Source organism: Nonomuraea composti (assembly GCF_012034275.1).
Lineage (GTDB): Bacteria > Actinomycetota > Actinomycetes > Streptosporangiales > Streptosporangiaceae > Nonomuraea > Nonomuraea composti.
The window spans coordinates 1-55,770 of the sequence record NZ_JAATEP010000058.1 but is presented as its reverse complement, the minus strand read 5'-3'; the positions used below and the strand labels follow the sequence as shown (position 1 = coordinate 55,770).

At 73.2% G+C, this 55,770-nt stretch carries 54 protein-coding genes (1 of these 54 only partly in view); 24 read left to right on the top strand and 30 right to left on the bottom strand.

What is annotated here, in order from left to right; translation table 11 throughout:
• Positions 1-50: the end of an FAD binding domain-containing protein gene (locus HCN51_RS47785; RefSeq protein ID WP_168018606.1), read on the top strand. Its footprint begins 955 nt before the window's first position; only the last 50 of its 1,005 coding nucleotides appear in the window; its start codon lies off the left edge, out of view; it ends in the stop codon at positions 48-50.
• 113 nt (positions 51-163) lie between these two features.
• Positions 164-2,344: a xanthine dehydrogenase family protein molybdopterin-binding subunit gene (locus tag HCN51_RS47780; RefSeq protein WP_168018604.1), complete on the top strand. Its 2,181-nt coding sequence runs from the start codon at positions 164-166 to the stop codon at positions 2,342-2,344.
• A gap of 2 nt (positions 2,345-2,346) precedes the next feature.
• On the opposite strand, the gene HCN51_RS47775 is transcribed toward HCN51_RS47780, so the two are convergent.
• The 3 genes from HCN51_RS47775 to HCN51_RS47765 all read right to left on the bottom strand — a co-directional run bounded on the left by HCN51_RS47775 (position 2,347) and on the right by HCN51_RS47765 (position 4,625).
• On the bottom strand, positions 2,347-3,033 hold the full coding sequence (locus tag HCN51_RS47775) for a phosphatase PAP2 family protein (RefSeq protein WP_168018603.1): 687 nt from the start codon (positions 3,031-3,033) through the stop codon (positions 2,347-2,349).
• 11 nt (positions 3,034-3,044) lie between these two features.
• Entirely contained in the window at positions 3,045-3,785 is a 741-nt protein-coding gene (locus HCN51_RS47770) for a phosphatase PAP2 family protein (protein WP_168018602.1), read from the bottom strand.
• A 108-nt stretch (positions 3,786-3,893) separates the two neighbouring features.
• Positions 3,894-4,625, bottom strand: coding sequence for an FHA domain-containing protein (locus tag HCN51_RS47765; protein WP_168018601.1), 732 nt, complete (start codon positions 4,623-4,625; stop codon positions 3,894-3,896).
• A gap of 164 nt (positions 4,626-4,789) precedes the next feature.
• Between HCN51_RS47765 and HCN51_RS47760 the strand changes: the two genes are divergently transcribed.
• A complete protein-coding gene (locus HCN51_RS47760; RefSeq protein ID WP_168018600.1) occupies positions 4,790-6,337 on the top strand; it encodes a serine/threonine-protein kinase in 1,548 nt (515 codons plus the stop codon).
• 96 nt (positions 6,338-6,433) lie between these two features.
• A complete protein-coding gene (locus tag HCN51_RS47755) occupies positions 6,434-6,775 on the top strand; it encodes an STAS domain-containing protein (protein ID WP_168018593.1) in 342 nt (113 codons plus the stop codon).
• Between the two features lie 36 nt (positions 6,776-6,811).
• On the opposite strand, the gene HCN51_RS47750 is transcribed toward HCN51_RS47755, so the two are convergent.
• Both HCN51_RS47750 and HCN51_RS47745 read right to left on the bottom strand, forming a co-directional pair.
• Positions 6,812-7,630 carry an SAM-dependent methyltransferase gene (locus tag HCN51_RS47750; RefSeq protein ID WP_346434055.1) on the bottom strand — a complete coding sequence of 273 codons (819 nt, stop codon included), beginning with the start codon at positions 7,628-7,630 and terminating at the stop codon, positions 6,812-6,814.
• A 68-nt stretch (positions 7,631-7,698) separates the two neighbouring features.
• Positions 7,699-8,106 (bottom strand): NUDIX hydrolase, encoded by a 408-nt coding sequence (locus HCN51_RS47745; RefSeq protein WP_168018591.1) that lies wholly within the window; start codon positions 8,104-8,106, stop codon positions 7,699-7,701.
• Between the two features lie 29 nt (positions 8,107-8,135).
• Here HCN51_RS47745 and HCN51_RS47740 point away from each other — a divergent pair, with 29 nt between their 5' ends.
• Positions 8,136-8,609 carry a MarR family transcriptional regulator gene (locus HCN51_RS47740; RefSeq protein ID WP_168018589.1) on the top strand — a complete coding sequence of 158 codons (474 nt, stop codon included), beginning with the start codon at positions 8,136-8,138 and terminating at the stop codon, positions 8,607-8,609.
• 7 nt (positions 8,610-8,616) lie between these two features.
• Here HCN51_RS47740 and HCN51_RS47735 read toward each other — a convergent pair whose 3' ends face one another.
• Together HCN51_RS47735 and HCN51_RS47730 are read right to left on the bottom strand one after the other, a co-directional pair.
• On the bottom strand, positions 8,617-9,222 hold the full coding sequence (locus HCN51_RS47735) for a DJ-1/PfpI family protein (protein ID WP_168018587.1): 606 nt from the start codon (positions 9,220-9,222) through the stop codon (positions 8,617-8,619).
• A complete protein-coding gene (locus HCN51_RS47730; protein WP_080041499.1) occupies positions 9,219-10,196 on the bottom strand; it encodes a GlxA family transcriptional regulator in 978 nt (325 codons plus the stop codon). The genes HCN51_RS47735 and HCN51_RS47730 overlap by 4 nt, the downstream gene beginning before the upstream one ends.
• Positions 10,197-10,326: 130 nt before the next feature.
• Here HCN51_RS47730 and HCN51_RS47725 point away from each other — a divergent pair, with 130 nt between their 5' ends.
• The gene (locus HCN51_RS47725) at positions 10,327-10,776 is read left to right on the top strand and encodes a hypothetical protein (protein WP_168018585.1); all 450 of its coding nucleotides are present in this window, start codon (positions 10,327-10,329) and stop codon (positions 10,774-10,776) included.
• The gene (locus HCN51_RS47720) at positions 10,773-11,051 is read left to right on the top strand and encodes a hypothetical protein (RefSeq protein ID WP_206068728.1); all 279 of its coding nucleotides are present in this window, start codon (positions 10,773-10,775) and stop codon (positions 11,049-11,051) included. Before HCN51_RS47725 ends, HCN51_RS47720 begins: the two co-directional genes overlap by 4 nt.
• 44 nt (positions 11,052-11,095) lie before the next feature.
• Here the strand turns inward: HCN51_RS47720 and HCN51_RS47715 are convergent, their stop codons facing one another.
• Positions 11,096-11,953, bottom strand: a complete 858-nt coding sequence (locus HCN51_RS47715; protein WP_080047085.1) for an FRG domain-containing protein — start codon at positions 11,951-11,953, stop codon at positions 11,096-11,098.
• A 114-nt stretch (positions 11,954-12,067) separates the two neighbouring features.
• Here HCN51_RS47715 and HCN51_RS47710 point away from each other — a divergent pair, with 114 nt between their 5' ends.
• Together HCN51_RS47710 and HCN51_RS47705 are read left to right on the top strand one after the other, a co-directional pair.
• The gene (locus HCN51_RS47710) at positions 12,068-12,982 is read left to right on the top strand and encodes an alpha/beta hydrolase (RefSeq protein ID WP_168018583.1); all 915 of its coding nucleotides are present in this window, start codon (positions 12,068-12,070) and stop codon (positions 12,980-12,982) included.
• 183 nt (positions 12,983-13,165) lie between these two features.
• Positions 13,166-15,472, top strand: coding sequence for an AfsR/SARP family transcriptional regulator (locus HCN51_RS47705; protein WP_168018581.1), 2,307 nt, complete (start codon positions 13,166-13,168; stop codon positions 15,470-15,472).
• An 83-nt stretch (positions 15,473-15,555) separates the two neighbouring features.
• On the opposite strand, the gene HCN51_RS61885 is transcribed toward HCN51_RS47705, so the two are convergent.
• The 5 genes from HCN51_RS61885 to HCN51_RS47685 form a co-directional block, all read right to left on the bottom strand.
• On the bottom strand, positions 15,556-18,204 hold the full coding sequence (locus tag HCN51_RS61885; protein ID WP_168018579.1) for a S8 family serine peptidase: 2,649 nt from the start codon (positions 18,202-18,204) through the stop codon (positions 15,556-15,558).
• Positions 18,201-18,497: a hypothetical protein gene (locus tag HCN51_RS47695; RefSeq protein WP_168018577.1), complete on the bottom strand. Its 297-nt coding sequence runs from the start codon at positions 18,495-18,497 to the stop codon at positions 18,201-18,203. The genes HCN51_RS61885 and HCN51_RS47695 overlap by 4 nt, the downstream gene beginning before the upstream one ends.
• Positions 18,498-18,550: 53 nt before the next feature.
• A complete protein-coding gene (locus HCN51_RS47690) occupies positions 18,551-19,516 on the bottom strand; it encodes a hypothetical protein (protein WP_168018575.1) in 966 nt (321 codons plus the stop codon).
• A gap of 136 nt (positions 19,517-19,652) precedes the next feature.
• Positions 19,653-19,772 carry an MFS transporter small subunit gene (locus tag HCN51_RS63215; RefSeq protein ID WP_428981580.1) on the bottom strand — a complete coding sequence of 40 codons (120 nt, stop codon included), beginning with the start codon at positions 19,770-19,772 and terminating at the stop codon, positions 19,653-19,655.
• On the bottom strand, positions 19,769-21,145 hold the full coding sequence (locus HCN51_RS47685) for an L-lactate MFS transporter (protein WP_168018573.1): 1,377 nt from the start codon (positions 21,143-21,145) through the stop codon (positions 19,769-19,771). The genes HCN51_RS63215 and HCN51_RS47685 overlap by 4 nt, the downstream gene beginning before the upstream one ends.
• Before the next feature lie 133 nt (positions 21,146-21,278).
• Between HCN51_RS47685 and HCN51_RS47680 the strand changes: the two genes are divergently transcribed.
• Complete coding sequence (locus HCN51_RS47680) at positions 21,279-22,742, top strand: carboxylesterase/lipase family protein (RefSeq protein ID WP_168018571.1); 1,464 nt, start codon at positions 21,279-21,281, stop codon at positions 22,740-22,742.
• A gap of 78 nt (positions 22,743-22,820) precedes the next feature.
• Positions 22,821-23,549: a maleylpyruvate isomerase family mycothiol-dependent enzyme gene (locus HCN51_RS47675; protein ID WP_168018569.1), complete on the top strand. Its 729-nt coding sequence runs from the start codon at positions 22,821-22,823 to the stop codon at positions 23,547-23,549.
• 54 nt (positions 23,550-23,603) lie between these two features.
• On the opposite strand, the gene HCN51_RS47670 is transcribed toward HCN51_RS47675, so the two are convergent.
• The 4 genes from HCN51_RS47670 to HCN51_RS47655 form a co-directional block, all read right to left on the bottom strand.
• A complete protein-coding gene (locus HCN51_RS47670) occupies positions 23,604-24,107 on the bottom strand; it encodes a MarR family transcriptional regulator (RefSeq protein WP_168018567.1) in 504 nt (167 codons plus the stop codon).
• A gap of 185 nt (positions 24,108-24,292) precedes the next feature.
• A complete protein-coding gene (locus HCN51_RS47665; RefSeq protein ID WP_168018565.1) occupies positions 24,293-26,002 on the bottom strand; it encodes an FUSC family protein in 1,710 nt (569 codons plus the stop codon).
• A gap of 307 nt (positions 26,003-26,309) precedes the next feature.
• Positions 26,310-26,768 carry an Hsp20/alpha crystallin family protein gene (locus HCN51_RS47660; RefSeq protein WP_168018563.1) on the bottom strand — a complete coding sequence of 153 codons (459 nt, stop codon included), beginning with the start codon at positions 26,766-26,768 and terminating at the stop codon, positions 26,310-26,312.
• 323 nt (positions 26,769-27,091) lie between these two features.
• Positions 27,092-27,667: a Rossmann-fold NAD(P)-binding domain-containing protein gene (locus HCN51_RS47655; protein WP_206068727.1), complete on the bottom strand. Its 576-nt coding sequence runs from the start codon at positions 27,665-27,667 to the stop codon at positions 27,092-27,094.
• Between the two features lie 26 nt (positions 27,668-27,693).
• Between HCN51_RS47655 and HCN51_RS47650 the strand changes: the two genes are divergently transcribed.
• From HCN51_RS47650 to HCN51_RS47640, 3 genes are all read left to right on the top strand, one after another.
• Positions 27,694-28,029: an Hsp20/alpha crystallin family protein gene (locus HCN51_RS47650; protein WP_168018559.1), complete on the top strand. Its 336-nt coding sequence runs from the start codon at positions 27,694-27,696 to the stop codon at positions 28,027-28,029.
• A gap of 188 nt (positions 28,030-28,217) precedes the next feature.
• Positions 28,218-30,164 carry a S41 family peptidase gene (locus tag HCN51_RS62730; protein ID WP_206068726.1) on the top strand — a complete coding sequence of 649 codons (1,947 nt, stop codon included), beginning with the start codon at positions 28,218-28,220 and terminating at the stop codon, positions 30,162-30,164.
• Between the two features lie 183 nt (positions 30,165-30,347).
• Positions 30,348-31,193, top strand: coding sequence for an LLM class flavin-dependent oxidoreductase (locus tag HCN51_RS47640; RefSeq protein WP_168018557.1), 846 nt, complete (start codon positions 30,348-30,350; stop codon positions 31,191-31,193).
• On the opposite strand, the gene HCN51_RS47635 is transcribed toward HCN51_RS47640, so the two are convergent.
• Entirely contained in the window at positions 31,190-32,527 is a 1,338-nt protein-coding gene (locus HCN51_RS47635) for an NsdA family TPR-like regulatory protein (RefSeq protein ID WP_206068725.1), read from the bottom strand. The genes HCN51_RS47640 and HCN51_RS47635 overlap by 4 nt on opposite strands.
• 134 nt (positions 32,528-32,661) lie before the next feature.
• Between HCN51_RS47635 and HCN51_RS47630 the strand changes: the two genes are divergently transcribed.
• Complete coding sequence (locus tag HCN51_RS47630; RefSeq protein WP_168018555.1) at positions 32,662-34,113, top strand: hypothetical protein; 1,452 nt, start codon at positions 32,662-32,664, stop codon at positions 34,111-34,113.
• Positions 34,114-34,130: 17 nt separating this feature from the next.
• Here the strand turns inward: HCN51_RS47630 and HCN51_RS47625 are convergent, their stop codons facing one another.
• The 7 genes from HCN51_RS47625 to egtA form a co-directional block, all read right to left on the bottom strand.
• Positions 34,131-35,354 (bottom strand): sialidase family protein, encoded by a 1,224-nt coding sequence (locus HCN51_RS47625; RefSeq protein WP_168018553.1) that lies wholly within the window; start codon positions 35,352-35,354, stop codon positions 34,131-34,133.
• Positions 35,355-35,411: 57 nt separating this feature from the next.
• The gene (locus HCN51_RS47620; protein WP_168018551.1) at positions 35,412-36,095 is read right to left on the bottom strand and encodes an NAD(P)H-binding protein; all 684 of its coding nucleotides are present in this window, start codon (positions 36,093-36,095) and stop codon (positions 35,412-35,414) included.
• 97 nt (positions 36,096-36,192) lie between these two features.
• Positions 36,193-37,416: an aminotransferase class V-fold PLP-dependent enzyme gene (locus HCN51_RS47615; protein ID WP_346434054.1), complete on the bottom strand. Its 1,224-nt coding sequence runs from the start codon at positions 37,414-37,416 to the stop codon at positions 36,193-36,195.
• Positions 37,413-38,393, bottom strand: a complete 981-nt coding sequence (egtD, locus tag HCN51_RS47610) for an L-histidine N(alpha)-methyltransferase (RefSeq protein ID WP_168018549.1) — start codon at positions 38,391-38,393, stop codon at positions 37,413-37,415. Before egtD ends, HCN51_RS47615 begins: the two co-directional genes overlap by 4 nt.
• Before the next feature lie 20 nt (positions 38,394-38,413).
• The gene (egtC, locus tag HCN51_RS47605) at positions 38,414-39,121 is read right to left on the bottom strand and encodes an ergothioneine biosynthesis protein EgtC (RefSeq protein ID WP_168018547.1); all 708 of its coding nucleotides are present in this window, start codon (positions 39,119-39,121) and stop codon (positions 38,414-38,416) included.
• Entirely contained in the window at positions 39,122-40,414 is a 1,293-nt protein-coding gene (gene egtB / locus HCN51_RS47600; RefSeq protein WP_168018545.1) for an ergothioneine biosynthesis protein EgtB, read from the bottom strand.
• Complete coding sequence (gene egtA, locus HCN51_RS47595; protein WP_168018543.1) at positions 40,411-41,742, bottom strand: ergothioneine biosynthesis glutamate--cysteine ligase EgtA; 1,332 nt, start codon at positions 41,740-41,742, stop codon at positions 40,411-40,413. Before egtA ends, egtB begins: the two co-directional genes overlap by 4 nt.
• 114 nt (positions 41,743-41,856) lie before the next feature.
• Here egtA and HCN51_RS47590 point away from each other — a divergent pair, with 114 nt between their 5' ends.
• Positions 41,857-42,213: an anti-sigma factor family protein gene (locus HCN51_RS47590; protein WP_168018532.1), complete on the top strand. Its 357-nt coding sequence runs from the start codon at positions 41,857-41,859 to the stop codon at positions 42,211-42,213.
• Between the two features lie 198 nt (positions 42,214-42,411).
• Here HCN51_RS47590 and HCN51_RS47585 read toward each other — a convergent pair whose 3' ends face one another.
• From HCN51_RS47585 to HCN51_RS47575, 3 genes are all read right to left on the bottom strand, one after another.
• Entirely contained in the window at positions 42,412-42,720 is a 309-nt protein-coding gene (locus HCN51_RS47585) for an anti-sigma factor family protein (protein ID WP_346434053.1), read from the bottom strand.
• Between the two features lie 41 nt (positions 42,721-42,761).
• On the bottom strand, positions 42,762-43,394 hold the full coding sequence (locus HCN51_RS47580; protein WP_155128274.1) for an RNA polymerase sigma factor: 633 nt from the start codon (positions 43,392-43,394) through the stop codon (positions 42,762-42,764).
• 736 nt (positions 43,395-44,130) lie between these two features.
• Positions 44,131-45,195, bottom strand: a complete 1,065-nt coding sequence (locus HCN51_RS47575) for a TerC/Alx family metal homeostasis membrane protein (protein ID WP_168018517.1) — start codon at positions 45,193-45,195, stop codon at positions 44,131-44,133.
• A 219-nt stretch (positions 45,196-45,414) separates the two neighbouring features.
• Between HCN51_RS47575 and HCN51_RS47570 the strand changes: the two genes are divergently transcribed.
• The 8 genes from HCN51_RS47570 to HCN51_RS47535 all read left to right on the top strand — a co-directional run bounded on the left by HCN51_RS47570 (position 45,415) and on the right by HCN51_RS47535 (position 54,259).
• Entirely contained in the window at positions 45,415-46,044 is a 630-nt protein-coding gene (locus HCN51_RS47570; protein ID WP_168018516.1) for a TetR/AcrR family transcriptional regulator, read from the top strand.
• 271 nt (positions 46,045-46,315) lie between these two features.
• Positions 46,316-48,229: a primary-amine oxidase gene (locus tag HCN51_RS47565; RefSeq protein WP_168018515.1), complete on the top strand. Its 1,914-nt coding sequence runs from the start codon at positions 46,316-46,318 to the stop codon at positions 48,227-48,229.
• Positions 48,230-48,730: 501 nt separating this feature from the next.
• Positions 48,731-50,287, top strand: coding sequence for a pyridoxal phosphate-dependent decarboxylase family protein (locus HCN51_RS47560; RefSeq protein ID WP_168018514.1), 1,557 nt, complete (start codon positions 48,731-48,733; stop codon positions 50,285-50,287).
• Entirely contained in the window at positions 50,284-51,810 is a 1,527-nt protein-coding gene (locus HCN51_RS47555) for a phenylacetate--CoA ligase family protein (RefSeq protein WP_168018513.1), read from the top strand. The genes HCN51_RS47560 and HCN51_RS47555 overlap by 4 nt, the downstream gene beginning before the upstream one ends.
• A 21-nt stretch (positions 51,811-51,831) precedes the next feature.
• Positions 51,832-52,422 (top strand): hypothetical protein, encoded by a 591-nt coding sequence (locus HCN51_RS47550; protein WP_168018512.1) that lies wholly within the window; start codon positions 51,832-51,834, stop codon positions 52,420-52,422.
• A 14-nt stretch (positions 52,423-52,436) separates the two neighbouring features.
• The gene (locus tag HCN51_RS47545; RefSeq protein ID WP_168018511.1) at positions 52,437-53,225 is read left to right on the top strand and encodes a hypothetical protein; all 789 of its coding nucleotides are present in this window, start codon (positions 52,437-52,439) and stop codon (positions 53,223-53,225) included.
• Positions 53,226-53,252: 27 nt separating this feature from the next.
• On the top strand, positions 53,253-53,681 hold the full coding sequence (locus HCN51_RS47540) for a hypothetical protein (RefSeq protein WP_080041530.1): 429 nt from the start codon (positions 53,253-53,255) through the stop codon (positions 53,679-53,681).
• 14 nt (positions 53,682-53,695) lie between these two features.
• Positions 53,696-54,259 carry a hypothetical protein gene (locus HCN51_RS47535; RefSeq protein WP_080041531.1) on the top strand — a complete coding sequence of 188 codons (564 nt, stop codon included), beginning with the start codon at positions 53,696-53,698 and terminating at the stop codon, positions 54,257-54,259.
• 35 nt (positions 54,260-54,294) lie between these two features.
• Here the strand turns inward: HCN51_RS47535 and HCN51_RS47530 are convergent, their stop codons facing one another.
• Positions 54,295-54,843, bottom strand: coding sequence for an isochorismatase family protein (locus HCN51_RS47530; protein ID WP_168018510.1), 549 nt, complete (start codon positions 54,841-54,843; stop codon positions 54,295-54,297).
• Positions 54,844-54,915: 72 nt separating this feature from the next.
• Positions 54,916-55,770, bottom strand: an 855-nt coding sequence (locus HCN51_RS47525; RefSeq protein ID WP_168018509.1) for a substrate-binding domain-containing protein, incomplete at its 5' end; no start/stop codon positions are given.

Here is a 55,770-nt window from a genome sequence, read left to right as displayed (position 1 = left end):
GCACGGTCGCCGAGGCGCTGCGCATCGCCGGGGAACGGGCCGAGCGATGACCAGCCGTGAAGGCGAGGGGAGCGGCGGACGATGACCAGCCGTAAGGACGAGGGGAGCGGCGGACGATGACCAGCCCCGAGGACACCACGACTCCGATGGGAGCGGCCGGACGATGACGAACGCGGAGATGCCTCGCGTCGGGGCGCGGGAGAAGGTCACCGGGGCGGCCCGGTACGGCGCCGACCACACGCCGCCCGGCGTCGCGTACGCCATGCCGGTCGTCGCGACCGTCGGCAAGGGCCGGATCATCCGCCTCGACACCGCCGCGGCCGAGGCCGTCCCCGGCGTCCTGCTGGTCCTGTCGCACCTCGACGACCTGGGCATCGTCCCGGCGGGCTACATCATGGCCGGCGGCTACGCGTTCCAGAGCCTGCAGCCGCTCCTGGACGACCGGGTCGCGTACCGGGGGCAGCCGGTCGCGCTGGTGGTGGCCGACACGCTGGTGGCCGCGGCGGAGGCGGCGGGGCTGGTGCGGGCGGTGTACGAGGAGGATCCGTTCGCGGTGGAGCTGGACGCGGCCGGCACCGAGACGGTGCTCCAGGAGGAGGCGCTGCCGCTGCCGTTCCTGGCCGACGTGGTCGTGGGCGACGCCGACGGCGCGTACGAGCGCAGCCCGCTGCGCGTGGACGCCGTCTACGAGGCGGGCCCGCAGCACCAGGTGCCGATGGAGCTGATCGGCGGCGTCGTGGAGTGGCGCGGGGACACGCTCGTCGTCCACGAGGGCAGCCAGAGCGTGGGCGCGCTGCGCGGCGGCCTGGCCCGCCAGCTCGGCCTCGACCCGGATCGGGTGGAGGTGATCGCCCCGTACGTGGGCGGCGGGTTCGGGCAGAAGAACTCGTTGCAGCCGCATCTCGCGCCGCTGGCGGTGGCGGCCCGCCGGCTGGGCCGTCCGGTGAAGCTGGTGCTGCCCCGCGCCGACACCTTTCACGCGGCCAGCTTCCGGCCGGTGAGCCGGCACCGCGTGCGGCTGGGCGCGGACCGCTCGGGCCGGCTGCTGGCCGCGATCCACGAGGTGGACCAGCAGGCGTCCCGCCACGACCTGCTGCCGGCCAGCTACACGGAGATCACCTCACGGCTGTACGACATCAGGAACTTCCGCGGCCGCCAGCGCCACGTCCGCACCGACGTGCAGACGCCGGGGTACATGCGCGCGCCGTTCGAGCATCCGGCCGCGTTCGCGCTGGAGTCGGCGGTGGACGAGCTGGCGCACGCGGCCGGCCGCGACCCGGTGGAGCTGCGCCTGGCCAACGACGCGGTGAAGGATCCGGTCACGGGCAAGCCGTTCTCGTCCCGGCATCTGGCGGCGTGCCTGCGGCGGGGCGCGGAGCTGTTCGGCTGGGCCGGCCGCTCGCAGGATCCCTGCTCGATGCGGGCGGCCGACGGGACGCCGGTGGGCTGGGGCGTGGCGGCGGGGGCGTACCCGGCGATGACGGTGCCGGTGCTGGCCCGCGTGCGGGCGGGCGCGGACGGCGGGGTGCTGGTCGAGGCGGGCGGGCACGAGATGGGGCAGGGCATGACGTCCGCGCTGGTCAGCGCGGTGGCGCAGGATCTGGGGATCGGCGCCGGCTCCGTGCGGGCGGTGGTGGGCGACACCCGGGTGGTGCCGCACCACTTGACGGCGGGCGCGTGGGGCACCCACAGCACGCTGCTGGCCGTCCACGCCGCCCTGCGTGAGCTGCGCGAACGCCTGGGCGTGCCGCCGGAGGGCCCTGTGGACGTGGCCGCCGCCGTCGCGGCGACCGGCGAGCGGGAGGTGGTGGCCGAGGCGGTCACCCGGGGGCCGGGCCAGCCGCCCGAGGCGGTCGACCGGATGCGTGCGGGCCTGGTCGCCCCGGACGGCCCCGACTATCCCGATCACGTCGCGTTCAGCTTCATCGCGCATTTCGTGGAGGTACGGGTGGAGCCGGCCGCCCCGCGCGTCCGGGTGTCCCGGGTGGTGAGCGTGGCCGACTGCGGCCGGGTGGCCAGCCCCGTCACCGCGGAGGCCCAGGTGCGCGGCGCGGTCGTGTGGGGCATCGGCGCGGCGCTGAGCGAGCACAGCGAGGTCGATCCCCGCTTCGGCGGCTTCCTCAACGCGGACCTGGCCGACTACGTGATCCCGGTCAACGCCGACGTCGGCGCGATCGAGGTGGACTTCATCGGCGAGCCGGACCTCACGCTCAACCCCATGGGCGTCAAGACGCTCGGCGAGGTGGCCCTGGTGGGCGTCGCCCCGGCCATCGCGAACGCGGTCTTCCACGCCACGGGCCGCCGCCCCCGCCGGCTCCCGATCCGGATCGAGGACCTGCTCTAGCCTCAGAGCCCCGCGCGAACGGCCGGCCGGGACGAGCCGGGCGCCTTTCCCGCGGCCGGGCGGCGCAGGATCGCCCACGCGGCCATCACGACGCAGGCGGTGCCGAGCAGCAGCCCCCACATGACGTCGGTGAGGAAGTGCATGCCCCGGTAGAGCCGGGAGAAGCCGACGATCAGCGGCGCGGCGACGGCGGGCGTCCAGATGGCCACCCGCGCCACCATGCCGCGCACGCGCGAGGCGAGCACGACCGCGACCCCGCAGTAGAACCCGACGGCGGCGCTGACGTGCCCGGAGGGGAAGCTGGAGGTGGGCGGCGCCGGGTCGAGGTGCGGCACGGGCGGGCGGTGCCGGCCGACGGCCTCGGTGGTCGCGAGGAAGACCAGCGACTGGCTCCACACGGCGGCCACGAGGAAGATCGACTCTCGCCACCGGTGCAGCCACAGCCGGAACACGATCGCGGTCACCGCCGTGAGCGCCACGATGTACGGCGTGTCGGACAGGCTGCTGCCGAAGTCGGTCACCGCGTTCCAGAACGGGTCGCGGCCGGCGGCCAGCGCCCGGCTCACCGCCGCCTCCCCGGTGGGCCAGGCCAGGATCGCCTGGCCCGCGCCGTACGTGACCGCCGCCATCAGCAGCATGGGCGATAACAGGGTCAGCCCGTAATACTTCAAGTCCTCTGCTCTGACCATGAAGCACCCCTTCACTCGCGAAGCGCCCGCACCGACTCGGGCTCCACTCCCTCTGCCACCGGCGAGGCGGGCCTGCGGCCCTGGTCCCGCCGCCACGTCTCGAACGCCGCCGCCGTCGCGGCGATCACCGCCACCCCCAGCACGAGCCCCGCGACCACGTCGCTCACCCAGTGCACGCCGAGCGCGATCCTGGTGTAGCCGACCGACAGCGCCAGGAAGGCCGCCACCGCCCAGGCCACGCGCCGGCCCCAGCGGGGCAGCACGGGCAGCAGGAGCAGGACGATCACGCCGGCGCCGAGCGTCGCGTTGACCGTGTGCCCGGACGGGAAGCTGTCGCCCGGGGCCAGCGCCACGGGGTCCGGCAGGTGGGGCCGCGCCCTGGCGACGATCACCTTGACCGCCAGCCCGAGCAGCCCGCCCACGGTCACGGTGGTGACGGCCCAGAGCGCCGCCCGTCTCGCGCCCTTGAGCAGCAGCCAGGCGGCGCAGGCCACGACGGCGATCCGCCACGGCCACGGCCCGAACACGTCCGTCCACACGAGGAGCACCCTGGTCACGGCCGGGTGCTCGAGCGCGTACGCGTGCAGGTCGGCGGCGACTCCCGCGTCCAGGTCGTTGAGCGGCCGCTTGGCGACGACGAGCAGCAGGCTGAAGGGGATGAGGATGAGCCACACGGCGAGACCGGCCAGGGTCAGCCGCGGCCCCAGGCCGCGGGCCCCGAGCCGGCCACGCTGCTTTCCCTCGTTGCGCATCCGCGCTCGGCTACCCCATCAGGACGCGTCCATTCCTGAGCGGGGGCAGGCCCCCGTGGCGACGGCGGCGCACCTGCGTGGACCGGCTCGGGGCGGCTCCGGGAGTGCTCAGCGGCGCGGCACCGGGAGCAGCGCGAGATGGTCGGCGGTGACCAGGTCGAACTTCAGCGCCACCGACACCAGCGCGTGCCGCTGCCAGTCGGCCTTGCCCTCCCCGCTCTGCGGGCTCTTGACGTGCAGCTTCTTCTCGGCCAGGTAACCGATGTGGAAGCCGACGGCGGTGCGGCTGAGCCCGAGGTCGGGCAGGCGTTCGATGATCTCGGGGATCGTGGGGATGCGCGAGGTGGAGGGGTCGCGCAGGCGCGGCTCGCACAGGGCCACCAGGATGCGGAAGTACTTCGCGTTCTGGTCGAGCGGGTAGGCGACCTGCGTGACGGCGCCGCCGTCCGCGTGACCGGGCGGCACATGAACGTGCTGCGGCGCGAACACCAGGAACGAGACCGTCCCGTCCACCGCCGGCAGCGTCACCCGCGAGAACTCGAACGGGATCGGCGCCCCCATCCGCCCCGGCGGCACCTTCACGAACTCGCCGCCGCCCTCCGGGTTCTCCACCACGTACGTCTTGGACGTGCTCAGGTTGGACAGCAGCCAGTAGTCGCCCACCGCGACGATCCGGCCGGCGCGGCGCGAGACGGCGGGGTCGTCCAGCACGAGGTCCACCGGCGAGCCGGGCGTCCCCCGCCCGAAGACCGCCTGCTCCCCCGGCGCGAGCTCCAGCGAGTACGGCCGGTCGTCCGTGGGCGTCGCGGCGAGCTGGATCAGGATCGTGCTGTGGGACATCGGGCGCGACCCTACTCGCGCGCCCGCGCAGGTGTCGAGGTCATGCGGTTCCTCCCCCTATCGGCGCCACTGCCTCGATCGTGCGGGACGACGCCCCGGCCGCGTAACCTGGCAGCTTCCAGGGCGCGTGGACGGATCCAGGGTCATCCACCATCATGAGCTGAATGACGGCTCCCTCCCACGCAGGCCGCTACCGGATCGAGCAGCTCATCGGGGTCGGAGGGTTCGCCTCCGTCTACCTCGCCCGCGACGACGACCTCCGCTCGTGGGTGGCGGTCAAGATCCTCGCCGACAACTGGGCCAGGCAGGCCGACGTGCGCGAGCGGTTCCTCCAGGAGGCGCGGCTGCTGCGCCGGGCCGACTCCCACCTGCTCGTGCAGGTCTTCGACCTCGGCGAGCTCGACGACGGCCGCCCCTACTTCGTCATGACGTACGCCGACCGCGGCACCCTGCTCGACCGGCTGAAAGGCCCGCCCATGAGCGTGGAAGAAGCGCTCGGCCTGGTGGACGAGATCTGCCAGGGCGTCGCCGTGCTGCACAGCATCGGGGTCGTCCACCGCGACCTCAAGCCGTCCAACGTGCTGTTCTGCTCGCGGCCCGAGGGCGGGGAGCGGGTGATGGTGGCCGACCTCGGGATCGCCCGCTCCACCGACCACCTGAGCGGGCTGACGCTGCCGGCCGGCTCGCCCGGCTACCAGGCGCCCGAGCAGCTCCACTTCGACGGGGCGCCGGACGCGCGGGCCGACGTGCACGGGCTGGGGGCGCTGACGTACCACCTGCTCACGGGGCAGGTGCCGGCCAAGCCCGAGCACCGGGTGCCGCCCAGCGCGCTGCGGCCCGAGGTGCCGGAGGCGGTGGACGCGGCGGTGATGCGGGCACTGGACCCGGATCGCGCGCTGCGCTGGCCGGACGCGGCCGCGTACGCCGCCGCCCTGTCCTCCCCTACCCCCGCACCACCTCCACCTGAGGTCGGCGGCCACCCCGAGGACGGCCACCCCGAGGACGACCGGCCCGAGGACGACCGGCCCGAGGACGACCGGCCCGAGGAGGGGCGGGCGGGGGGTGGCAGGCGGCGGGCGCTGCTCGCCGGCGGCGCGGCGGTGGCCGCCGCGGTCGCGGCCGCCGTGACCCTCGTGCTGATCCGCCCTTCCGGCGGCGCTCCCGGAGGCACCGCGCACCCGGCGCCCGTCACCGGCTCCAGCGCCGCGACGAGCCCAGGCCCGGCCCGGAGCGTGACGGAGGGCTCGACCGCGCGCTGGCTGCGCGAAGACTCCGACATCCCCCGCGAGTACCGCACGCTGATCGTGCAGGCCGGCACGTACTGCGAGGAGCCCGGCCTGAGCCCGGCCCTGATCGCGGCGATGCTGAAGGCGGAGTCCGGCTACGACCCCGAGCTGTCCGACGACGTCCGCAACGAGTACGGCATCGCCCGGTGGACCCCCGAGGTGCTGTGGCACTGGCAGCCGGGCGGCCTGCAGAGCCCGAAGCCCGCTCCGCCGTTCGGCCCGGAGCTGTCGATCCTGTCGATGGGCCGCTTCCTGTGCGGGCTGGGCCCGCAGGTCGAGCAGCTGCCCGGCGATCCGGCGCTGAAGCTGGCCGCGCTGTACCGCAGCGGGGTGGCGCCACTACGGCGCGCGAACGGCATCCCGGCGAAGTGGCGCGCGTACACGGAGAAGGTCTCCCGTTACCTGCGCGACTACCGGCCGGCCTGACATCGGCCTCTGACTCGTGGTCGCGAGTATGGCTTCCTGGTTTCATTGCACTGTGCAATGATAAAAGTGCGAACCGTTGCAAAGCGGAGGGGTGGAATGAGAAGCGCTGACCGCACCGGCTTCTCCTGGGTCGTCACGCAGAGTGACGACGCTGCTGTCCTGCGTCCTGCCGGTGATCTGGATCTGGCCTCGAAGGAGGAGTTCCGCCACGGCCTGACCGAGGCGATCTCGTGCCTCAGGCCGCCGTCCGTGGTCGTCGATCTGCAGGACGTCGCCTTCTGCGACTCCTCGGGGCTGAACACGCTGATCTGGGCCGCCAACACCGTCGAGGCGGCCGGCGGCTCGCTGCGGCTGAGCGGGCTCCAGCCCCGCCTGACGCGGCTTCTGCACGTGACGGGCCTGGACAAGCGGTTCTCCCGCACGCCAACAGGGTCGTGACGGTCTCCAGGCACACCGAGAGGGTCGTGACGGCCCCTAGGGCTGCCGGCCCACCGCTCCGATGAGGCTGGGCACGGTGAGGTCCACGGCGACCTGCCGGTCCAGCTCGGACTCGGGCCGCCACGACTTGACGGGCACGAGGCCCGGCTCCAGCAGGGTCAGCCCGTCGAAGTAGGCGGCGATCTGCGGGAGCGAGCGGGCGATCAGGGCGCCCGGCTTGGTCGCCTTGTAGACCTGCTGGCCCGCCCTGACCTTGGGATCGTCGGTGTCGGGCGCGTAGAAGTGGGAGATGAGCAGGTGGCTGCCCGGCGCGAACGGCGCGCGCAGCGTCTTGACGATGTCGCTGGTCAGCTGGTCGCCCGGGACGAAGTGGAGCACCGCCGAGATCAGCAGCCCGACGGGGCGGCCGAAGTCGAGGTGCCCGCTCACGTCGGGGTCGTTCAGGATGGCGGCGGGGTCGGTGATGTCGCCCCGCGCCACGAGCGTGCCGGGGTTGTCAGCCAGCAGGGCGCGGGCGTGCGTCAGGACGATGGGATCGTTGTCGACGTACACCACCCGCGCGTCGGGGACGATCCGCTGCGCGACCTCGTGGACGTTCTCCTGGGTGGGCAGGCCGGCGCCGATGTCGAGGAACTGCCGCACCCCCTGCTCGGCCATGAGCCGCACGGCCTTGCCGATGAAGGCCCGGTTGTCGCGGGCCGTCTCGCGCACCTCGGGAACGATCGAGATGATCTTCTCCGCCGCCGCCCGGTCCGCGGGGAAGTTGTCCTTGCCGCCCAGGTAGTAGTCGTACATGCGGGCCACGCTGGGGATCGTGGGGTCAACACCGGGCACATCCGGCTCAACGGCACTCACGCATCGTCTCCCTGCACTGAGGTGCCGCCAGCCTAGCGATCAGTCTGGTACGGGTGAAGTGTCGGTTTTTACCAGAGTAATCCAGCTTCGTGAAGTGCCTCCAGAACCAGCCCGTCGACGTACGACACCCGGTGCCGGTCCTCGTACCCGAACCACGCCGTCTCCGCGACCTCCATGGACGGCGTCAGCGGCCCGTCGTGGTCGGCGGTGTAGCAGATCATCCGGAACGGCCCGCGCTCCGGATGCCCGGCCGGCACCTCGAACGTCCCGACATGCACCATCGAGCCCGCGTCGATCGCCGTCAGCAGCTCCTCCTCGATCTCCCTGACGAGCGTCTGGCTGTCGGACTCGCCCGGCTCCCGCATCCCGCCCGGGAAGTAGAACACCTCGCGGCCGTGGCTGCGCGTCACCAGCACCCGGTGGTCGCGCACCAGCACCCAGGCCACCTTCTCGCGCACCGCCTCGTCGTTCGCCATGACGCCAGACCCTAGTGGAGACTTGGGGGGTGAGCTCCGAGAACGGCCGTCCCGCCGCCCCCACCACCAGCGCCTCCATCGTGGTGCTCACGCTGGCGCGCCAGGTCGAGGCCGAGCTCGGCGCCGCGCTCGCGCCGCTCGACCTCACGGTGAGCCGGCTCGGGCTGCTCGGGCACATCGCCGCGATGCCGGGGGTGTCGTTCAGCGAGCTCGCCCGCATGTCGGGCATCACCGTGCAGAGCGTGCACGCGGCGGTGAAGTCGCTGGCCGGGGCGGGCCTGGTGCGCGACCACACCGCCCGCGCGGGCTCGGCGTCCGCCATCGAGGTCACGCCCGAGGGGGCGCGCCTGATGGAGCGGGCGCGGGCGGCGGTGGCCGAGGTGGACGAGCGCCTGTTCGGTGAGGCCGCCGACCCGATCAGGCGGCAGGTGGGCGACACGATCCGCGCCGCGTTCTCCGGTCAGGTCCCGTCCCGGGAGGTTCGTCAGCCCGGTACGGCTTAGGGCCCGTTCAGAGCGGCTCGTCGGCCAGGTACGGCGGCGCGGGCTCGTATTGGAGCTGCCTGCGCACCGCCCGGGCGTGCTCGCGCCCGTGGAGCCGCCCGACCAGCCACAGCGCGGCGTCGATCCCGGCCGAGACGCCCTGGCTGGTGAGCAGCTTGCCGTCCACGACGTAGCGGGCGTCGCGCACGACCGTCACCTCTCCCAGCGCCTCCAGCTCCTCCTCGTGCTGCCAGTGCGTGGCCACCCGCCGCCCGCGCGCCGGCCCGGCGGCGTGCAGCACGAACGCGCCGGTGCACACGCTCGCCACCCAGCTCGCCCGCTCCGCCATCTCCGCGACCCAGCCGGTGACGGCGGGGTTGTGCGCCTGGACCTTCCTGGCGCCCCGGCCGCCGGGGACGAGCAGCACGTCCAGGGGCGGATGGTCGTCGAGGCCGTGGTCGGGCAGCACGCGCAGGCCCTTGGCGCAGCGCACGGGGCCGGGGTGGTGCTCGGCGATCAGCACCGCCGTGTCGGCGCCGCCGCGCAGCGCTGCCGACATGGTGAAGACCTCCCAGGGGCCGCCGAAGTCGAGCTCCTCGGCGTCGTCGAAGATGAGCAGTCCGTACGTGGTCACAGGTCGCCTCCCTGGGCGTGGGCGTGGAATCGGTCGCGGTAGTCGGACGGGGCGACGCCGACGCGGCGGTGGAACGTGCGGCGCAGCGTCTCGGCCGTGCCGAAGCCGCAGCGGCGGGCGATGACCTCGACGGGCTCGTCCCCGCCCGCCAGCGCCCGCTGGGCCGCCTCGACGCGGACCCGCTCGACGTACGAGCCGGGCGGGACGCCGAGCTCGGCGGTGAAGCGGCGTTGCAGGTGGCGCGGGCTGAGGCCGGCGTGCGCGGCGAGGTCGTGGATGTCGTGGCGGGCGCCGGGGTCGGCGTGGATGGCCTGCACGGCGGCGCGGATCGGGTCGGTGGAGGGCTGCGCCGACCACAGCGCCACGCTGAACTGCGACTGGTTGCCCGGCCTGCGCAGGAACAGCACCAGGTGGCGGGCCACGTCGAGCGCCACCTCCTGGCCGAGGTCGTCCGCCACGAGGGCCAGGGCGAGGTCCATGCCGGCGGTCACGCCCGCCGACGACCACACGCGGCCGTCCCTGATGAAGATCGGCTCGCTGTCGACGGTGACGGCGGGGTGCTCCCGCGCCAGCCTGTCGGCGCGGGCCCAGTGGGTGGTGACCCGGCGGCCGTCGAGCAGGCCGGCGGCGGCCAGCAGGAACGCCCCCGTGCACACCGACGTCACCCGGCGGGCCGTGGCGCCCGCGGCGGCGATCCAGGCGAGCAGCGCCGGGTCCTGCCTGGCCGTGTAGACGCCGCTGCCGCCGGCCACGACGAGCGTGTCCACGCCGCCGGGCTCCAGGGTGTCGATGCCGTGGCCGGCGTGCACGGGCAGGCCGCTGCCCGCTCGTACGGGGCCGGGGGCGGGCGCCACGATCTCGCACGCGTAGCGGCCCGAACGGCGGCCCGCCTGGTGGAACACCTCGTGCGGGCCGGTCAGGTCGAGGGCCTGGAAACCGTCGTAGACGACGAAGACGATGCGGCGCTGGCTCACCCCTTCACCCTCCTGGGCGCGGCCGGATGGCGTCAACGACCGCTACCCCACACATCGCGCCATACCTTCAGGCAACCTGAAGGATCCGTGCTAATCTTCAGGCCACCTGAAGGTTTGGAGGGAGTACTTCGTGGAGCCTCTGCTGCTGTCCATCCACGTGGTCGCCGGCATCGTGTTCGTGGGCGGCTCGGCGATCGCGACCAGCCTGTTCCCGCGCTACGTGCCGGTGACCGGCGCGGACGGAGCCCAGGAGCGCAGCCAGGCCGTGGCCGCCGCGCTGCACCGCATCACCCGCGGCTACAGCATCGCCGGGCTCATCGTGCCCGCGGCCGGCATCGTCCTGGCCTTCGTGCAGGGACGTACCGGCGAGATCTGGATCACCCTCGCGATGATCCTCACCGCGGCGGCGGGCTTTCTGCTGGCCGTGCAGATCTACCCGCGCCAGCGCGACGCCCTCGCCACCCCCGGCACCCGCGACCGCCTGCGGCCCCTGGCCATGCTCGCCGGGGTCTACAACCTGCTGTGGACCGTGGTCGTCGTCCTGATGATCGTGCGGCCCGGCGCCGTGGAAGGGGCGTGAGCGTCATGCGGGCCCTGCGCGTCGCGGTCGCCGTGGAGACACTCTCGCTGGCGGTCCTGCTGGTCAACCTGGTCACCGTGCACGTCAAGGCGGTCTCGTCGCTCGTCGGGCCCCTGCACGGCGGCGCCTACCTCGCGGTCATCGCCTGCACGGTGCTCGCGCCCGGCAGCGCCGGGACCGGGGCGCGGTGGCGGGCCTGGATCCCGGCCGTCGGCGGCCTGCTCGCCGTCCGCCGCCTCCGCCTGGCCCCGGCCGGCCTCACCGACCGCCCCTGATCTTCGCAAGCCCGCCATGGGCCGGGCCTCAGCGGCCTGGAACCTCACCCGGCCATGCGGCCGTCCTGGCGGTGGCGCTCCTCCTGGCCCGTCATCGACCCGCCGTCGCCGCCCCCGTCCTCGATCGAGCCGGGCGAGTAGTAGCGCCGCAGCCAGTCGGCCAGCCCGTCCAGGCCGGGCAGCAGGACGCGCTCGGTGATGTTCGCCTGGTCGAGCCGCTGCCTGACCTCGGCCTTCACCTTGGCCGGGATCACCCAGGCGCGCGCGAGCCCCGGATGCTCCTCCAGCCACTCCTCAAGCTGGAACGCCGGGTCGGAGAGCAGCGACAGCACCGAGGACTGGTTGATCACCCGCTCGTCCAGCGACGGCGGCTCGAAGAAGGCCAGGAACGGCCGGTCGCCGGTCAGCCCGTCGAAGGAGGGCAGGTCGGCCGCGACCCGGGCGAGCATCTCCGTGGTGAACACCAGCGCGCCCTCCTCGGCCAGCAGCTCGCTCAGCGACGGCGGCAGCAGCTCGTGGGCGCCGGCGCAGTCGATCGCGAGCAGCACGCCGTCGTCCTCGGGCCAGGAGGCGGTGGCGAAGTGCAGGGCGACGAGCGGGGAGAACGTCCAGTCGAGCAGGCGCGTGGGCAGGCCGTGGTGCTGGCCGAGGGCCAGCCAGTCCCAGACCGTCGGCCCCGGGGCCTGCCGGTGCGCATATTTCCGGAAATTTCGTATCAGGTGCGACTCGACGGCCGCATAGTCCCCCCGCAGCCGCGCCAATCCCGACATGTGCGTGTATGTACTGCGCGCCAGCCCCCGGAACACCAGCGTCGAATGCGAGTGCCCGGCCCCGGCGCCGCGGCCCGCCTCTCCCACCGAATCATCCAGCTCCCGCCAGGACGACACCGTAACCTCTTCCATCCTGATCACGTTGCCCCTGGTCAGCCGCTTCACACGAGCCGGTCTCGACAACTTCGGCCACGAAACCTACGTTCGGGGAGACCTACGTCGTTCCCCCGCACGAGGTGACCTCCCATGGCACTGGACCACGCGACGACCGAGTTCCTCAAACGGCTCGCCGAGACGGGCGGCAAGCCCATCCACGAGACGAGCGTGGCGGAGGCCCGCGCCCTCAGCGCCTCCCTGAGCGAGATGTTCGGCAAGGGCCCCGACCTGGCCCGCGTCGAAGAGGTCAGCATCCCGGCCGAGGACGGCGCCGCGTTTCCCGCCCGCGTCCTGACCCCCGACGGCCCGCCGCGCGGCGTCCTGCTCTACTTCCACGGGGGCGGCTGGGTGCTCGGCGACATCGACGAGTTCGACACGCTCGGCAGGGAGCTCGCCGTACGCACCGGCTGCACCGTCGTCCTGCCCGGCTACCGGCTCGCCCCCGAGCACCGCTACCCGGCCGCCGCCCGCGACGCCTACGCCGCGCTGCGCTGGGCCGCCGGCCACCTGCCCGGTCTGCCGATCGTCGTGGCCGGCGACAGCGCGGGCGGCAACCTGTCCGCCGTCGTGGCCCAGCGCGCCAGGGACGAGGACGGCCCCGCCATCGCGCTCCAGGTGCTCGTCTACCCGGTCACCGACTGCGACCTCGACCGCCCCTCCTACCTCGACCCCGAGAACCAGCTCATGCTCACCCGCGACGCCGTCTCCTGGTTCTGGGACCACTACGCGCCTGACCCCGCCCAGCGCGCCAACCCCGACGCCTCACCCCTGCGCGCCGCCGACCTGTCCGGCCTGCCGCCCGCCCTCGTCCTGACGGCCGAGCACGACGTGCTGCGGGACGAGGGCGAGGAGTACGCGCGGCGGCTGCGGGAGGCGGGCGTGCCGGTGGAGCTGCGGCGGTTCGACGGGCAGATGCACGTCTTCTTCACGCTGGTGAACGTGCTGCCCGCCGGCGCCGACGCCCTCGACCTGATCGCGCGGACGGTGGAGCGGCGCCTGGGGTGAGCGGCGCTGTCCGGCGGAGCGACGCCTGGGCCAGCGGTGCTGTCCGGCCGGGGTAAGCCTGATGTCACCCGCCCTTCTCCCTAGGGTGAACCCTGGCCGTCCCCCTGTTGTCGGCCCGGCGCGGCCCGGCCTATCGTTTCGGCCTATCGTTTCGGCGGACCTGCCGTCCCCGGAGGTGCGACGATGCTGCTCGCCAAGGTGGCCGCTCCGATGCCGGAGCTGAGGTGGCCGGCGCAGTTCTCGCTCGACGGGCTCGACGACCGGGCCAGGCTGCACCTCCTCGTTCCCGAGGGGTACCTGGTCGAGGGGCGGCTGGCCGCCGACCTGCTGCGGGCCGGCCGGGGGCTCGGGTGGCTGCGGCCCGACCCGTACGAGCTGGAGCCCGACGACCTGCGGCGCCTGGCGGCGGCGAGCGGGCCCGCCGGCACCGTCGTCATCCAGCAGCCGCTCGCGGACCCCACCCGGCTCGGCGGCCCCGCCCCGGCGCTGGCCGCCAGCGAGGTCGTCCTTTCGCCGTGCGCGGGCGACCGGGGGCTGGCGGTGCGGGCGGAGAGCGCCGTCGCGGCGGCCGGGCACCTCGACTGCCCGCTGCGGCGCGACGTCATCGACCGGCTGGTGGCCGTCACGGGAGGGCGGTCGGCGGTCATCGACTCGGTGCTGCGGGCCGCGTGCCTGCGCGGCGCCGCCCGCCAGGACGTCCTGGCCGAGCGGGTCATGCGCGCCGGCGGCCTGGCCGAGCTCGTCGCCTCCGTCGTGGCGTGGCTGCTCCGGGACGCCGAACCGGCCCGGCTCCAGGCGCTCGGGCTGGCCGCGCGGCTCGGGTACGCCCACGAGGACCTGACGGCGCTGCGGCCCGCGCTGCGCGAGCCCGGCAAGGAGCCGTGGTGGGAGCCGCTCACCGGCGGCTGGTACCGCATGCTCCCGTTCTGGTCCACCGCCATCTGCGCCCTGCGCCCCGCCCGCACCCCCGCCTTCCGGCGGCGGCTGGCGCTGCTGGCGGGCGAGCTGGTGGGGGCGCACGCGGCGCGGGAGGCGGTGGAGCTGTCCCGCCGCGCGAACGACCGCGCCCTCCTGACCGACCTCCTGTCGGAAACGGACGTCAACCTCACCCCACCCGGACCGGAGGGGGTGTCCGCCGGACTGGACGGGCCGCCGGCCGGGGTGGGCGGGATGCCCGCCGGGTTGGAGGGGGCGTGGCGCCGGGCCAGGGCGGCGCTCGTCGTCGGGCGGCTGGGCGAGGCGCTGGAGCACGGCCGGCGGGCCCGCGACCTCACCACCGGACCGGAGTCCGCCGACCGGATCCGGCACGCGCTGCGCCTCATCCGCCGCACGATGCGGGCCCGCTCGGCGCACAAACGCATGATGCTGCTGCTCCAGGCGATGGAAGCCACCACCTGGCCTCACCCGACCGCCTCCCCCACGAGCGTCCCCGCCCCGCCGCACACCACCACCCGGCCCCACCCGACCGCTTCCGGCACGAGCGCCACCGCTCCGGCGCACGCCACCACCTCGCCGCACGCCACCATCCCGCCGAACGGAGGCGCCCGCACCGCCCCTCCGACCCCTGCCGCGCCGCCCGAGCACGTGGCGACGCGGCAGGCGACGCCCCCCGGCCCGGCAGCCGCGCACACTCCGCCGGAGCGGGCCACCACCTCAGGCCCGGAAGGCGCGGGGCGCGGCGTGGCCGGGGCGGCGGCTGGGTTCGGCCAGGAAGGCGGACGGGCCGATGTGGAGGCGTGGTTGCTGGGGACGTTCCGGGTGCGGCTGGGCGGGCGGCCGGTGGAGGAGTGGTCGGGGAAGCTGGGCAGGTCGGTGCTGATGTACCTGCTCCTGTCCCACCCCAAGCCCATCCGCCGCGATGTCGTGATCGACGCGATCTGGCCGGGCGTCCCGGAGGGCGCCGCCCGTAACCGGCTCAACGCGACCATGCACGCCCTGCGTGCCGACCTCCGCAGGGCCGCGCACCCGGACCGTCAGGTGGTGGTCTACGAGCGGGAGACGTACGCCCTGGCGCCCGGCCTGTCGATCTGGCTGGACGTCGAGGAGTTCGCCGGGCGTTGCGCCACGGCGGCCCTGCTCCAGGAGGAGGACGGCAAGCGCGGGGAGGCGATCGCCCGGCACGAGGCGGCGAGGGCGCTGTACGGGGGCGACCTGCTGGAGGACGCCCCGTACCTGGACTGGGTGGTGCCGGAGCGGGAGCGGCTGAGCACGGCGTACGTGGACCTGCTCGATGGCCTGGCCTCGCTCTATCTGGCGGAGGGCGCGTACGCGAAGTGCGTGGACACGTGCCGGCGGGTCCTGGCCAGGGATTCGTGCAGGGAGCAGACCCACCGCCTGCTCATGCGCTGCCACGCCCGCCAGAACCAGCCGCACAAGGCGCTGGCCCAGTACGAGACGTGCCGCAGGGAGCTCGACGCCGTGCTCGGCATGACGCCCAGCCCGGAGACGCACGCCCTGTTCGAGTCGGTACGCCGCCACCTGACCGTCTGAGCCTTGATCGCCGGTAGAGGGCTCATCAGCCTCGTGGCGGCACGCCCGCGCCCATCTTCGGAGGTGCTGACGACGTGCCGGTGTCACTCGGGCCGCAGGCGGGCGCGTTCGGCGATGAACGCGAGCAGCCGTTCGACGTCCCAGCCGCGCACCCGGGAGGCGTCGTCGCTCTGATGGTGGCGGATCTCGCAGTTCAGCACCTCCCTGGTGCCGCTGTCGGCGGTCAGCGTCAGCGTGAACGTGTGCCGCTCCGGCACCGCCCGGCGCTCCCCGGCCGCGAGGTCGGCGGCCTGGCGGATCCAGCCCTGCTTGGCCAGGCGTTCGGCGCCGATGCCCGCCGGGTGCAGGATGGCGGCCAGCTCCTCCACCGACAGAGCGGAGAGCTGCTCGAACGTGGTGATCCCGGCCTCATGGAGCAGCCCCGCGATCTTCGGGCCGACGCCCTTGACCCGCTGGAAGTCGTCCCCGGCCACGGCGGGGGGCGCGCCTTCCACCGGCACCATGTGGCCGGGGCCGCCGTTGTCGTCGCGGGTCCACAGGCCGCCGCGGTCGGTGACCACGATCTCGCAGTGGTAGGCGCCCGGCGGGAGCCCGCTCAGGTCGGCGCGGTGCTCGCGGCCGAAGCCGGTGCCGGTGCGCTCGGCCACGTGCTTGCCGATGGCCAGGCGGGCGGGGACGGTGTGGCACCGTACCCGCCAGGAGCAGTCCGTGTCCGTCTCCCACAGCAGCGTGGCGCCCTCGGCGCGCACGTTCACGACCTTCGGGAACGCGGCGGTGGCGGCCAGCTCGACGGCCCGCGCGACGTCCAGCTTCCCGGCGCCCCAGGCGTGATCGACGTCCGGCTCGCCGACGCCCCGACCCTGCTCGGGGTCGGGTTCGCGGGCGCCCCGAGCTTGCTCGGCATCCGGCTCGCCGGCCGGTCCCGGGCCCGGTGGTCTGGCGGCGCGGCGCAGGAGCTGGGCCGCCTGCTCCCCCGTGAGCTGGGCCAGGCCGCTCATGGCGCGGGCGGCCAGGACGAGGGCGGCGGCGCCGCAGACGTGGGGCGCGGCCATGCTCGTCCCCGCCATGAGGGTGTGCGCGGGGTCGGGCTGGGGCGGCAGCGGGCTGCCTGCGCGGCGGGCCGAGACGACGGTCTCGCCGGGCGCGGCGAGGTCGGGCTTCACGTGGCCGAGCCGGGTGGGGCCGCGGCTGCTGAACGCCGACAGCGAGCCGAAGCCGGCGCTCCAGTCGGTGGGCCGGGTGGCGTACGAGCCGACGGTGAGCAGGCGGCGCGCGGTGCCGGGCACGGTGATCGTCCGGGACGGGTCGGACGAGCCGGCCGCGAACCTGGTCTGCTCCCCCGCCCCGGGCCCGCCGCGCGGCGCGCGCTCGATCCAGGCGTCGTAGCGGCCGTGCGTGACGGGGCCTCCGCGCAGCACCAGCCGCCACAGGCCCGCCTCGATGCCCTGCCCGGCCCGTCCCGCGGAGATGATGACGGTGGTGGCGGTGTCGCCGCTGGCCGAGGCGTCGGTCTCGCTGTCGATCGTGACCCGGTCGCCGCCCCTGGTGGTGAACGTCCGCTCCTCGCCGGGGGCGGTGAACGGCGTCTGCGACCCGCTGGGCGGCGCCACGCTCACGCTGATCTCGTCCTCGCCGCCGAACCACACCTCCACGATGTCGTCCTCGGCGTCGCCCGGCTGGACGAGCAGGTCGAGCGTGACGACCTCGCCCTCCGCGATCGTGCCGCCCGCGTGGGTACGCCACTCGTGCTCGTTCCCGGCCGACTTGACGATGACGACGCCGGGGCGGCGGGCGTAGGCGTCCAGGGCCCGCTCGACCAGCGACTCGCCGGAGTGGCCGCCGCCGTTCATGCCCTGGCTGACGTTGATGGCGACGGGACGGCCCTCGGCCCGCCGTACGACGTAGTCGACCGCGGCGACGAGCTGGGTCGAGCGGCCGAGCGTGACGCCGGGCTCGCCGGCCAGCGCGACCACGATGAGGTCGGCGTGCGGCGCGATGCCCTGGTAGACGCCGCCGAGCTGGCTGTCGTCGCCGGCCGCGATGCCGGCCACGTGGGTGCCGTGCCCGCCGTCGGCGTCCTCGTGCGGCACGATCTCCAGGGGGTGCGGGTCGCCGAGCGCCTTGTCGAGGTCCTCCTTGGCGTACTCGGCCCCGTACGGCACGGAGCCGCCGGCCGGTGCGGGCGCCGACTGGTCCCAGAGGCGCAGGATGCGGGAGCCGCCGGCGTGGCGGAAGGCCGGGTGCGTGTAGTCGATGCCGGAGTCGATGATCGCCACGATGGCGCCCTCGCCGAGCAGGGGGCCCGAGCCGTCGGGGGCGGGGACGGCGCCGCGTACGTCCTTGAGCGAGATGTTCAGCTCCGGGAACAGCGGCCTGGACGACTCGATCCGCGTCACCGACCCGTGCGCGGCCAGCTCCTCCAGCCGGGCGACGGGCACCCGCGCGGTGTAGAGCGGGCCGGGCGGGCCCGCGTCCCCCTGCGCCGTGTGGACGGTCAGGCCCGGCACATCGTCGAGCGCGCGACGGTCACTCGCGCTCAGCAGCACCTCAACGGTCCCCTCCACCGCACCCGACACCGCACCCGACACCGTGCCCACTTCCGGGCCCACTTCCGGGCCCACTTCCGGGCCGCGCCGCCACCCGACGCGGTCCGCCAGCGTCGTGCCCTCCAGGTCGGCCTGCTCCCGTGTCCGCGCGAGGAGGTGCCGCAGGCGTGCGTCCAGCGTTCTCATGCCCATCCCTGCCCTTGCTCCTGATGCCCCTCGCGGGACAGCTCGATCCGCAGCACGAAGGGCAGCCCGGCCAGCCGCCGCAGCGGCGCGACCCCCTCGACGGCTCCGGAGACGACGGCTCCCTCGGCCGCGTACGTCCTCAGGCCGGCCGCGCGCAGCTCTGCGAGCTGTGCGCGGCTCGGCGGCACCGCGATGAGCAGGAGGATCTCCAACGTGCCGGCCTCGTCACCGGCGGCGGCCAGGTGGTGCCTGGTCCGCGCGTCGAGCTTGGCCCGCCACTCCTCCGTGCTCATGACGCGCTCATGACGCGCTCAGACGCGCTCATGACGCGGTACGGATGCGCGGGCTACGCGTAGATCAGCATCCTGACGGGGCTCTCCTCGACGATGCCCGGCAGGATGTCGGGCTGGCCGAGGAAGCCGGGCTGCAGGTCGGGCCGGAACCACCGGCTGGCGAACCCGGCGAACGGCGGCAGGCCGACGCCGACGCCGAGGATGTCCACGGTGAGGTGGATCTCCAGCGGGCGCGGCTGGCCGTCGGCGGGCTGGGGCGCGGTCGGGATCTGCAGGGGCACGATGTTGAAGAACCCGGCGTTGAACGCCTCGGGGGCGGGGGCCAGCACGGGCCCGGGGGTGACGGTGTTGAGGTCGACGGTGACGCCGCGGACCTGGAAGACGTACGGCGCCATGACGTCGGCCGCGGAGGGCCCGCCGGGCAGCGGCATCGGGTTGCGCCAGAGCACGGCGAACAGGACGACCTTCTCCCCGAAGCGCACGACGCGCGCCGGCTGGAGCGGCCCGCCCTGGAACGTCTCCCGGTACGGCCCCACGGCCATGAGGTCGAACCAGAGGTACGGCGGCTGGAGCTGCGTGATCGGCGTCGTGACCTCGGGCATCCCGGCGGCCCTGGAGCCCGCGATCTGCCCGCCGGCGCGGCCCGGCTCGGCGATCCTGGCCTGCTCGCCCTGGCGGCCCTGCTGGGCCATGCCCGGGTACGCGGGCGCGCCGAGCGATTCGTGGTAGCCGCCGGCGCTGACGGGCTCCTGCATGCGGGTGGCCTGCTGGGCGTGCATCGGCTGCTGCGCCCGCATGGGCTGCCGCGCCTGCGTGGACTCCTGCATGCGGGCGGCGGCCCGCTCCGACAGCATGCGGTACTTCTCCTGGTACCGCATCGTGTAGTGGTCGAGGCTGCCCTCGATCTCCCGCATGATCGCCTGGACCCGGTCGTCGGCCAGCAGCTCCCTGGTGGCCGGGTCGGGCTGCATCTCGGCGATCTGTCTCTGCGTGGTGGTCCTCAGGTCGGTGATCGACATTGATCTGCCCCTCGCTTCGGGCGGGCTCAGTGTCCCGCGTGCCCCGTAACCTGGCACGCCCCGCTTAGCGAGCGCTGAGGACCGCCCTGCGCCGCCGCTTAGTTTCCGCTTCGGTCCTGCCGGTCCTGTCTCGGTGTCAGCCGGAGAAGAGCTGGGTGAGCTTCAGGAACAGCTCGTACACCCCGTACGCGAAGGGCAGGCCCACCCAGATCCAGGCCAGCACCATCAGCCCGGTGCGCCGTTCCTTGGTGCTCATACGGCCTGTCCCTTCTCCAGCACCGCCGCCGGCCGTTCGTGGTGTCTCTCGTGGACGGGACGGATCAGCTCGTTGGCGAGGAAGCCCACCGCGAGCAGCCCGATCATGATGAACAGCGAGGTCGTGTAGAGGTCGGGGCCCGAGCGCCCGGCGGCCTTCTGCGCGTCGGCGATGGCGTTGACGATGAGCGGGCCGAGCACGCCGGCGGTGGACCAGGCGGTGAGCAGGCGGCCGTGGATGGCGCCGACCTGGTAGGTGCCGAACAGGTCCTTGAGGTAGGCGGGCACGGTCGCGAAGCCGCCGCCGTAGAAGGACAGGATGCCGAGCGCGCAGATGATGAACAGCGGCTTGGAGGTCTCGCCGGCCAGGGCGATGACGAGGTACAGCAGCGCGCCGACGCCCAGGTAGACGCGGTACATGTTCTTGCGTCCGATGAGGTCGGAGGTGGAGGACCAGACGAAGCGGCCGGTCATGTTGGCCAGCGACAGCAGCGCCACGAACCCGGCCGCCGCGCCCGCCGCGACGGCCGCGTGGGTGCCGGTGAAGAAGTCGGTGATCATCGGCGCGGCCTTCTCCAGGATGCCGATGCCGGCGGTGACGTTGCAGCACAGCACGATCCACAGGCAGTAGAACTGCGGGGTGCGCAACGCGTTGCGGGCCGAGACGTCGGCCGTGGTGACCAGCCTCCGGGCCTTCGGTGCGGCGGGCCGCCGGCCCTTCGGCGCCCAGCCGTCGGGCGGCACCCGTACGAGCAGCACGCCCATCGACATGAACACCGCGTAGACGACGCCGTGAACGAGGAAGGTCGTGGCGATCCCGGTCGTGGTCGGGCCGAACGAGGCGAGCATCTGCGCCGACCACGGCGAGGCGATGAGCGCGCCCCCGCCGAACCCCATGATCGCGATGCCGGTGGCCATGCCCGGCCGGTCCGGGAACCACTTGATCAGCGTGGAGACGGGCGAGATGTAGCCGATGCCGAGGCCGATGCCGCCGACGAAGCCGTAGCCGAGCACGACCAGCCAGTACTGGCGGGTGAGCACGCCCAGCGCGGACAGCAGGAAGCCGGAGGAGAAGCAGGTCATCGAGACGAACATGGCCCAGCGGGGCCCGTTGCGCTCGACGAGCGTGCCGCCGAAGGCCGCCGACAGGCCGAGCATGACGATGCCGAGCTGGAACGGCAGCGCGCTCTGGGTGCCGGAGAGCTCGAGCGCGGACTCCAGCGGGGGTTTGAACACGCTCCACGCGTACGCCTGCCCGATGGCCAGGTGCACGGAGAGCGCCGCGGGCGGCACGAGCCAACGGCTCCAGGTGGGTGCCGCCACGGTACGGGAACGACTGAGGAAGCCGGTGGGACTCGCGAACCTCGTACTCATTGACACGCATCATCGCTTATCACATACGGTATGCAGTATCTGGCATGCTTCTGCTCTTTACGGCGAGCGGTCAGATCTCGTCGCCGAACGGCCCCGTAATCTTGGATCCAGATTCCAAGAAAGGCGGCCGAGCATGAGCACCACCCCAGACCCCGAGGTCCGGATCACGACCGGCGGCGTGCGCGGCCGCACCGAAGGCGGCCTGGCCGTCTTTCGCGGCATCCCGTACGCCCGGCCCGCCCGCCTCGGCGCCCCCGAGCCCGCCGAGCCGTGGGACGGCGTCCGCGACTGCGCGGCCTTCGGGCCGCCGCCGCCCCAGCGGTCCATGGTCACGGGGGCCGTGGAGGGCGGCGGCGCCGAGAGCTGCCTGACGGTCAACGTCTGGTCGCCGTCCCTCGGCGCCGGCGCGCGCCTGCCCGTCATGGTGTGGATCTACGGCGGCGCCTACCGGGGCGGCCAGTCCGGCGACTCCGTCTACGACGGCGCGATCCTGGCCAGGGAGGGGAACGCGGTCGTCGTCACCCTCAACTACCGGGTCGGCATGGAAGGCTTCGCCCACCTCGACGGCGCGCCCGCCAACCGGGGGCTGCTCGACCAGGTGGCGGCGCTGGAATGGGTGCGCGACAACGTGGCCGCGTTCGGGGGCGACCCGGAGCGGGTCACCGTGTTCGGGGAGTCGGCGGGAGCCGGATCCATCATCGCGCTCATGGCCATGCCGCGCGCCGCCGGGCTGTTCGGGCGGGCGATCGCGCAGAGCGTCCCCGGCACGTACTTCTCCTCGCCGCTCGCCGCCGACATCGCCGGCGTCCTCGCCGCCGAGCTGGGCCTGCCGCCCGAGGCCGGCGCGCTCGCCGCCGTCGACCCCGGCCGGCTCGTCACCGCCGCCGAGGCCGCCACGGCCAAGATGCGCCAGTACGAGGACCGCTGGGGCGCCGTCGCCCACACCGTCACCCCGTTCTCCCCGGTCGTGGACGGCGACGTGCTGCCGCGCGACCCCTGGAGCGCGCTGGCCGCCGGGGCGGGGCGCGACGTCGAGCTGATCGTCGGCCACACGCGGGACGAGTACCGGCTGTTCACCCAGATGGGGCAGGCGGAGGGCCGCGACCTGCTGGGCGTTTTCGCGCCCGGACGCGAGCGGGCCTACCGCGACGCCTACCCCTCGGCCGGGCCCGACCTGCTCGACGAGCTCGTCCAGTCCGACTGGCTCTTCCGGATGCCGTCCCAGCGGCTCGCCGACGCGCAGTCCGCCGGGGGCGGGCGGGTGTACGCGTACGAGCTGGCCTGGGCCTCCCCCGCCATCGGGGCGGCCTGCCACGGGCTCGACGTGCCCCTGGTGTTCGGCAACCTGGGCAGCGGGATGGGCACGTTCTTCCTCGGCGACCCCGCCCCCGGCGAGGCCGCCACCGTGTCGGCGTCCTTCCGGCACGCCTGGACCCGCTTCGCGGCCGGCGAGGGGCCGGGCTGGGCACCGTACGAACCGGAAGGCCGCCTCACCCGGGTCTTCGACGTGGAGCCGGCGGTCGTCCCCTACCCGGAGGAGGCGTCCCGCCGCATCTGGGCCACCCACACGTTCACCACCCTCCCCCTCCTCACCTGAGCCGCGCCCTCGCCCGCGGGCCCGCTCGCAGCCCCGCACCATCCCGCCTCAGAACTTTGTTCTGTAGTGTGGTAGGACATGACGGACATCTTCGATGACCTCCAGGCCGAGTACGAGCAACTCGACGCCGTCCTCGCCGCCCTCACCCCCGCCCAGTGGTCGCACCCATCGGCCGCCCCCGGCTGGACCGTCTCCGACGTGGTCCTCCACCTCGCCCAGACCGAAGAGCTGGCCGCCGCCTCGATCCGGGGCGAGCTGGCCGGCCCGCGGAACCGCGGCGAGGTGGACGCCATGGCCGACAGCGCCGTGGCCGCCGAGCGCGACATCGCCCCCGCCGACCTCCTGGCCCGCTGGCGGGCGGCCACCGCGTTCATGCCCGCCGCACTCCGCGCCCACCCCAAGGGCAGCCGCCTGACCTGGGTCGCCGCCAGCCTCTCCCCCGCCACCCTGGCCACCACCCGCCTGGCCGAGCACTGGGCGCACGCCCTCGACATCACCGGCCCGCTCGGCCTCGCCTACCCCGACACGCCGCGGCTACGGCACATCGCCTGGCTGGGGCATCGCACGCTGCCGTACGCGTTCGAGGTGGAGGGCCTGACGGGCGGGCCCGTCCGCTGCGAGCTGACCGCACCCCACGGCGAGGCGTGGCACTTCGGCGACCCGGCCGCGCCGTCCGTCATCACGGGGCCCGCGGGCGACTTCTGCCGCGTCGGCGCCCGCCGCCTGAGCCCCGCCGACTCGGCACTCAAGGCCACCGGCCCCCACGGCCCCCAGGCCCTGGCCGTCCTACGCAACTACGCCTTCTGAGCCACCCGCTGACCGCCTTCTGGGCCACCCGCTAACCGCCGTCTGAGCCACCCGCTAACCGAGCATCCCGCCCAGGCGGCCCTCCAGCATCAGCAACAGCTCCCCCAGCAGGTCGGCGAGCTCCCGCTCCTTCTCGGCGGGCAGGCCGGCCAGCAGCGCGGTCTCGTACTCCAGCTGCTCCGGCACCAGCCGCAGGATGAACTCCCTGCCCCGCTCGGTGAGCGACAGGTGCGCCACGCGGCGGTCGCGGTCGTCCACCCGGCGGGCGACCAGGCCGATCTCCACCAGCCGCCGCGCCCGCTTCGTCACGGCGGCCCCCGAGGCGAACGTCTCGCGGGCCAGCCTGCCCGGCGTCAGCTCGCCACCCACCCTGAGCAGGGCGCACAGGAGGTCGTACTCGGCCCGGTTCACGCCGGCGCGGCCGAGCGGCGCGTCGGCGGCCTGGTGCAGGAGGGCGGTGCAGCGGTTGAGCCGGCCGATGACGGCGATGGTGTCGAGGTCGGCGTCGGGGAGGACCTTCCGCCACTGGCGCAGCGCGACCGCCACGGCGTCCTCCACGTGCCCGATCCTTCCTGCGGCTGGGGTGTCCGGTGGCTTCCGATCGTACGCGCCACCGACACCTCCGCGCCCCACCACCGCTGCCCTCGGTCACCGCCGCACCCCGCCACCGCCGCACCCCGCCACCGCCGCGCCCCACCACCGCCGCGCCCTGCCACCGCCGCGCCTCGGCACCGCCGTCCCGGTCAGGCGGGCAGCTGGGCCAGCCGGTGGTGGCCGGCGCGTTCGGCGGCGGCGATGCGCTCCTGTGGCAGCGTCGCGCTCCACCACTCGCCCGCCGCGACGTCGGCCGCCTCACGCAGCTCCACCAGCGCACCCCGCAACCGGTCCCGCGCGTCCCGGCCCTCCGTGAGCGGCTCCCCCACCAGCCGTTCCAGCCGCTCCAGCCCATCCTGTACGCGGGCGGCGGCCCGCCGGTCGGGCACGAGCACGCACGCCAGCAGCCCGGCGGCGGCCCCGAGGCACGTGTCCAGCCACCGATCGGCCACGAGCGCCGACACCGGCCCCGCCCCGGCGAACTCCGTCATCAACATGGCCATCGGCGCCACGAACACGCTCCCCAGCCAGTAGTTGCGGGTGATGGCCGCCTCCGTCACGAACTGCATGACCAGCACCGCCACGATCAACGCCACCGCACCCCACCTGGTCACGGGCACGATCGCGGTGAACAGGGCGACGCCGAGCAGGTTGCCGAGCACGCGCTGGAGGGCGCGGCTCCACGACATGGTGGTGTTGGCCGCGAACACGGCCGCCGCCGTCACGACGGCCCAGTACGGCCGTCCCACGCCGAGCGCCATCGACCCCCACCCCGCCAGCGCCGCACCCGCGAACACCGTCACGACCACCCGCCACCACCGGGCCACCAGCACCAACGGCACCCGCCACCGCACCCCGGCGACCGAAGCACGCTCGGCGGCGATGCCGTCCAGTCCCGCCCGCTCGGCCGCGATGCCCGCCAGTTCCGCCCGCTCGCCCGCGTCCGTGCGCGCGTCGCAGAGCGGCGGCTCGGGGACGGGACGGCCCTTGCGCAGGTCGTGCGCCCAGGCCACGAGCACGTCGGCGTCCACCCCACCACCGGCACGGGTGGCGGCCGACTCGGCCCGCGCCAGCAGCCGCCGCAACCCGTCGCGCCGGTCCCCGGAACGCAGCAACGTCTGCCACGCCCCGTTCACAGCCGCGGCGGCAGCGTGGCGCGCCTGGTGATCGTCGCCACCCCGCGCCCGGCGGACGTCGCCCCGAGCGCCAGGAGGCCAAGCCGGGCCTCGCGGGGCGCCTTGGGCGTCATCGCGAGCACGCACCAGCCGCGCCGTCGCCTCCAGGGCGCGGGCGACCGCGATGCGCTCGGGTCCGTCCGGACGGACGAGGCCCGGGGCCATCCCGACCACCCAGGCCACGATCCCGCCGAGCACCCCCAGCCCGATGTGCAGCGGCACGTCGGCGAGGCGCTGCCCCGGGACGAAGGCGGCGCCGGCGGCGATGAAGGTGAGCACGACGTTTCCCGGCGGGCCGATCCTGGTGGCGTCGCAGGCCGCCTTGTGCAGCCCCGCCAGCAGGGCGGCCACGGCCACGCGGACGGCGACGGAGTCGGTGAGGGCGGCGGTGACGAGGGCGGCGGCGGTGCCGGCCAGCATCCCCAGCACGACCCGGCCGAGCGCCCTGGCCCGCGCGGCGTACGGCAGGCCGTGCCCGTACAGGGCGCACATCGCCCCGGCGGAGGCGTACAGGGTGAGGTCCAGCCGCCCGGCCGCGAGAAGGGCGAGCAGGACGACGGCGAGCGCGGCCACCCCGCTCAGGGCGGGCTTGTGCCAGATGTCGCCGAGGGGCGCGAGCCGCAGCGCGGCTCGGACGGGCAGGCGGACACGGGGCTTGAGCTGGTGAAACGGGAGGGCACTCACTCAACAAGTTTAGCAAGTGTTTCACTCGTAAAATAATGGACCACCCTCCGGCCACCTCGCCATACGACGCCAGGGAGTGCCGACGTCGCCGCACGGTGGAGCCACGTGCCGCCTCCACCAGGACGGCCTCGCCGGCCCGCCCCAAACAGCACGGCTTACGCCGGCCCGCCCCACTCCAGCCACCCCGGTGGCCCGCAACCTCGCCGGACGCCAGGCCGGGGCAACAGCGCCAGGCCGGGGCAGCAGGACAGGGCAGCAGGACAGGGCAGCAGGTCCAGGTGCCAGGTCGGGGCGGCAGGCTGGAGCGTCAGGCGGTGCGGACGGCGATGCGGCGAGGCCGGGCGGCGTCGGTCTTCGGAAGGCGTACCGTCAGGACGCCGTCCGTCAGGTCGGCGCGGATGCGGTCGGCGTCGACGCCCACCGGCAGCAGGGTGTGGTAGGCGAAGCGGCCGACGCGGCGGGTGCGGTAGCGCAGCCAGCCCACCTTCTCCTTCTCCTGGATGCGGCCGGTGATGCGCAGCTCGTTCCCGGCGACCTCGACCGTCACGTCTCTGCGCTTGACGCCGGGGAGGTCGATCTCGACGAGGTAGGCGTCGTCGTTCTCGGTGATGTCGGCCGGGGGCGTCCACATGCCCGTCTGGGCGTCGCCGCCGATCAGTACGCTCATGCGGTGCTGCAGGTGGACGAGCTCGTGCAGCGGGTCCGGCGGCGCGAGGGAGTCGCGGGCAGGACGCAGCGGTGCCGAGCGCAGCACGGGTAGGGCCATCGTCTTCTCCCTTCGAAGCGTCGTCGTGCGCTTCGTTCCGTCGCGGACAGGTCGTGTCGGAGCAGCGTGAGGGACGGTCAGGTCGATCGAGTCGCGGGCGCCGCCGGGGTGCCGGCGGGCCGTTCGGCGGAGTGAGGGGGAGCGGAACGGTTCGGAGGGGAACGGTTCGGCGCGCATCGGCATGGCTTCCTCCTCGCTGCTCCTTCCCCAGGTCCCGTTGGGTGGAGGACCGTTCCTTGAGTCTCATCGACTCAACTTACCTACATCCGTACAACGAACTAATATGCCTGTCAAATTCCATTGCCGGCATCGCGGCAGGGCCGTCAGGCGCGGAAGTCGGCGGCGTGGTCGCGGGCCCATGCGGCGAAGGTCTGGGCGGGCCGGCCGGTGAGTTTCTCCACGATCGTGCTGGTCTCGGGGGCGGCCGTCGTGCCCGCGGCCCACGCCCCCATGATCGCCTCCACGCCCATGGCGGGCATCACCTCGCTCAGCTCCGCGCGTGCCTGCTCGGGAGTCACCTCCTCGATGGGGATCCGCCGGCCGAGGGCCGCCCCGATGTGCTCGACCTGCTCGCGCAGGGTGAGCGCCTGCGGCCCGTACACGGTGTACGCCTGCCGCCCGTGCCCCGGCTCGGTCAGCGCGGTCACCGCGAGCGCCGCCATGTCGCGCTCGCTGACGGGCGCGGTCATCGCCTCCGGGTACGGCAGCCGCACCGCTGCGCCGTTCCTGATGGGGCGGCTCCACCACCACAGCGTGTTGGTGGCGAACATGCCCGGCCGGATGAACGTCCACGACAGGCCCGACTCCTCCAGGGCCGACTCGACGGCGCGGTGCTGCCGCGCGATGGGGTTGCGCGCCGAGCCGGGCAGGACGACCGCCGCGGACGACAGCAGCACCACGCGCCGCACCCCCGCGTCGGTTGCCGATGGACGGCCTGCGCCGCGCCGACGAGGTGCTGCTGCGCTTCGACCTGCCCGGCATCGACCCCGACACCATCGACGTGAGCGTCGATCGCGGGGTCCTGACGGTCTCGGCGCACCGGCAGGAGACCTACGGTGACGACGAGCGGCTGTTCATCCGGGAGCGGCCCATGGGCGACTTCACCCGCCGGGTCTACCTGAGCGAGCACCTGGACGCCGACCACGTCGAGGCGGCCTACCGCGACGGCGTGCTGGCGGTGCGGATCCCGGTGCTGGAGACGGCCCGGCCGCGCAAGGTCCAGGTTCTCAAGGGCAACGAGGCCAAGGCGATCGGCGGGTGAGCACCTCCCGGAAGCGGTGACGGGCAGGAGGAGCCGGGCGGCCCGGCAGTCCTGGCAGGAGGAGCCGGGCCGCCCGGCGATCTCGGCATCAGGAGCCGGGTCGCCCGCCGCCCGCGCGCCGCACCCCCGCAGGCTAGGGAAAGCCCTAGGTTGTCTCCCGTGGCGACCCTCGCGGCGCCGGTGAAACCGTGCCGGTATTCGAGCGCGGCAGCGACTTCCGCGCGGACGACCGGAACGGGTGGACGAAGATGACCGAGCCCACGAGCGGGGCCGCGAAGCAGGAGCTCCAGGACTTCCTGCGCACGGCGGACAAACTCACACTCGACGACAGGAGACTCCTGGTCCAGCAGGCGCTGGTGCTCTTCGAGCAGAACTACGTGCATCTGCCGATGAAGGCCGCGATGCACGCCGTGAACCCAGTGCAGCGGCTGCGCCTGCTGGCCGTGCGCCTGAGCAGGCAGACCCCGCAGACCATGGGCCCGGAATGGCGCTTCCACGCGGAGCTGTCCGAGATCTTCCACTCGGTACGCGACCTGCACACCAACTACCTGCTCCCCCAGCCGTTCTCCGGCAGGATCGCCTTCCTGCCGTACCTCATCGAGGAGCACTATGACGGCGACCAGCGCCGTTACGTGGTCACCAAGACGGTGCAGGACTTCTCCTCGCCGGGCTTCGGCCCCGGCGTCGAGGTGACGCACTGGAACGGCATCCCGATCGACCGCGCGGTGGACATGAACGCGGCCAGGTTCGCCGGCAGCAACCCGGCGGCCAGGCACGCGCGCGGCCTGCAGTCGCTGACGATCAGGCCGCTGCGCGTGCACGTGCCGCCGGAAGAGTCGTGGGTGGTGCTCACGTACGTCGGCCAGGACGGGATCCAGCGCGAGCTGAGCACGACCTGGCGGGTCAGCGACAACCTGCCGCCGTTCGTGAACGCGGACGAGGTGTCGGCCGCCGCCACCGCCCAGGGCCTCGACCTGGGCGCGGACGAGATCAGCCGGGCGCTCAAGCTCCTGTACGTGCCCGAGGCCGTCACCGCGCAGGAGAGCCTGGGCGGCGCGGAGCTGACGGCGGAGCCCGCCGAGCCGGGCGCCGACATCGTGACGTCCATGCCCGGCTTCTTCCGGGCGAGGAGCGTCGTCACGCCATCAGGCACGTTCGGCCACATCCGCGTGTTCAGCTTCAGCGTCAACGATCCGGACGCGTTCGTCCGCGAGTTCGTCCGGCTCGTCGGGCTGCTGCCGCAGAACGGGCTCATCCTGGACGTCCGCGACAACGGCGGCGGCCACATCTTCGCCAGCGAGTTCCTGCTGCAGACGTTGACGCCGCGCCCGATCCTGCCGGAGCCGACGCAGTTCATCACGACGAACCTGAACCTGCGCATCTGCCGCCGCCACAAGGAGAACCCGACCGGCCAGATCGACCTCGGCCCGTGGTGCCCGTCGATGGAGCAGGCGCTGGAGACGGGCGCCGTCTTCTCCGCCGCGTTCCCGATCACCCCGGCGGGCGGGGCGAACGCGCTCGGCCAGCAGTACTTCGGCCCGGTCGTGCTGGTCACGAACGCGCTCTGCTACTCGGCGACGGACATCTTCGCCGGCGGCTTCCAGGACCACAAGATCGGCAAGATCCTCGGCACGGACGACAACACGGGCGCGGGCGGCGCGAACGTGTGGACGCACGAGCTGCTCAAGCTCCTGCTCGACGTCCCCGACAGCCCCTACAAGCCGCTGCCGGGCGGGGCGGGCATGCGGGTGTCGATCCGGCGCTCGCTGCGCGTCCACGACCTGGCCGGCACGCCCGTCGAGGACCTCGGCGTGGTGCCGGACTTCCGCCACCACATGACCCGCAGGGACGTGCTGCAGGGCAACGAGGACCTGCTCGCGCGGGCCGGCGAGATCCTGGCCGGGCAGCCGGTGCGGCAGCTCGACGTGCAGGTCGCCGCCGCGCAGCTCACGCTGACGACGGCGCTGGTGGACCGGGCCGACATCTACCTGGACGGCCGGCCGGCGGCGTCGGTGGACGTGACGCAGCAGGTCACGACCGTGCCGGTGCCGGGGGCCGGATCGGCGCAGGTCATCCGGGTGGAGGGGTTCCAGGGCGGCGAGCTGGTGGCCGCCCGCACGATCCTCCGCTCCTGAGCAGCACGGGAGGGACCCCGCACGCCGAGGTGCGGGGTCCCTCGCCGTTGTTGTAGGGTGATCTCAATTCGAACGCGCGCTTTCCAGAAGTAACGCCGCAGAGCGGAAGCGCACATCCCGGTCGATGGGGTGCTGAAGAGGGCGGCACGGTCCTTTGCCGTCTCTTCATTTCGGAGGCACCTCATGTACGTCGGCCTCGGCCTGCCCGTCACCGACCCCGAGTCGCTGCTCGACTGGGCCACCCGCGCTGAAGCGGGCCCCTTCACCACGCTGGGCCTGCTCGACCGTCTCGTCTACGACAACCCCGAGCCGCTGGTCACGCTCGCCGTCCTCGCCGGCGCCACCACCAGGATCCGGCTCCAGACCGAAGTCCTCCTGCCGCCGCTGCGGGAGACCGCGCTGCTCGCCAAGCAGGCCGCGACCCTCGACCGGCTCAGCGGCGGCCGGTTCGTCCTCGGCGTCGGCGTCGGCGGCCGGGCCGACGACCACGTGGCCGCCGGCACCGACCTGCGCGCCCGTGGCCGCCGCATGGACGAGCAGCTCGCCACGTTGCGGCGGCTGTGGTCCGGCGAGCCGTACGGTGACGGCGCCGGCCCCATCGGGCCCGCTCCCGCGCGGCCGGGCGGCCCTGAGGTGCTGGTCGGCGGGTTCAAGCCGCGCGCGCTGGAGCGCGTCGCCCGCTGGGGTGACGGCTTCCTCGCCGCCGCCCCGCCGTCCTGGGCGGGCGGGCTGTTCGACACCGTGCGGACGAGCTGGAAGGAGCACGGACGGACCGGCTCGCCCCGCATCGTCGCCCAGGTCACCGCGGCCATCGGCCCCCAGGAGGCGATCGACGAGGCGCGCGCGGCGATGGGCGCCTACTACGCCTCGTCGGGCGTCGCCGACTACATGGTCTCCGGGATGCGCACCACGCCCGGCGAGATCAGGGACGCCATCGCCCAATTCGAGGAGCTGGGCGCGGACGAGGTGATGCTCTACTGCTTCGGGCGCGACCCGGAGCAGGCCGACCGCCTTGCTGATCTTCTTTAGGACACGGCGGCGTCCGCCTCGGCGACCAGCGGGCTGGCGCGGTAGCGCTGCCAGCCCGCCCGCAGGCGGCGCAGCTCGTCGTGCACCCGGGCCGAGGCGATCAGCCGTACGTCGTCGCTCAGGCCCAGGACGGTGACGGCGGCCTGCTCCGGGTCGCCGGCCCGGACGCTGGCGTGCGCCGCCCGCAGCCCGATCAGCACGCGGGTGCGCAGCTCGACGGGCTGCCGCGCCTCCATGGACGCGGTGAAGTGGCGGGCGGCGGTGGCGTGGTCGCCGAGCTGGGTGAGGGTGAGGCCGATCTGGTGTTCCAGGGATTCGCGCCGGTAGTTGCCCAGCCATTCGGTCTCCGGCGGCGAGTCGGCGCGTTCGAGCTGGGTCTCCGTGCGGCGCAGGAGGGTGAGCGCGTCCCAGCGGGTGCCGGCCGCGGCGTGCGCCTCGGCGCGCATGCCGGTGATCCAGGCCAGCGTGCGCCGGGGGCCGTGCCCGCCGAGGGCCGAGGCGGCGGCGTCGGCCAGCGCGAGCGCTTCGGCGTCGTGGCCGAGCTCGGCGGCCTGCACGGCCATGCTGCGTAACGCCGTCGCCCGCAGCACCAGGTCGCCGGCCTCGTCGGCGAGCCGTACGGTGCTGATGTAGTAGCGCTGGGCCAGCGCGTTCGCGCCCGCGTCCATCGCCATGTACGCGGCGAGGTAGCTCAGCTCGGCCGCGGCCGTGAACAGGTCGGGCCTGGCGCGCCCGCCGGCCACGCCCAGCAGCGGGGTCACCTCGCGCGACAGGTAGGCGGCGACGGCGGCGCGGGCGTGGCCGCCGCCGAAGCGGTCGTCGAGGTCGGCGAAGGCGGCGGTGGCGGCGCGCACGCGGGCCACGTCCCCGGCTCCGGCGCGCGAGACGGGGGCCCGCGTCCCGCGCCTGACCAGGCCGGACAGCGCGGCCACGGCCGGCACCCCGCGCCCCGCCAGGCCCGACAGCGCGGCCAGCGTGAACGTGCCGGCGGTCAGCACGGTGCGGCGGTTGAGCAGGTCGTCCTCGCCGAGCGTGGCCAGGCGGGCGACCGGGTCGCCGTGCCACGGGTCGTCGGCGGGCGGGGCGGCGGCGGCGCCGGGCCAGCCCAGGTGCTCAGGCGTCAGGTCCGCCCGGCCGAGCCGGCGGCGGAACGCCTCCACGGCGGCGTGCACCGCCTCCGGCCTGGGAACGGTGCCGGTGAGCCAGTGCCCCACGGCCGAGCGGTCGTAGTGCAGGCGCTCGCCGGTCTCGGCGGCGACGGCGTTGACGTGCTGCGCGGTGGCGGCGTGCGTCCACCCGGCCTGCTCGATCAGCGCGGCCAGGGCCCGGTTCACGACCGGGCGGGTGCGCCGTGGCGGCATCTCATCTTCACATCGCTTCACATCGCGGTGCCCTCGACGATGCGCCGCACGCAGCGCACCGTCAAGAGAGCGGACGGTGACGTGATGGCCGAGGACGAGGAGGCTCCATGGCAGGGATGGACGTGGCGGCGGCCGAGGTGGCCCACGCCGAGCTGCTGACCGCGCTGGCGGGCAGGCCGCTGGTCGTCGTCGACCGGTACAGCACCGCCCTGCGCACCGGTTACACGGGGCCGATGCCCGTGGAGGCGCTGCGGCCCGCGCTGGGCATCGGCTGCTACGCGGCATGGGACCCGGCGCTGCCCGGCATGGTCGTGGCCGCCGAGGAGCAGACCGGCAGCCGCTCGGTGGCCGGGCGGCGCGGCTGGCTGCGGCGCGTACGCCACGAGGCCGCCCGGCACCTGGTCAAGCTGGATCGGCCGCCCGTCATCGCCACATGCCACACGGGCGCGCAGCTCCAGGAGCTGGCGGGACCCGGCGGGACCGTCGCGGCGATCGAGGCGGGCGTGCGGGCCACGATCGAGGCCCGGCACCTGTTCGACGACCTGCTGCGGGCGGCCGGGGTCCCGGCGGTGGCGCGGATCCGGTGCGTACCGGCCGAGCGGCTGCCGGGCCTGGCGGAGCTGCGGCGCGCGGTCGGCACCGAGCGGGTCGTGGTGCAGGCGGGCGACGGGTACGGCGGGCGCGGCACCGTGATCGTGTCGGGCGAGGAGGACATGTCCAGGGCGGCGCGGCTGCTCGGCCCGTACCGGGTGGCCGCGTACGTGGACGGCTGGCCGTGCGCCGTCACCGCGCTCAGCGTCCCGAACCTCACCGGCGGCGTCGGCGTGTACGTGGACCGGCCCGCGCACGAGACGACCGGCGTCGCCGAGCTGGGCCTCGGCCCGCTGTGCAGTGCCGGCCACGACTGGTCGCGCCCGTGGCCGCTGCCCGCCGCGGCGCTGCTCATCGAGTGCGCGGAGCGCATCGCGGTGTGGGCCTGGCGCAGGTACGGTGTCGCGGGGCTGTTCAGCCTGCGCGGCCTGCTCACGCCGGACGAGCGGGTCTACCTGTCGGCGGTCAGGTGGCGCTGCGACGACAGCACGGAGGTGTCGGCGGTCAACCAGCAGGCCGTCGGCGTGCCCCCGTTCCTGCCGGCCCACCTGGTGGTGATGCTGGGCGGCCGGGTGAGCTGGCTGCCGGACCCGCAGGATTTCAACCAGGTCAGCCTGCTGCGCGCCACCGAGCGCGGCGGGCCCTTCTCGGTGCGGGTGCGGCTGCGCGGCGACACGCCCTTACGGGTCGCGGCCGGCCAGGGGTCCGGCGTCTACCGGCTGGACCGAGCCGACCGGCCGCGCTGGGTGCGGCGCGCGGCCCATCCGGCCGAGGCCCTGGCCGACCTGGGCGAGTTCCTGCTCGCCGGCCTGCCGGCCACGGACGTGGTCTGCCACCCGGGCGCCGACCTCGTCACCATCGAGGCCGTCACGGACGGCGCCACGCAGCCCTTCCACGGCCCGGCCGGCGCGTCGCCGTTCACCCGCCGGGTGGCGGCGGCCGTCGAAGCTCTCCTGGTCCCCGCCTGATGGTCCCCCTGATGGGCTCAGGGCAGGCCGATGGCGCTCTCCCAGAACCAGTTCCACCGGATCTCGTCGCGGAAGCGGGCCGCGCCCGCCTCGTACAGCACGCCGATCGCGCCGTTGCCGAGCAGCGCCAGGTCCGAGTAGCCGGCGTGGTCGCCGTCGATGCGCACCCCGGCGTTGTCGATCGCGCCGTCGTGGTCGCGCCAGGTCGTGCCCTCGTCGAAGGACGAGCGCACGTTCATGCCCACCGGGTTGTTGTCGGTCTTGGGGGTGGCGGGCGCCGACAGCAGGATGCGGGTGTACGGGCCGCCGTCCCAGCGCTGGCGCAGCAGGGCGGGGTGGGTCGGCGGGGCGGTGATGGCGGCGTCGGCGCGGAAGCCGCCGTCGAACGTCAGGCCGCCGTCGCGGCTCACGCCCGTGGCCAGGCCGTGCACGGACGTCTGGTCGTCGGGGACGGCGCCGTTGCGGGCGATCACGAGGATGCTGCCGTCGGTCCGCTCGACGAGCGTCTGCTCGCCCAGCTTGAGCACCGATTTGTCGTACGTGGCGGTCGCGCCGGCGTTCCAGGTGCCGCCGTGGTCGTCGCTGTAGATCAGCCGTACGCTCTGCCGGCTCCCCACGGCGAAGTAGACCGGCACGACGAGGCGGCCGGCGTGCGTACCGCGCGTGAGCTGGATGCCGTGCCCGGGGCCGGTCGCGAACCAGTCGCCCGCCCCCGCCGGAGCCTTGATCACACCGGACAGGTCCTCCGGATCCGACCACGTGACCCCGTCGTCCTTGCTGACCTGCACCTTCGGAGTGCGGGGCGTGGTCTGGGTCGCGGTCGGCTCGGAGGTGGTGAACAGGAACACCGGCCCCGCGGAGTCGGCCACCACGGTCGCGTTCCCCTGGAGGGCGGCCCCCGCGGTGCTCTTCAGGACGTCGGTGCTCGCCCCCCAGGTGACGCCGTGGTCGGTGGAGCGGCGCATCACGACGTCGAACGCGCCGTGGTCGGCGCAGTTGTTCCTGTTGCGCCGCTCGGCGAAGGCGAGCAGCACGTTCCTGCTCGTCCTGACGACGGCCGGGAGCCGGAAGCAGGTGGTGAGCCTCGCCCCGGTGGCCGGGTCGGTGCTGATGAACTGCCTCCACAGGGTCTGCTTGTGCCAGGTGCGGGTGGGCGGCTGCGCGGCCGCGGCGGGCGCGGCGGTGATCGCCATGAGCAGGACCGCGCCGAGCGCGGCGCCCAGCGTGCGTAACTTCCGCATGATTGCCTCCATCTCGGGGTCATGATCCCCGCGCGGGCGCCGCGATCAACGCCGGGCTCAGTAACCCACGGTGAAGCGCCGCTGAACGTGCCGGGGCAGCTCCGCCTCGTCCACCACGGCGACGGCCACGTCCTCGGCGGAGATGGGGCTGGTGCCGTCCGCGCGCACCAGCAGCCGGTCATCGCCCACCCGGAACCTGCCGGTGCGCTCGCCGGGGTCGACCCGGCCCGACGAGGGGCTGAGGTAGGTCCAGCGGCGGTTGGACAGGCGGTAGAGCGCCAGGGCCTCGCGGTGGGCGAGCACGACCTTGACGTACTCCTCCGGGACGCCCAGGTTCGCCGGCAGGCCCTTGGCGAAGCCCTCGGTGTCCACCACCTGGAGCCCGGGGCGTACCTCAAGGCTGCCCGCGCCGCCGACCACGATCAGGCGGGCGGCGGGGTACGACTCCAGCGCTTCGAGCAGCGAACGCGCGGCGGCGGGGAGCACGTGGGCGTTGGCGATGGTCTCGGGGATGTCGCGGCCGGCGTTGAGCGCGTTCACGATCACGTCCAGACCGGCGATGGCCCCCGTCACGGCGGGCACGTCCATGACGTCGGCGACGCGCCACGTCACCTGCCCCGCGCCGGCGGGAATGCGGGTGGCGTCCCTGGTGAACGCGGTGACGTCGTGCCCGCGCGTCACCGCTTCGGCGACGACCCGCGAACCGATCACTCCCGTGGCTCCGAACACTCCGATACGCACTGTGGCTCCTCATGGTTTTGCGCCGTCTAAAAGTTGAACGGCGTGTAGTAAGTGAGCACAGCATAGACACTGAACGCAGTAGGGTGTCAACGTGAGGTCAGGCGGCGGCGAGAATGCCGGCCAGCGCCCGCAGGGTGTCCAGGGAGGTGCCAGGTGGCGGGGAGACGCGCAGCACGGGCTCGCGCAGGTGCAGCGGGGCGCGGGCCGCCGGCACCACGCCGACCAGCAGGGACGACTCCGCCGCGCGGGCGGCGGCCCGCTCGGCCGAGTCGCCGGGCGGCGGGGCCAGCGTGACCAGGGCCGAAGGCTCGTCCAGCGGCTCGGCCACCCGCCAGCCGCCCACCCCGTCGAGCAGGGCACGGGCCGCGCGGCCCAGCTCCGCCAGATGGGCGTGCACGGCGGACGGGCCGAGCGCGTACAGCTCCTCGACCGCGGCGGCCAGCCCCGCCCTGGCCGCGATGGGGCCCTCCGAGCTCTCGAAACGCGCCGCCCCCTCCACCGGCGCCACCTCGCCCCGCTCCCACCCGGGGCCTTCCCAGACGTGGCCGCTGAGCGTCGGGGCCGGGGCGTCCATGGCCGGCGACAGCTCGGGCACGAGCAGGAAGCCGACGCCACGGGGGCCGGCCAGCCACTTGCGGGACGTGCCCACGTACGCGGTCGCGCCGATCCCCCGCACCTCCACGTGGCCCAGCGACTGGCAGACGTCCAGCACGAACGGCACCCCCGCCGCCCGGCACAACACCGCCAGCTCCGCCGCCGGCTGCACGACGCCGTGGTGGGAGCCGACGTGCGAGACGACCACGAGGTCCAGCCCGGACGCCAGCCTCGCGCGTACGCCGTCGGGGTCGATCCGGGCGTCGCCGTCCACGGGCAGCTCGACGAGCCGCCAACCGCGCTGGACGGCCAGGCGGCGCAGCAGCATCAGCGTGCCGCCGTACTCGGTGCGCGCGCAGCCGACGCGGCTGCCGGGGCCGAGCCGCCACCCGCCGAGCAGCGCCGCCATGGCCGCCGTCCCGCTCTCCAGCAACGCCACCTGCAGCGAACCGCTCTGTGCGGGATCGACCAGCGCGGGATCGACCAGCGCGGGATCGACCAGCGCGGGATCGACCAGCGCGGCCAGGGCCGTGCGGGCGGCGGTGAGGTCGGGGACGGCGGCGTAGCCACCGCGTTCGCGTTCCCGCCGCAGGTGCGCCGTCATCGCGTCGAGCACCCGGTCGGCGGGCACGTTGCAGCCGGCCGCGTCGAGGTGCCCGGGCGGCATCACCGCCCGCGCCGCCCGCCACCTCCCGCCCACCTCCTCAGGGGTCGGGCAGGTGCTCACGCCTCGGCCAGGACCAGGGCGAAGTCTCCCGCCGGGTCGGTGTAGTGGCGGCGCACCCCGAAGCCCGCCGCCTCCAGCTCCATCCGCAGCCCCTCCGGCCGGAACTTGGCGCTGATCTCCGTGCGCATCTCCTCCCCCGCCTCGAACGACACCTCCAGCCCGAGCCCGCCGACCCGCACCCGCATCTCACGGGAGGCGCGCAGCCGCATCTCGATCCAGTCGTGCCGCTCGTCGTACAGGGCGACGTGCTCGAACGCGTCCGGCTCGAAGTCGGCGTCCAGCTCCCTGTTGATGACGTGCAGCACGTTCCTGTTGAACGCGGCCGTCACCCCCGCCGAGTCGTCGTAGGCCGCCACCAGCCGCCCCCTGTCCTTCACCAGGTCGGCCCCCAGCAGGAACGTGTCGCCCGGCCGCAGCGTGGCCCGCAGCTCCTTGAGGAACACGGCGCGGGCGGCCGGTTCGAGGTTGCCGATGGTGCCGCCGAGGAAGGCCACCATGCGCCGCCCGTTGCGGGGCAGCAGCGCCAGGTGCCGTTCGAAGTCGGCGCACACCCCGCGTACGGTCAGCCCCGGATAGCGCGCGGCCAGGCGGTGCGCGGCGGCGTCGAGGGTGACGGCGTCCACGTCCACCGGCGTGTAGCCGCGCAGGGTGCCCGCCGCCGACAGCGCGTCCAGCAGCAGCACGGTCTTCTCGCTGGTGCCCGAACCCAGCTCGACCAGCGTGTCCGCGCCGGAGACGGCCGCCAGGTCGGCGGCCCGCGCGCGCAGGATGGCCAGCTCGCGCCGGGTCGGGTAGTACTCGGGCAACCGGGTGATACGGGAGAACAACTCGCTGCCGGTGGCGTCGTAGAACCACTTGGGCGGCAGCCACTTGGGGGTGGACGTCAGGCCGGTGATGACGTCGTGTTCGAGGGCCTGGCGCAGGTAGTCGCGGTCAAGATGGCTGATCACGCGCACGGTGGACTGGGTGACGGGCACGAGGCCTCCAAGAGATGGGTTCACAGCGGCTGGACGCGTACGTCGTCGCGGGTCACGGTCAGCAGGCTCCGCTCGGGCACGGCCTGCCAGCCGGGCAGGTCGTCGAGCGGCTCGCTGGCCACCAGCACGCCGTCGTGGAATCGGTGGTGGAACAAGGTGTCGCCCCAGACGGTCGCGGCGAGCGTCGTGCCGTCGGAGGCAAGCAGGTTGAGGCGGGCGGCCGGGTCCTTCTCCCCGGCCTGGACGACGACCTCGGCCAGCGCCTCGCCCAGGCCGGCGCCGGCGCGCCCGCGCTGGAACACCGCGCCGGCGACCCAGGCGGCGTCGCAGGTGCTCTCGGCGGCGTCGCACAGGTCGGCGACCGCGTCACGGGCGACGCGGCCGTTGTGGCTGAGCAGCCACGTGCGGTCGGCGAACGGCGCCGTGGCGCTCTCCTCGACCGGCATGCCCACGGTGGCCGAGCGCACCGCGGCCAGCAGGCACGTCGAACGGGCCACGGCGGCCAGGCCCGGCAGGTTCGCGTCAGTCCAGATGGGCACGGAACGGCGGTAACGCACCGGCTCAGGACGGCCCGGAACGTACCAGCCCATGCCGTACCCGTCGGCGTTCACCATGCCGTGCCGCTGGCGGCGCGGCGCGTACGACTGCTTGAGCAGCCCGTGCTCGGGCTCGTCGATCAGCGAGGCGAGCGAGCGCTCGGCGCCCAGCCAGGCGGCGTGCCTGCACACTCAGACCAGCTCCGACCGGGCGCAGCGGAAACCGGTGAAGATCTGCCGGCGGATCGGGTAGTCCCAGTTTCTGAACGTGGTGCGCACCGCCGCCGGGTCCGCCGCCCACGAGCCGCCGCGCAGCACGCGGTACTCCTCGCCGAAGAACACCTCGCTGTACTCCTTGTACGGGAAGCTGCGGAACCCCGGGTAGCCGTGGAACCAGGAGCTCGTCCACTCCCACACGTCGCCCACCATCTGCTCGGCCCCGTAGGCGCTGGCGCCCGCCGGGTACGCGCCGAGGGCGGCGGGGTGGGAGGCGCGGTGGCCGAGGTTCGCCAGGGAGGGGCCGGGGTCGGCCTCGCCCCACGGGTAACGCCTCGACCGGCGCGCCTCCGGGTCCCAGCCGCACGCCTTCTCCCACTCGGCCTCCGTGGGCAGCCGCTTGCCGGCCCAGCGAGCGTACGCGTCGGCCTCGTACCAGCTCACGTGCTGCACCGGCTCGTCCATCGGGACGGGCTCGACGCGGCCGAAGCGGGTGCGGTGCCAGGTGCCGCCGTCGCTGGTCCAGAACAGCGGGGCGGTGATGCCGCGCCGCTGCCGCCACTGCCAGCCCTCGGGCGTCCACCAGCGCGGGTCGTCGTACCCGCCGTCCTCCATGAACGCCAGGTACGCGCGGTTGCCGACCGGCAGCCGGTCGATCCAGTAGCCGGGCAGGTCCACCCACGTGGCGGGGCGCTCGTTGTCGTAGGCCCACGGCAGCGTGTCCGTGCCCATGAGGAACGGCCCCGCGGGCACGTGCACCTCCTCCGGGCCCCCGGCACGGCCCGGCGGCAGGTCGCCGTCGCGCACCAGGCCCGGCTGCCCGGACAGCTGCAGGGTGGCGAGCATGGTCTCGTCGTGCTGGTGCTCGTGCTGGATCACCAGCCCGAACACGAACCCGTCGCGGTGCAGCGGCGACGGCCCCTCCAGGTCCACCTCGTCGAGGACGTCGAGCACCCGGCCGCGCACGCCCTCGATGTAGCCGCGCGCCTCCGCCGGGCGCAGGAACGGCAGGCTCGGACGGTCTTTGCGCGGGGTCTTGAACGCGTCGTAGATGTCGTCGATCTCCGGCCGCAGCGGGGTGATGCCGGCGGCGGCGCGCAGCACCCACAGCTCCTCGTAGTTGCCGACGTGCGCCAGGTCCCAGACGAGGGGGGACATGAGCGGCGAGTGCTGGTTCACCAGGAGGTCGTCGTCGGCGTCGGTGTAGGCGAGCGAACGGTCGCGGACGGCTATGAGCTCTCTGGCGATGCGTTCCTTGATGTCGTTCATGCGTGTCCTTCATGTACGGGGTCGTGGCCGGCGAGTGGACCGTGGCCGTCGTGGTCGGCGATTGGATCTTGGTCGTCGTGATCGAGCCATGGCGGGGCCGGGTGAGGCGCCTCCATCAGGTCGGCCGCCGGGGAGCGGCCCTTCCTCACGTACCGGTCGGCGAACGCGGCCACCGCGCCGACCAGCGCCGCATCCGCGCCCAGCCTGGGCAGCGCCTCCAGGGCGGCACGGAAACCCACCTCGGCGGCGTTCCGCAGCCTCGGATCCGCCAGCCCGCACCGCGCGGCCCTGTCCCATTCCTCCTGGCCGCCCGCTTCTGTCGGGACGGCGGCCATCGCGGCGTCGCCGGCCCGGTCGTCGGTGATGAGCGCGTGCGTCACCGCCACGCACACCGGCCAGACCGCCGGATGCTGCGCGTCCAGGTAACGGACCTCCAGCCAGCGGCGGGGCCGGACCGGCGGGAAGACGGTGGTGGCGTGGTAGGCCAGATCCTCCAGAGTGGGCCGCCGCACCCCACCATCGCCCCGGCCCCCACTACTTTCTGAACCCTCGCCGGCGCCGTTCAGCCAGTCGCGGAACGTCGAGCCATCGCGTACCGGCCGATAACGCTCGTCGTCCTCCCGCACGAGCATCAGCCGGGCATCCAGCAGGTAATCCGCCCAATCGGCGACAGGATCGCCCGTGACCGGTACCGGCCTGGTCCGGGTCGGATCGAGGTTGTTCCACACGTCCTGACGGCCGGACATCCACCCGTGCGGCCGGCCGCCGCTCAGCGGCGAGTTGGCGAAGGCGGCCAGCAGCACGGGGCCGAGCGCGTGCGCCCGCTCCCACCGCACGCCCGGCCGCCGCCCGAAGTCCAGGTTGACCTGGATCGACGCGGTGGAGCACATCATCAGCGGCCCGAACGGCGCCCCCAGGAACTCGGCCATCGCCTCGTAACGGGGCAGGCCGAGCTGGCGGCACGGAACGCGTACCGGATCGAGCCCCACCCCGCCCAGCACCAGCCCGGCCGCCCGCAGCCCCGCACGCACGGCGGCCACGTCGGCACTCAGGCGGGTGATCGTGTCGGGCAACGCCCCCGCCGGCCCGGACAGCTCCAGCTGCCCGCCCGGCTCGAACGTCACCCGGCTGCCGCCCGGCAACCGTGCGGGCAGGGCCCGCTCCGTCCGCTCCATCGGGACGTGCCCGCCGGGATCCGTCCGGTCGAAGACGAGGAACTCCAGCTCGACACCCACCCGGTCGCCGGCGGGGCGGAAGCACCGGCGCGCGTACCCCGCCACCTCCGTGACGTCGCGCAGCGGCGTGCTCTCGGCCGTAACCCCGATCATCGTCTTCCCTTCGCCGGCGCCACAGGTACGCACGCGACTACAGAGCCGGGAGGCGCGCGATCGTTACACACGAATTTCCGCGTAACGGATGGGACGCGTTCGGCACTGTGTGACATGGAGGAGGGTTCACTGGGCTGCACCGACGTGCTCGCCCTGGCCACGGACTACCTGGACGAAGCGCTCCCACCGGCGCGGCACCGCACCGTCGGGGAGCACCTCGACGCGTGCCGCGACTGCTCGGCGTGGCTGGCACAACTCCTGGCCACGATCGCCGCTCTGGGCTGCCTGCGCGACGGCATCATCCCCCGACCGGTACTAGCGGCACTGCGGGAAAGCTTCAGCCATCGGAAAGACCGGGCCGCCGGCCCCTGCCCGAACGCCCTGGGCCATGGCGGCGCCGGCGGCGAAGCGGCCGGGACCGGCGTAGGCGAACGTAGGGGCGGGGGCACGGACGAAAGCCCCAGAGGCTGAGGACGGCATTGGGCCAGGACCGACGGCGGGACCAGCGGTGAGGGCGGGACCAGCAGCGGGAGCAGGAGCCAAGCACCGGGGCAGCGGCAGGAGCGGGGCCCAGCGGCGGGGCGGAGCCGTTGGCGGAGGCGCCAGCTCAGTGGTCAGGGCCGGCGGAGACGGAAGTGAGCGACGAGGACAGAGGCGGGGGCGGACCCACTACGAACGACGGTCGTGGTCGTGGTCGCGGGGGTGACGGTTGCGGTTGCGGAAGGCCGACATGAGCCGGTCCCGTACCGGTGCGGACAACTTCTCCGGCGGCTGGTCGCCGAGCACCTTGATCGTCGTACGGAACTGGTCGAAGTAACGCCCGCACCCCTCGCAGCAGGACAAGTGCGCCCGCACGCCGTCGCGGGACGGCTGGTCGAGGGCGTCCTCAAGGTAGGCGGTGAGAAGTTCCGCCAGCTCGTCGCAGGTGAACCGCTTCACGACGTTGACCGCCCTCGTCTCTGGGATGAACCGTTTCACTCATTGTCGCCGTTGTATCGGCCTGATGGGGCCGCGCAAGCTCATTCGGGCTGTTTGACGGACTCGTAGTAGTCCGCCAGCCAGCCGCGTACCGCGGTGCGGGCGCGGTGCAGCAGCACCCGCTGGTTGGCCGCCGAGATCTCCAGGATCTCGCAGACCTCGTCGGAGGTGCACCCCTCCACGTCACGCAGGGTGATCACGACCCGCTGCCGGGGCGGCAGCCGCCCCAGCGCCTCGGCGATCAGCACGCGCACCTCCGCCGCCAGCGCCTCCCCCTCGGGCGTCGGCCACCCCGAGGCGCCGTCCACCCGGGCGCCCTGGGCCGCCGCGCCGAGGTCCGCGAACACGTCACCGTCGCGTTCGAACGCGCTCCACGGCAGCGTACGGCTCTCCCGCACGCCGCGTTTCTTCGCGGTGTTGACCAGGATGCGGAAGACCCACGTCTTGACGGAGGCGCGCCCCTCGAAGGCGTCGATCCCGTCGATCACCGCCAGCCAGGTGTCCTGCACGACCTCCTCAGCGGAGTGGTCGGTGGACACGTAGGACCTGGCGACCCGGAGCATGCCCCTGGACCAGGTGTCGAGCAGCGCCGCGAACATCGCCTCGTCGCCGTCGCGCAGGGCGCCGACGACGATGTCATCCGGGGGCAGCCCGCCGCCCTCGAAAGACCCCACGATCGCTCCCCCTCCGGTCGAACGCTGGGACATCTCACCTCCGAGACCGAACCCGAGCCCGGCCCCACCCACCTCCGGTGGGACACCGCTCAGGTTAATCTCCCCCACTGACGTTTCCCCGGCACCACCGCCCGTAGCCCTCCCATGTACGACTTGTCCCGACACACCCACCCCTCCACCACCCCCGCCGCCTCGCATCCCGCCGGCACCACGTCCCTCCGCTTCGTGCCCATGCGGTGCGATGGGGGCGGTGCCGTGGCCGTGCTGGGCGCCGTGCCCGAGCTGGCCGCCGTGGGCGTGGCGCCGGGCTCCGCCGCACACCGTCCCGCCGACCCGGCGCTTGGAAACGAGCCGTCGCATCGTGGCCGCGACTGCGCCCGCCGTGCCGCATCGCGTCCGCGCCATACCTCTGCGCTGCGTGCCCGTGGGGCGTGGTGCGGTGCCCGAGCTAGGCGCCGTGGGCGTAGCGCCGGGCTCCACCGCACACCCTCCCGCCGACGCGGCGCTTGGACGCGAGCTTTCGCACCGCCCGCGTGCTGGGGCACGCCACGGCACGCTGCGCTGGACCACACCACGCTCCGTGGCACTGCGCCGGGCCGGGCAGGGCCCCACCTCACCCGCCGTGCCGTGGCCGTGCTGGGCGGCGTGGGCGTGGCGCCGGGCTCGGGCGGGGGCCGTCCGGAGCGGGGGCCGGGTGGCGGAGGGGTCGGGCGGGCATCGGGACCGGGAGGTGGGGTCAGCGTTCGCCGGCCGGTTCCTCCACCGGCTCCACCGGCTCCACCCGTTCCACCCGGGCGGGGGGAGAGGGGCGGAGGCGGTCGCGGCGGTTGGCGAGGAGGCTGGTGGCCGTGACGGTGATCAGGACGGCCACGATGACCCCAAGTGAGGCCAGGGTCGGGATTTCCGGGACCCAGGTCCACACCCCGTGCCCCCAGTGCAGGATGAGTTTCACCCCGATGAAGGCGAGGATGACGCTGAGCCCGTGGTTGAGGTGGCGCAGCTTGGTGAGGACGCCCTGGAGGACGAAGTACAGCGCTCTCAGTCCGAGCAGCGCGAACGCGTTGGTGGCGAAGACGAGGAACGGGTCTTCGGTGACGCCGTACACGGCGGGTACGGAGTCGACGGCGAAGACGATGTCGGTGGCCAGGATGGCGACGGCGGCGAGGGCGAGCGGGGTGAGGGCGAGGCGGCCGTGTTCGCGGACGACGAGGCGGGAGCCGCGGTAGTCCTCGGTGACGGGGACGAAGCGGCGGACGAAGCGGACGGACCGCATGGAGGAGATGTCGACTTCTTGTTCGTCGCCGCGCAGCACGTCCTTGATGATCTTGCCGGCGGTGACGATGAGGATGGCGCCGAACAGCAGGAAGGCCCAGGTGCCGCTCTGGAGGGCGGCGGCGCCGAGCCAGATGAAGATGACGCGCAGCACGAGCGCCCCGACGATCCCGTACAGCAGGACCTGCCTGGCGAGTGCGGACGGCACCGCGAAGGCGGCGAGCAGCAGCATGAAGACGAACAGGTTGTCCACTGACAGCGACTTCTCCACCACGAACCCGGTGTAGAACTCGACCGCCGCGCCGCCCCCGTGGCCGGCCCACAGGTAGAGGCCGAAGAGCACGGGCAGCAGCAGGTAGAAGACGGACCAGGCGACCGACGCGCGCATGCTCTCCTCGCGCGGGCGGCGGGTGATGAGCAGGTCGATGAGCAGGAGCAGGAGCAGGGCGGCCACCGTGACGGCCCACAGTGTGGGTGAGGCGATGGTGCGCAGCGGCTCGGCGGCATGCAGGATTGTCCCCGCGGACATGGGAATACCTCCCTCGAACAGATCCAACCGTTCGAGGTCTCCTTCACCCAGTGGGTGGCCGCCCGGGGACGCGCGGGACGTCCGTACTGACCGGGCCGGCTCTTGTGAAGTACTCCCCTCGCCGGGTTCAGACTAGATCAAACGGGGACATCCCTCCACCCCGAAGGTGGCCTGAGGTCACGCTTGACGGGACAATTGAACGAAATTTTAAATTCGGTCATGGGACGCATCGCGGGAGTGACGGCCGCGGAGACGCGGGAGCGGCTGCTGCTCGCCGCCGCCGAGGTCTTCGCCGAGCGCGGGTACGACGGCACGCGGGTGGCGGACATCGCCGCCGCCGCCGGGGTGAGCAACGGCGCCCTGTACGCGCATTTCGGCTCGAAGGCCGAGCTGCTCGTGGCGGCCCTGCGCGCGCACGGGAGGAACCAGCTGGCGAGCCTGTTCGTGGCCGATCCCGACCGGTCGGCCACGGAGCTGCTGCTGGCGATCGGCCGCACGCTGAACCGGCGGCGCGACCCGCGCGGGCACCTGATCGTGGAGGCGCTGGTCGCGGCGCGCCGGGACGAGGACGTGGCGGGGCCGATGCGCGACTACGTGGGCGAGCGGGCGGCCTGGATCGCCGATCTCGTACGGGTGGCGCAGGGCGACGACGAGCTGGACCCTGAGCTGTCGCCGGACGCGGTGGCGCACTTCTGCCTGCTGCTCGGGATGGGCAGCGCCCTGGTCACGCCGGATCTGCACGGGGTCGGGGACGAGGAGTGGGCGGCGCTCCTGGCCCGGGTGGTGACCGCGCTGGCCCCACCCGGGAACGAGACCGCCCCGGCCCCACCCGGGCACGAATCCGATTAGGCGCAGGACAGGCGGGCGGCGGCCCAGTCGCCGGCTGCCGCTCGGCGATGCGCAGCCGCCACTCGCCGTTGAGGATGGCGATTCCACTCCTGGCAAAAGAGGCGCTGAGGGTGCTGGGGCTGCTGACAAGCGGGTTGACTCCCGTTATGTCTAACATCGGCCCGCGAGGAAGACAATCGATTGCAGACCGCGCGGAAGCGGCGACCGCCCTGGAAATCACCGTCGCCGTGGTGTTCGCTGACGGCGACGTTCCTCGGCAGAGGGAGAAGCCATGACCGCCACGCCGCACCCGCTCGACCCGCTGACGCCAGGCGAGATCGCGGCCGCCCGTACCGTGCTGGCCGCCGCCGGGCTGATCAAGGACACCATCCGCTTCGCGTACCTCGGGCTGGAGGAGCCGCCCAAGGACGCGCTGCTCGCGTACGCGCCGGGCGACCCGATGGACCGCAGGGTCCGGGTCCTGCTGCTCGACACCGCCGGGGCCGCGGCCCGCGACGTGGTCGTCTCGCTCAGCAGGGGGACGATCGACGCCGACCGCACCCTGGACCCCGTGGCCGACGGCCAGCCGCCCGTGCTGGACGCGGAGTTCGGGATCGTGGAGGAGGTGCTGGCCACCGACGAGCGGTGGATCGCCGCGCTCAAGAGCCGGGGCCTGGACGTCTCCAAGGTCAGGGTGGCGCCGCTGTCGGCCGGGGTGTACGCCGACGAGTACCCCGGCGAGTCGGGCCGCCGCATCCTGCGCGGCCTCGCGTTCGTGCAGGAGCACGAGAAGGACCATGCCTGGGCGCACCCGGTGGACGGCCTCGTCGCGTACGTGGACGTGCTGAACCGGACCGTGGACCAGGTGCTGGACTCCGGCCCGGTGCCGATCCCGGCCGGCTCGGGCAACTTCGACGACCCCGCCGTCACCGGCCCGCCGCGCACCACGCAGCGGCCCATCGAGATCACCCAGCCGGAGGGGCCCAGCTTCACGCTGGAGGGCGGCCTGCTGCGCTGGGAGAACTGGTCGCTACGCCTCGGCTTCGACGCCCGCGAGGGGCTGATCCTGCACCAGATCGCCTTCCACGACCGGGACGCGGGCCGCGAGCGGCCGATCGTGCACCGGGCCTCGATCGCCGAGATGGTCGTGCCCTACGCCGATCCCTCCCCGGTGCGCTCGTGGCAGAACTACTTCGACGCCGGCGAGTACCTGCTCGGCCAGTACGCCAACGCTCTGGAGCGCGGCTGCGACTGCGTCGGCGAGATCACCTACCTCGACGCCGTCATCGCCGACGAGCACGGCGTCCCGCGTACGCTGCCGAACGCGATCTGCCTGCACGAGGAGGACCACGGCATCCTGTGGAAGCACACGGACCTGTGGACGGGCTCCGCGGAGGTCCGCCGCCAGCGCCGGCTGGTGCTGTCGTTCTTCACCACGGTCGGCAACTACGACTACGGCTTCTACTGGTACCTGTACCTCGACGGCACCATCGCGTTCGAGGCCAAGGCGACCGGGGTGCTGTTCACCTCCGCTTATCCGCCGGGCGGGTCCGACTACGCGTCGGAGGTGGCGCCGGGGCTGGGCGCGCCCTACCACCAGCACCTGTTCTGCGCCCGCCTGGACATGGCGGTGGACGGGCCGGCCAACCGGGTGGAGGAGGTCGATCTGGCCCGGGTGCCGATGGGGCCGGGCAACCCGCGCGGCAACGCCTTCACCTACCGGCGCACCCCGCTGACCAGGGAGAGCGGGGCCCAGCGGGACGCGGACGCGTCGGTGGGCCGCACCTGGCAGATCACGAACCCGGCGGCGCTCAACGCGCTGGGCCGGCCGGTCGCGTACGCGTTGCAGCCCGAGGGCCGGCCGGTGCTGCTGGCCGCGCCCGGCTCGTCCATCGCGAAGCGGGCCGCGTTCGCGACGAGGCACCTGTGGGTGACCGCGTACGACCCGGACGAGCGGTATCCGGCGGGTTTCCTCGTCAACCAGCATCCGGGCGGGGCGGGCCTGCCCGCCTTCGCCGCCGCCGACCGCGACCTCGACGGCCGCTCGCTCGTGGTCTGGCACGTCTTCGGGCTCACCCACGTGCCGCGGCCGGAGGACTGGCCCATCATGCCGGTCGAGCGCACGGGTTTCTCGCTGCGGCCCGTCGGTTTCTTCGACCGTAATCCGACGCTGGACGTTCCCGCGCATCACGGGCCCGGCGCCTGACCTTTCACTCAGCCGGAGCGGCTTTCCGGACTTTTTCGGACCGCTCCGGCCGCTCTTTTTCCGGGCACCTCCGCCATCGGGAAATCCAGGCCGCCGAAAACAACCTTCAGGCCTTAACTGCAATTGGGGCGGCGGCTCCCGGATATGCGGGCTTGATATTAACCTGGGCCCCTTGTGGCGGAGGACGCCTATTGCGTTGTCCCCCGATTTCATGTTTTGATCCGGCTTGTTCGTCAAACCGGCCTCCACCCCCCTCCATTGGCCGGGTCGCGGTAAGGATGTACGGCACTTTTCTGCTGTCACGCCCGGACCTCCGCCCGGGGGATCGGAGGAGCCCCTTTTCATGCGAACACCGTCATGGCCGCGCACACGTCGGGCCCGATCAGCCGATCGTCAATAACGTTCTCCGCCGAGGCATCGGAACGTTCCCACCGGGTCCAATTTTTTCGGAGGTCGACCTGTCGTGCGCGAAATTCAGGTGAACATTCAACGGAGGCTGCCTTGACACCATCCGGGCCGCAGGAGCCGGAGCTCTCCGCCCCGCCCGCCGATCCTGGCGGGCTCACGCTCAAACCGTTCGACGTCCGGCTGTTCCGAGAGAGCTCCGAGACGACCGTGGCCAAGCTCGAGAAACACCTGGCCGACCTGTCACTCAAAGGGCTGTCGCTGACCGAGCCCGCCGTGCTGTCGCGGGCGGCCAGGGCCCTGATGACGACGGAGCGGGAGCACATCGCCGGGTACGACGAGGACCGGCTCGCCGCCATCATCGACCTGTACGTCAGGACCGGCATCCAGGTGCACTCCCCCGGCTACATGGGCCGGCAGTTCTCCAGCACCGTCCCGCTGGCCGGCGTCATCGACTTCGTCAGCTCCGTGGTCAACCAGCCGTCGTCGTTCTACGAGGCCGGCCAGCTCCCCAACGTGGTCGAGAAGATCATGGCCGACGAGCTCAACCGCTTCATCGGCTGGCCGGCCGACAGCTTCGCCATGGTGACGACGTCGGGCGGCTCGCTGGCGAACCTGACCGCGATGCTGGCCGCCAGGAACGACCGCTTCCCCGGCTTCTGGTCGGAGGGCAGCGCGGCCTACCTGGGCCAGGCCCGTCCCGCCATCGCCGTCGGGGACGACGTGCACTACAGCGTCTCCCGCACCGCGGGCGTCATGGGCATCGGTGAGGCCCAGATCGTCCGGCTGCCGCTGAATGTGGCGCAGCAGATCGACATGGACGCCGTGCGCCCGGCGCTGGACGCGGCGGAGCGGCGCGGCCTGCGCGTCTTCTGCCTCGTGGCCTCGGCCGGCACCACGTCGGTCGGCGCGTTCGACCCGATCGACCGCCTCGCCGAGGTCGCCCGGGAACGCGACATCTGGCTGCACGTGGACGGCGCGCACGGCGCCAGCCTGCTGGTGTCGGACCAGCTGCGCCACCGGCTCAAGGGCATCGAGCTGGCCGACTCGCTGACGTGGGACGCGCACAAGATGATGTTCACGCCGGCGCCGTGCACGCTGCTGTTCTACCGGGAGAAGGACAAGAGCCGGCGCGCCTTCCGCCAGCGCGCCAGCTACGTCTTCGACGAGGATCCGGACGTCTACACCGCGATGGACAGCGGCGGCAAGACGATCGAGTGCACCAAACGCCCCATGATCATGCCGCTCTGGGTCGTGTGGGCCATGTACGGCCGCGCCCTGTTCGCGGAGAAGATCGAGTACCTGTGCCGGCTGACCAGGGACGTCCATCGCGTCCTCCAGGCCGAGCCGGACTTCGAGACCACGCACTACCCCGAGTCCAACATCCTGTGCTTCCGCTACCGCCCCGGCTGGGTGCGCGAGCAGGACGTGCACCGCCTCCAGATGGCGGTCAGGGACCGCGTCAAGAGCCGGGGCACGTTCTTCATCTCGAAGGTGGACGTGGCCGGCGTGGCCGCGCTGCGCGTCGTGATGATGAACCACCTGATCACCGAGGAGCACTTCCGGATGCTGCTCGACGAGATCAGGGCGGTGGGCGAGGAGCTGTGCGGCAACCGGCAGAGCGATCAGCAGCGAGTGGGAGGACGCCGATGAGCCCGAGCACCACGGATCCGCGCACCCTGGCGGCGAAACTGATCCCGGAGGAGGACCTGGCGCCGCCCTCCGTGGAGGCGGTGCCGGCGCTGCCGTCCTTCGCGAGCAGGATGCACGAGTTCGAGCGGGCCTTCCGCACCCCGTACAGCGAGCTGCCGCACGAGATCCAGGACGCGCTGGTGCTGCGCCGCCTGCGCCAGCTCGTCGGCACCGCGCGGCTCAACCCGGCCTGGCGCGAGCGGCTGCGCGACTGCGGCGAGCCGATGACGTACGAGGACTGGCAGGCGATCCCGCTCGCCGACAAGGACGCGCAGCGCGACCTCTACATGGAGGGGCGGCCCGGCCTGGTCGTGCCGCTCGACCGGGGCGGCTTCGAGGTCGTGGCGAGCGGCGGCACCAGCGGCGGCGCCCCGCTGGAGATCGTGTACGCGCTGCGCGAGCTGCACGACACCTACCGGGTCGCCGGGCGCTTCCTCGGCACGTACCAGCTCGGCCGGTACCTGCCGGGCGGGGAGGGCCCGAAGTGGCTGTGCACGACGCTGGCCGACTACCAGATGTGGAGCAGCGGCACCATGGTCGGCGGCGTGCTCCAGCACGTGCCGGGCGTCAACTACATCGGCGCGGGGCCCGTGACCGCCGGGGTGCTGGAGCACATGTTCTCCTACCCGGGCCCGAAGGCGCTCATGGGGATCAGCGCCGGCATCGCGATACTCAGCGACCTGGGGCAGGGCCTCAAGCGCGAGGCCAGGGAGAGCTTCCGGGTCGCGCTGTACGGCAGCGGCGTGCTGGCCCACCGCAGGCGCGCCGAGCTGAAGGCCGTCTACCCGAACCTGACGATCCTCAGCTACTTCGCCGCGACCCAGGCCGAGACCATCGGCCTGCAGCTGGAGGAGACGTCGCCGTGCCTGACGGCGGTGCCGGGGCTGCACCTCGTCGAGATCGTGGACGACAAGGGGCGCTGGGTCGGGGAGGGCGAGGAGGGCGAGCTGGTCGTCACCCGCCTGCACGCGCACGAGGCGCCGCTGCTGCGGCTCAAGCTCGGCGACCGGATGATCAGGCGGCCCCGCCTCGACGGGCCGGGGCCGCGGGCGGAGCGGTTCGAGTTCGCCGGGCGGACCGGGGACGTGCTGCACATCGCCGACAGCCAGTACTCCGCGGCCCGCGCCTACGCGGCGGTGCGGGAGGACCTGCGGTTCGTCACGCCGGTGGACCTGGACGAGGTGGCGCACGAGGTGCAGTTCGTCAACCAGCGTGAGGAGCGCTCGATCACGCTGCTGGCCGCCGTGGACGACGTCGCCGCGCTGACGTACGCGACCGAGGCGGCGCTCGGCCCGTACGGGGCGCACCACGTGTTCGTCAACGCGCTGCCCCGGTCGTTGTCGCTGTTCAACCAGGGGGAGGCCAACGCCGCCTCGATCGAGAAGACCGGCTACCGGTTCCACCTCCGGTTCGTGCCGCGCTCGTCCCCGGAGATCGAGCGGACGAGCGTGGGCAAGGTGCCGCTGGTCCGCGACCGTGGCTGACACCTAGAGAGGAGATCGGAAGTGGCCGTGAAACCGCAGGTGAACATCATCGCCCTGGTGGACGTCATCGGGGCGCTGTCCGACCGCTCGCTGCTCAACGGGAACCTGGTCATGATCGACGACGGCTCGTTCGCGAGCCGGGCGCAGGGGACACCGGACCTGTGCACCGTCGTCCAGCCGGGCCAGGTCGTCCAGTGGACGGCGCTGGCGGTGGACCTGCAGACGCCGGTCGAGATCAGGAACATCGAGTTCCTGCGGCTGCAGCCGCCGCCCGGCCAGCCCGCCTACCCGGCCCCGCAGCCCGCCTGGGCGGGCCCGGCCGGCGCGCCCCCGGGAGGCATGATGCCCGCCCCCATGCCGCAGCAGCCCGCCTACGCGGGAGCGGCGCCGGGTTACGGGCCGGGCGCCTACCCGCCGGGGCCGACCGGGCCCGCCGCCGTGGCGGGCGCCCCCACCACGGAGAGCGAGAAGCTCGACCTCGAGATCTGGGCCGGGGTCGTGCCCTCCTACATGGTGCCGGGGGTGGCCTACCGCTACCGACTGGAGTTCCAGATGTACGAAGGCCCTTACAGCGTGCTGTACGTCGAGACCCCCTCGCTGATGCGGATCTAAGGGAAGGAAGGCCCATGCCCCAGCAACTCGCGATCATCGTCCTCGTGGACGTCGGCAACGCCCTGGAGATGAAGACGCTGGAGGGGAACACGTACCTGTTCGACAACATGAAGCTGCACGGCTCCGAGGGCCAGGGCACCGGCGAGCTGGTGACCGCGATCCACGGCTCGTACTGGCGCGACGGCTCGCAGGCTTCGGAGCAGGTGCTGAACTGGCTGCCGTACAGCCTGGGCTCCATCCCGCCCACCGTCCCCCGCGGCTACGAGGCCGAGCGTGCCCGCCAGACCGACCGGCAGGCCCTGGCCGAGCTCGAAGCCATGGTGAACAAGCCCGCCAACCAGGACGCCGACGCCACCGCCCAGATCAGCCGGCTCCAGCGGACGCTCGGCACCCGGGTCAAGAGCACGCGGCGCACGCGCGGCCCCGCGACGCAGAAGATCCTGGACGTGACGGGCCACGTCATCTCCTACGACGGCGCGGCCGCGCACAGCTACCCGCCGCCCGTGATCACCGACATCTACGGCGAGGCCGTCGACAAGAAGATCATGTATCCGGCCGAGTACGGCTCGCCCGACATGGTGACCGACGGCTGGTACTGGTCGGCCACGGTCGACTCCACGCGGCCGGGCACGTACACGTACACGATGGCCATCCAGCTGCACCGGCTGCTGCTGCAGGGCGGCGACTGGACGTGGGAGCCGGTGGACCTGACCTGCGACTCCAAGATCAGGATCATGTCGGAGCCCAAGCGCAACGCCTTCACGAAGTCGGGCCTGGGCCTGCTGCCCATCCCGCCCGCCTGAACCGCCCACCCACCACGAGGAGGAACCGTGCCCCCCAGAGCGAAGACGCGGGACGACAGCAGGGCGCCCATCTCCATCACCGCCGTCCTTGACGCCGTGGGCGCCCTGGCGGCCGGCAGCGTGCGCGGCAACCTGTACATGTACGACACGAACAAGGCGGGCGGCTCCACCGGCTTCGGCACCGAGGAGCTGCGGACCAGGGTCCGCGCCGGGGATCGCGTCCTGTGGAACTGCCTGGCGCTGGAGTGCGAGGCGTTCGTCGGGATCGCCGGCATCGAGGTCGACAAGAGCGTGATCGAGCCGGAGCGGAAGGTGTATCCGGGCACCGACGTCGCGTACTGGATCGGGACCGTCAAGAAGGACGACATCGACGTGGTCCCGTACCGGATCCGGTTCCTGGTCGGGACGCGCACCGAGCCGATCACCACCACGCTGTCGCCCACGCTGGTGGGCTGAAGGAGGCACCGCTGATGGTCATGCCCAGCACCAAGGCGCGCTCCGGCGGCGTCGAGAAGCAGAACCCGGGGCAGCTCAACTCCGTCCAGCTCAACATCGTCACGCTCGTGGACATGGAGAAGGCCACCGAGAACAAGTCGCTGTCCGGCGCCATGTACATGGTGGACAACAGCGTGGGCGGCTCGGGCCAGGGCACCTCCCGGCTGGAGACGGTCTGCAAGCCGGGGCAGGTGCTCAACTGGATCATCCGGCCGATCGACATGGAGCGGCGCCGCGACGGCACCTGGCCGCCCATGCCCAAGATCAACAACATCGTCTTCCTGGACGTGGAGGCCGGTGACGAGGAGGACGTCGCCGAGAAGAAGGTGTGCGTCGAGCTCAAGATCTACGGCGCGCCCGACCGCATGCGCGACGACCTGACGCCCGTCTACTACTACTGGGCCGGCACCGTCCTGCCCACCATCAAGCCCGGGACCTACCGGTACCGGCTGGTCGTGGAGCTGGAGCAGGAGAACAAGAAGGAGCGGCTCTACCTGAACACCGAGGGCCACCCGTCGATCAGGGTGATCCCCGTCTGAGAGCGGCCGGGGGGACAGCGCGGTCCCCCCTGCCCTCACATCTTGCCGGCCAGCAGGGCGACGGCGTCCTCGGTGGTGGTCACCGTCGAGAACACCGCGCCCTGGACGGCGGCGACGGTGCGATGCAGATCCTGGGCGGTGATATTGCCGAGGCTGAATTCGCTGATCGCGTCGTCCACATAAAAGACTTTGTAACCGAGTTGCACCGCCTCACGTGCGGTCGTGTCGCAGCAGATGAACGAGGTGAATCCACAGATCACCACCCGGTCCACCTGCCGGCCGCGCAGGAACCGGTCGAGGTCGGGATTGGAGAACGAGCCGATGTAGTGCTTGGTGAGCACCGTTTCGTCCGGCGCCGGCCGGACTTCGTCGACGAAGTCGATCCCCGGGCTGCCCGCGTCGAAACTCCGGTCTCCGGGCACTTTGCTGATGTGGCGGACGTGCACCACCGTGGCCACGTCACTCGATCGCGCGGTTTCCAGCAGGCGTTTGATGTTGCTTATCGCCTGATCGAATCTCTCGACGGGCAGCGCGCCGGACCGGGAGTATTCCTGCTGCGCGTCGATGACAAGGAGCGCAATCATGCTTCTCCTTCTGTCTGTCGGCGAATTGCCGGTCGAATTATTCCCGGGGCGATGAACGAAAAACCGGGAATGCTAATTCGAGCGGACCCGCGCGGTCGTGGAGGTGCGCGCCACCAGGTCGGGCTGGAAGATGACCTGGCGGTGCTCGTGGCCGTCGGCCAGGTTCGCCTCCTCCAGCAGGAGCGTGGCGGCGGTGTGGCCGAGCTGCTCGCGCGGCTGCCTGATCGACGACAGCGGCACCGCGGCCGCCGCGGCGAAGTCGATGTCGTCGTAGCCGATGATGGCCAGGTCGGCCGGTACCCGCAGCCCGCGCAGCGTCATCTCCTGCAGCACCCCGATCGCCACCAGGTCGTTGGCGCAGAACACGGCGGTGGGCCGCTCGGCCGGGGGCAGCTCGGCGATCTGCCGGCCGACGGTGCGGCCGGTGGCGACGGTGAGGTCGGGTAAGGGGATCACGGTCAGCGTGTCGTCGGGGCCGAGCACGTCGGCCAGGCCGTCGCGGCGCTGGCGCACCTGGCGGACCGAGAACGGACCGCCGGCGAAGGCGACGCGGCGATGGCCCCGCTCGCGTAAGTGCCGGCCCGCCAGGCGGCCCCCGAGCACGTCGTCCACGGCCACCGCGCAGCCGCCCACGTGAGCGGCCGAGCTGTCGAAGCGCACCACCGGGATGCCGCGCGCGACGAGCCTGCTCAGCCGCTCCTCCTCGCCGCTGTCGTTGACCGGCGTGATCAGCACGCCGAGGGGCCGCTGCTCCTCGAACGTCTCCAGCAGCCCCGCCTCACGGCCGGCGTCCTTGTTGCTGTTGAACACCATGACGGTCACGTCGGCCTGCTGCGCGGCGCTCTCCACGCCGCGCAGGACGTCGATGAAGAACGGGTTGGCGAGGTCGAGCGCGACCACCCCGATGATGCGGCTGCGCCCCGCCCG

What these genes read in the sequence shown, in the direction of transcription:
- HCN51_RS47780 (WP_168018604.1), top strand. Translation starts at nt 164, where the DNA reads ATGACGAACGCGGAGATGCCTCGCGTCGGGGCGCGGGAGAAGGTCACC.
- HCN51_RS47775 (WP_168018603.1), bottom strand. Translation starts at nt 3,033, where the DNA reads ATGGTCAGAGCAGAGGACTTGAAGTATTACGGGCTGACCCTGTTATCG.
- HCN51_RS47770 (WP_168018602.1), bottom strand. Translation starts at nt 3,785, where the DNA reads ATGCGCAACGAGGGAAAGCAGCGTGGCCGGCTCGGGGCCCGCGGCCTG.
- HCN51_RS47765 (WP_168018601.1), bottom strand. Translation starts at nt 4,625, where the DNA reads ATGTCCCACAGCACGATCCTGATCCAGCTCGCCGCGACGCCCACGGAC.
- HCN51_RS47760 (WP_168018600.1), top strand. Translation starts at nt 4,790, where the DNA reads ATGACGGCTCCCTCCCACGCAGGCCGCTACCGGATCGAGCAGCTCATC.
- HCN51_RS47755 (WP_168018593.1), top strand. Translation starts at nt 6,434, where the DNA reads ATGAGAAGCGCTGACCGCACCGGCTTCTCCTGGGTCGTCACGCAGAGT.
- HCN51_RS47745 (WP_168018591.1), bottom strand. Translation starts at nt 8,106, where the DNA reads ATGGCGAACGACGAGGCGGTGCGCGAGAAGGTGGCCTGGGTGCTGGTG.
- HCN51_RS47715 (WP_080047085.1), bottom strand. Translation starts at nt 11,953, where the DNA reads ATGGAAGAGGTTACGGTGTCGTCCTGGCGGGAGCTGGATGATTCGGTG.
- HCN51_RS47710 (WP_168018583.1), top strand. Translation starts at nt 12,068, where the DNA reads ATGGCACTGGACCACGCGACGACCGAGTTCCTCAAACGGCTCGCCGAG.
- HCN51_RS47705 (WP_168018581.1), top strand. Translation starts at nt 13,166, where the DNA reads ATGCTGCTCGCCAAGGTGGCCGCTCCGATGCCGGAGCTGAGGTGGCCG.
- HCN51_RS61885 (WP_168018579.1), bottom strand. Translation starts at nt 18,204, where the DNA reads ATGAGAACGCTGGACGCACGCCTGCGGCACCTCCTCGCGCGGACACGG.
- HCN51_RS47695 (WP_168018577.1), bottom strand. Translation starts at nt 18,497, where the DNA reads ATGAGCACGGAGGAGTGGCGGGCCAAGCTCGACGCGCGGACCAGGCAC.
- HCN51_RS47690 (WP_168018575.1), bottom strand. Translation starts at nt 19,516, where the DNA reads ATGTCGATCACCGACCTGAGGACCACCACGCAGAGACAGATCGCCGAG.
- HCN51_RS63215 (WP_428981580.1), bottom strand. Translation starts at nt 19,772, where the DNA reads ATGAGCACCAAGGAACGGCGCACCGGGCTGATGGTGCTGGCCTGGATC.
- HCN51_RS47685 (WP_168018573.1), bottom strand. Translation starts at nt 21,145, where the DNA reads ATGAGTACGAGGTTCGCGAGTCCCACCGGCTTCCTCAGTCGTTCCCGT.
- HCN51_RS47680 (WP_168018571.1), top strand. Translation starts at nt 21,279, where the DNA reads ATGAGCACCACCCCAGACCCCGAGGTCCGGATCACGACCGGCGGCGTG.
- HCN51_RS47675 (WP_168018569.1), top strand. Translation starts at nt 22,821, where the DNA reads ATGACGGACATCTTCGATGACCTCCAGGCCGAGTACGAGCAACTCGAC.
- HCN51_RS47660 (WP_168018563.1), bottom strand. Translation starts at nt 26,768, where the DNA reads ATGGCCCTACCCGTGCTGCGCTCGGCACCGCTGCGTCCTGCCCGCGAC.
- HCN51_RS47650 (WP_168018559.1), top strand. Translation starts at nt 27,694, where the DNA reads ATGGACGGCCTGCGCCGCGCCGACGAGGTGCTGCTGCGCTTCGACCTG.
- HCN51_RS47640 (WP_168018557.1), top strand. Translation starts at nt 30,348, where the DNA reads ATGTACGTCGGCCTCGGCCTGCCCGTCACCGACCCCGAGTCGCTGCTC.
- HCN51_RS47630 (WP_168018555.1), top strand. Translation starts at nt 32,662, where the DNA reads ATGGCAGGGATGGACGTGGCGGCGGCCGAGGTGGCCCACGCCGAGCTG.
- HCN51_RS47625 (WP_168018553.1), bottom strand. Translation starts at nt 35,354, where the DNA reads ATGCGGAAGTTACGCACGCTGGGCGCCGCGCTCGGCGCGGTCCTGCTC.
- egtB (WP_168018545.1), bottom strand. Translation starts at nt 40,414, where the DNA reads ATGAACGACATCAAGGAACGCATCGCCAGAGAGCTCATAGCCGTCCGC.
- egtA (WP_168018543.1), bottom strand. Translation starts at nt 41,742, where the DNA reads ATGATCGGGGTTACGGCCGAGAGCACGCCGCTGCGCGACGTCACGGAG.
- HCN51_RS47590 (WP_168018532.1), top strand. Translation starts at nt 41,857, where the DNA reads ATGGAGGAGGGTTCACTGGGCTGCACCGACGTGCTCGCCCTGGCCACG.
- HCN51_RS47575 (WP_168018517.1), bottom strand. Translation starts at nt 45,195, where the DNA reads ATGTCCGCGGGGACAATCCTGCATGCCGCCGAGCCGCTGCGCACCATC.
- HCN51_RS47570 (WP_168018516.1), top strand. Translation starts at nt 45,415, where the DNA reads ATGGGACGCATCGCGGGAGTGACGGCCGCGGAGACGCGGGAGCGGCTG.
- HCN51_RS47565 (WP_168018515.1), top strand. Translation starts at nt 46,316, where the DNA reads ATGACCGCCACGCCGCACCCGCTCGACCCGCTGACGCCAGGCGAGATC.
- HCN51_RS47555 (WP_168018513.1), top strand. Translation starts at nt 50,284, where the DNA reads ATGAGCCCGAGCACCACGGATCCGCGCACCCTGGCGGCGAAACTGATC.
- HCN51_RS47545 (WP_168018511.1), top strand. Translation starts at nt 52,437, where the DNA reads ATGCCCCAGCAACTCGCGATCATCGTCCTCGTGGACGTCGGCAACGCC.
- HCN51_RS47535 (WP_080041531.1), top strand. Translation starts at nt 53,696, where the DNA reads ATGGTCATGCCCAGCACCAAGGCGCGCTCCGGCGGCGTCGAGAAGCAG.
- HCN51_RS47530 (WP_168018510.1), bottom strand. Translation starts at nt 54,843, where the DNA reads ATGATTGCGCTCCTTGTCATCGACGCGCAGCAGGAATACTCCCGGTCC.